Origin of the sequence: Kitasatospora sp. NPDC051705 (assembly GCF_044453265.1) — a bacterium.
Lineage (GTDB): Bacteria > Actinomycetota > Actinomycetes > Streptomycetales > Streptomycetaceae > Kitasatospora.
On the sequence record NZ_JBITCO010000005.1, the window covers coordinates 98,272 to 155,477 of the forward strand.

Sequence of the window (57,206 nt, forward strand, 5' to 3'; positions counted from 1 at the left end):
GCGGCCCGCGCGACGTCGGGCCCCCGGGCCGCCGGCTCGCCCCCCGCCGGGGGGGGCGCCGCGTGGCACCCACGGGCTTACCCCCCCCCCCCCCCCCCCCGCGGCGCCCCCCGCCCCCGGCGGGGGGCGCCTCGGCGCATTCTGGACGTTTCCTGGACACTTCCCCGCCCTTTACGTCCGCATTGCACTCGAACTCGTGTTTCGTTGACGAATTTCGCGGGAAATTCGCCGGACCGTACAGTTGACCCCGGGTGTCGTCCCGGTATGGGATGTCAATTCGGATCCGGCCCGGTGGATATCGGCCCGGAGCCCCGGTCCACCGCCATGGCCCGGCCGCCGTCCCGAAGGGCCCACCCCCGATGTCTGTGCTCACGCGGTTCGTCCTCCCCCACGCGGGCCCGCGGGTCGGCACCGAGCGGCCCGCCGAGGACGAGGACGTCGTCTTCGGCCTGCTGCGCGCCCGCTGGACGGGCCGCGGGCTGGAGCTCACCGGCTTCGCCCGGCCGGACGACCTCGACACCGGCCGCCCCGGCTCCGCCTGGACCTGGCTGACCCTGCGCCACCCCGACCCGGACCTCCCGCCCGTCCACCTCCGCTCCCGGCCGCGCCGGCTGCCCGAGGTCACCGACGACAGCGCCCAGCCCGACCTCAACCACGACTGGTCCGGCTTCACGGCCCTGGTCGACCCGGCCCGGCTGCGCCGCGGCCCCGACTGGCCGCTCGGCGACTGGCAGGTCGAGGCCACCCTGTTCACCCGCCCGCGCCCGGCCCGGGTGCGGCGCCAGTACGGCTCCCTCGCCCCGCACTGGTGCGGCTCCGGCGAGTACCCGCCGGCCCGCTGGCTGGACCGGGACGTCCGCCTCCAGCCGGAGTTCTCCGACGGGCGGCTGCGGCTGCGGCTCGAACGCCCCGGCGTCCGGCTCACCCACGCCGCCCCCACCGCCGACGGCCTCGACCTGCGCGGCACCGCGCACGACCAGCCCGACGGCACCGTGCTGCGGCTGCGCCACCGGCAGAGCCCGGCCGTCATCGAACGGCCGGTCGCCCGCACCGGCGACCGCTTCGCCGTCCACGTCCCGTACCGGCCGTTCACCGCCGACGGCCGCGGCGCCGACGACCTCGAACACTGGGACGCCGAGTTGCAGCGCCCCGACGGCACCACCGAGCAGCTCTGCCTCGATGAGCGCCACGGCCGGGTGGCCGGCCAGCACCGGCTGCCCGGCGCCCCGGACCGCGCGCTCTACCTCAAGCACCTCGCCGACGGGCGGCTCCAGCTGTGTGTCCAGCCGGCGGCCGGCCTGGTCGAGCGGATCGCCGTCCGGGCCGGCGGCTTCGAGCTCACCGGCCACTGCCCTGGGGGCTCCGCCGACCGGCTGGAGCTCGTGCTGCGGCACACCGGCGTGGCCGGCGAGGTGCGCAGCCCCGTCGAGACCGGCCCCGGCGGCCGGTTCCTGGTCCGGGTGCCGGCGACCCGCACCGGCTCGGACGGCGCCGGCCTGCCGCTGCGCAAGGGCGTCTGGGAGGCGTCGCTGGAGCCCGTCGGGCACTCCGGCCCGAGCCGCCCGCTGCTCGCCGCGCCCGCCGCGCTCCCCGCCCTGCCCGCCGCCACCTCCGTCGGCGGCAAGCGGATCCTGCTGCAGCGCCGCTGGCACGACACCCTGCTGGTGGACTCCACCCCGGTGCTCACCGCCACCGAGCGCAGTGCCTGGACGCAGGCCCGGCTGCGCACCCGCGCGTACCCCGCCGCCCGCCGCGAGCCGCTGCGCGAGGCCGTGCTGTACGACGTGTTCGGCGGCCGCGGCTACGCCGACTCGCCGCGCGCGGTGCACGCCGAACTCGACCGCCGCAGCGCGCCGTTGGAGCACCTCTGGGTGGTCGACGACGCCCAGGCCGAACTCCCGCCCGGGGTGCGCGCCGTCCGGATCTGGAGCCCCGAGTGGTACCGGGCCCTGGCCACCTGCCGCTACCTCGTCGGCAACACCCACTTCCCGGACTTCCTGGAACGCCGCCCCGGCCAGGTGGTGGTGCAGACCTGGCACGGCTCACTGCTGAAGCGGATCGCCCACGACGTCGACAACCCCTGGCTGGCCGACCACGGCTACCTGGACGCGCTCGACCGGGAGACCCCGCAGTGGAGCCTGCTGCTCTCCCCCAGCCCGTTCGCCACCCCGATCCTGCGCCGCGCCTTCCGCTACCAGGGCGAGATCCTGGAGGCCGGCTACCCCCGCAACGACGTGCTCGCCAGACCCGACCGACGCACCGCCGCGGCCGTCCGCCGCAGGCTCGGCGTCCCGGACGGCAAGCGGATCGTGCTGTACGCGCCGACCTGGCGGGAGGACCAGCAGCGCGGCGACGGCGACGGCTTCCGCTTCGACCTGCGCCTCGACCTCGACCACGCCCGGCGCCTGCTCGGCCCGGACCACGTGCTGCTGGTCCGCCCCCACGCGCACGTCCGCGAACCGCTGCCCGGCGCCGGGGACGGCTTCCTGTACGACTGCGGGGACTACCCGGACCCGCAGGAGCTGCTGCTGGTCGCGGACGTGCTGGTGACCGACTACTCGTCGATCATGTTCGACTTCGCCGTCACGGGCCGCCCGGTGCTCTTCTTCACCTACGACCTGGAGCACTACCGGGACACCCTGCGCGGCTTCTACTTCGACTTCGAGCCGCAGGCCCCCGGCCCGCTCGTCCCCACCTCCGCCGGACTGCTCCGCGCGCTGCGCGAACTCGCCGACGGCGGCACCGGGCTGCCGCCCGGCTACGCCGAGCGCCACCGCCGCTTCCGGGCCGAGCACTGCGTCCTGGACGACGGCGGGGCGTCCCGCCGGGTGGTGGACCGGATGCTGGAGCTGGGGGCGGGTCAGGAGAACCGGTAGCCGCGCCAGGGCCGCCAGACCTCGTCCGCGTCGAAGCGGGAGAGGCTGAAGCCCGACACGTCGAAGGCCGCCCGGAAACCGCGGGCCTGCGCGTACGCCTGGTCGAGCGCGTCCTCGGACAGGCCGTGCGCCACCGTCACGTGCGGGTGGTAGGGGAAGGCCAGCTCGCGGGCCAGCGGGCCGGAGCGGACGTCCGCCTCCAGCAGGCGGCACTCCTGCGCGCCCTCCTCGACCCGGACGAACACCACCGGGGAGACCGGGCGGAAGGTCCCGGCGCCGCTCAGCAGCATCCGGAACGGCCGGTGCGCGGCGGCCACCGCGGCCAGGTGCTCCTCGATCTTCGGCAGCGCCCCGGCCGGCACCTCGGTCGGCGGCAGCAGGGTCACGTGCGTCGGTATCGACCGGGCCTGCGGATCGCCGTGCCCGGCGCGGGCGTCCTGGATCTCCGTCCCGTACGGGTCCGGGACGCTCACGGACACGCCGATGGTGAGGACCTCCGGGAGGTCCTCACCATCGGGCAGTCGCGGCAGCGCAGTCACCGCTTGGCGGCCGGGAGGAAGCCGATCCGGTCGTACACCGTCGCCAGCGTCTGCGCGGCCACCTCGCGGGCCTTCTCGCCGCCGATCGCCAGCACCCGGTCCAGCTCGGCCGGGTCGTCCAGGTAGACGCGGGTGCGCTCCTGGAACGGGGTGACCCACTCGGTGAACAGCTCGGCCAGCTCGGTCTTCAGGGCGCCGTACATCTTGCCCTCGAAGTGCGCGACCAGCTGCTCGACCGACTGGCCGCTGAGCGCCGAGTGGATGCGCAGCAGGTTGGAGACGCCGGCCTTCTCCTCCTCGTCGTAGGAGACCACGGTGCCGGTGTCGGTGACGGCGCTCTTGAACTTCTTGGCGCTCGTCTTCGCGTCGTCCAGCAGGCTGACCAGGCCCTTGGCCGAGGAGGCCGACTTGCTCATCTTGATCGCCGGGTCCTGGAGGTCCTGGATCTTGGCCGTCTCCTTGAGGATGTACGGCTTCGGGACCGTGAAGGTCGGGCTGTAGCGGGTGTTGAAGCGCTCCGCGAGGTCGCGGGTGAGCTCCACGTGCTGGCGCTGGTCCTCGCCGACCGGGACGGCGTCCGCCTGGTAGAGCAGGATGTCGGCGACCTGGAGGATCGGATAGGTGAACAGGCCCACGGAGGTGCCGGCGGCGCCCTGCTTGGCCGACTTGTCCTTGAACTGGGTCATCCGGGAGGCCTCGCCGAAGCCGGTGAGGCAGTTCATCACCCAGCCGAGCTGCGCGTGCTCGGGCACGTGCGACTGGACGAACAGGGTGCAGTGCTCAGGGTCCAGGCCGGCCCCGAGCAGCTGTGCGGCGGAGATCCGGGTGTTCTGGCGCAGCGTCGCCGGGTCCTGCTCCACGGTGATCGCGTGCAGGTCGACGACCATGTAGAAGGCGTCGTTCTCCTTCTGCAGGTCGACCCACTGGCGCACCGCGCCCAGGTAGTTGCCGAGGTGGAACGAGCCGGAGGTGGGCTGGATGCCGGAGAGCACCCGGGGACGGTCCTTGACCGGACCGGTGACCGCTGCGTTGACCATGCGCGCCATTGTTCCAGTTCCACCGGTCGCTCAGGAAACGTCTGCCCCTGGAGGTTCCGCCAGTGTGACCGCACTCACCCTCACCCTGGCGATCCGCCGGCCCTCCATCTTGGCCACCGTCAGCAGCACGCCGCCCCCGCCGTCGACCGGGACGCGCACCTGGTCGCCGTCCCGGGGGAGCCGGCCGAGCGAGGCGACCAGGCAGCCCGCCACCGTCTCGTACGGGCCCTCGGGCAGGGTGGCGCCGGTCTCCTCGGTGAAGTCGCCGAGGTTGAGCAGGCCGTCGAGCTCCATGCCGCCGCCGGCCAGCCGACGGGTGGCGGCGGTCTCCGGCCGGTCGTACTCGTCCCGGATCTCGCCGATCACCTCCTCGACCAGGTCCTCCAGGGTGACGATCCCGGCGGTGCCGCCGTACTCGTCCACCACGATCGCCAGGTGGTGGCCCTCCCGGCGCATCTCGCCCATCGCCTCCAGCACCAGCTTGGTGCCGGGCAGCAGCTTGACCGGGCGGGCCAGGTCGCGGGCCTTGACGGCCTGCTCGCCGCGCGCGCCGTACAGGTCGCGGACGTGGACGAAGCCGACCACCGCGTCGGCGCTGCCCTCGACCACCGGGTAGCGCGAGTGCGGCGAGGTGTCCGCCTGGTGCCGGACGGCGGCCAGCGGGCGCTCGGCGTCCAGGAAGGTCACCTCCGTCCTCGGGACCATCACCTCGCGCAGCTGGCGCTCCCCGGCGGAGAACACGTCCGCGATCAACGCGCGCTCGTCGCTGCCGAGTTCGGTGTTGGCGGCGACCAGGCCGCGGAGCTCCTCGGAGCTCATCGACCCGCGGCCGGCGGCCGGGTCGCCGCCGAGCAGGCGGACCATCAGGTTGGTGGAGTGACCGAGCAGCCAGATCACCGGGCGCAGCACCACCGACATCACGTCGACCACCGGCGCCGCGAGCACCGCGATGGACTCGGCGCGCTGCAGGCCGATGCGCTTGGGGGTGAGCTCGCCGAGCACCAGCGAGGCGTAGCTGATCACCAGGGTGAGGCCGACCAGGGCGATCGCGTCGGCGACGCCCTCGGTCAGCCCGGCCCGCACGAACAGCGGGGCGACCTTGCCGGACAGGGTGTCCGCGCCGAAGGCCGCGGACAGGAAGCCCATGCAGGTCACGCCGACCTGGACGGCGGCCAGGAAGCGGTTGGGGTCGGCGGCCAGGTGGGCGGCCCGGGCGGAGCGGCGGGTGCCGTGCGCCTCCAGGGTCCGGATCTGGCCCTCGCGCAGCGAGATCAGCGAGATCTCGGCGACGTTGAACAGTCCGCCCAGCAGGATGAAGACGAGGACGAGCGCGGCGTCCCCGAGGGTTTCGTTCACAGCGGGCCAGTGTAGGGCGACGGCCCGCCGCCCCTCGGGAGGGGCGGCGGGCCGTCGGGAGGCGTCGCGCGGGGCTCAGATGAGGCCGAGCTCCTGGACCGCGTCGCGCTCCTCGGTCAGCTCCTTGACCGAGGCGTCGATGCGGGCGCGCGAGAAGTCGGAGATCTCCAGGCCCTGGACGATCTCGAACTTGCCGGCCTTGGTGGTGACCGGGAAGGAGGAGATCAGACCGGCCGGGACGCCGTAGGAGCCGTCGGAGACGACGCCCATGGAGGTCCAGTCGCCCTCGGCGGTGCCGTTGACCCAGGTGTGCACGTGGTCGATGGCGGCGTTGGCGGCCGAGGCGGCCGAGGAGGCGCCGCGGGCGTCGATGATGGCCGCGCCGCGCTTGGCGACGGTCGGGATGAAGTCGTTCTCCAGCCAGGCCTGGTCGCTGCCGACGGCCTCGAAGGCCGGCTTGCCGGCGATCTCGGCCTGGAAGACGTCCGGGTACTGGGTGGCGGAGTGGTTGCCCCAGATGGTGACGCGCTTGATCTCGGAGACCGGCGCACCGGTCTTCAGGGACAGCTGGCCGACGGCCCGGTTGTGGTCCAGGCGGGTCATCGCGGTGAAGCGCTCGGCCGGGACGTCCGGGGCGTTGCGCTGGGCGATCAGGGCGTTGGTGTTGGCCGGGTTGCCGACCACCAGGACCTTGATGTCGTCCGCGGCGTGGTCGTTGATCGCCTTGCCCTGCGGGCCGAAGATGCCGCCGTTGGCCTGCAGCAGGTCGCCGCGCTCCATGCCCGCGGTGCGCGGACGGGCGCCGACCAGCAGCGCCACGTTGGCGCCGTCGAAGGCCTCGTTCGCGTTGTCCGTGATGGTGATGTCGCGCAGCAGCGGGAAGGCGCAGTCGACGAGCTCCATGGCGGTGCCCTCGGCGGCCTTGAGGCCCTGCGGGATCTCCAGGAGGCGCAGGTTCACCGGCACGTCGGCACCGAGCAGGTGGCCCGAGGCGATGCGGAAGAGCAGCGCGTAGCCGATCTGGCCGGCCGCTCCGGTGATGGTGACGTTGACGGGGGTGCGGGTCATTTCTACCTTCTCCAGCAAATCGCCAGGTGCCCCAGGCACACCGGCGCACTGGAGCCGAGGATGGTCTCTCGACATCGAGAGACCGGCGTCAGGTTATCGCAAAGCGAAGCGTACGCCGCGGGTACCGGACTGGCTGATGCGTCACAACGACGGCGGCCCCCGCCCGGAGGGTCCGGGCGGGGGCCGTCACGGGGGCCCGGCTCAGTGCTTGGGCCGGCCGATCAGCTGGCCGATGTTGTCGAGCAGCGGGATCTCCAGCCACGGGTTCGGCTGTGCCACCAGGGTCAGCAGCACGATCGACGCGCCCAGGAAGGTCAGCACGATCACGTCGGTGAAGCGGCTGCGCACCGCCAGCATCCCGACCTCGGGCATCACCAGCCGCAGCACGGCGCCGAGCAGCACCCCGCCGCCGAGGATCAGCAGCCCGTACTTGAAGCCGTCCTTGAAGTCGGCGAACCAGGTGACCGCGAGACCGGCGCCGACCACCAGCAGGACCAGGGTTATCGGCCACTGCCGGACGGGCAGCGCGTGGTCACGCCCGAGGGCCGCGGCCGAGCCCTCGGGCGGCAGGGTGCCGGTGGTCTTGACCGGCCTGCGCCGGGTCCGCGCCGGTCGCGGTTCCGTCATGCTCGCCGTCCCTCGTCGTGGTGTCGGTCGGGTGTCAGACGCCGGCGCGGCGCTCGGCCGCCACGACGATGTTGTTGAGCAGCATGGCCCGGGTCATCGGGCCCACGCCGCCGGGGTTGGGGGAGATCCACCCGGCCACCTCGGCCACGCCGGGGTGCACGTCGCCGACGATCTTGCCCTCGCTGCGGCTGACGCCCACGTCCAGCACCGCCGCGCCCGGCTTGACGTCCTCCGGCTTGACCAGGTGCGGCACACCGGCGGCGGCCACCACGATGTCGGCCTTGCGCAGGTGGTAGGCGAGGTCCCGGGTGCCGGTGTGGCACAGGGTCACGGTGGCGTTCTCGCTGCGGCGGGTGAGCAGCAGGCCGATCGAACGGCCGACGGTGACACCGCGGCCGATCACGACCACCTCGGCGCCGTCGATCCCGACGCCGTGGCGGCGCAGCAGCTCGACGATGCCCAGCGGGGTGCAGGGCAGCGGGCCCTCGATGCCCAGGGCGAGGCGGCCGAGCGAGGTCGGGTGCAGGCCGTCCGCGTCCTTGTCCGGGTCCATCAGCTCCAGGACCGGGTTCTGGTCCAGGCCCTTGGGCAGCGGCAGCTGGACGATGTAGCCGGTGCACGCGGGGTCGGCGTTGAGCTCGCGGACGACGTTCTCGACGTCCTCCTGCGTGGCGGTGGCGGGCAGCTCGCGCTGGATCGAGGCGATGCCGACCTCGGCGCAGTCGCGGTGCTTGCCGTTCACGTACCAGCGGCTGCCCGGGTCGTCGCCGACCAGGACGGTGCCGAGGCCGGGCGTGACGCCCTTCGCCTTGAGGGCCGCCACGCGGGCGGCGAGTTCGGACTTGATCGCGGCGGCGGTGGCCTTGCCATCGAGAATCTGGGCAGTCATGACCCCATTCTCCCGGATCGCGGCGCGCCGCCGTACCAGGGCCCGCCAGCCGACCGAACGGACACGGAACGTCCTGGCCACGTTGCGGTTGCGCCACAGTCCGGCCCGCGCGCGGGGAACCGGCTGGACACGGCCAGGCCGTCCGTTCGACGATATGCGGGCATTCCCTGCCGCGAACCGGCCCGGTGACGGGCCGACGGACTCCCGGCGGGGCGTACCCGGGGGAAAGAGCACGTGAGCCGACCACTTCAGATCGAGCAGCCCGACCAGCGAGGCGTCGTCCCGCCCGCGGCGTGCCCGTCGACGACTCCGCTCGCGCCGCCGCCACCGCGCTCACCACGCGGCTGAGCCGACCGCGCCGCCCGGCCCCGTGCCGGGCCTCCGCCCTGCCCGCGCCCCGTTCCGTCGCCGACCCGACCCGCCGACCGGAACCGGGACCTCCGCACCGTCCCCACGTCCCCGTAACTGCCCGGAGGCATCGATGAGTTACCCGCCCGACCCGAACAACCCCTACGGCCAGCCGCCGCAGGCCCCCGGCTACGGCTACCCCCAGCAGGCCCCGCCGGCCGCCGCGTACGGCTACCCGCAGGCCGCTCCGGGCTACGGCGCCCCGGGCTACGGCTACCCGCCGGCCGTCCCGCAGAGCATGCCGGGCCTGGTCGTCACCACCCGGGTGCTGTTGTTCGTCATCGGCGCCGTGCAGATCATCGGCGCGGGTGTCTACCTGATCGCCGCCGCGGCGGCCAAGGAGGTCACCAACCGGGCGCAGCAGATCGACGGAAGCGACCCGTTCAACGGCTTCGGCAACGCGGCGGCCGGTGTGCTGGTGGTGATCGGCGTCGTGTGCGCGCTGTTCGCGGCGTTCTCGATCACGCTGGGCGCGAAGTTCGGCAAGGGCGGCCCGGCCGTGCGCGTCACCACCCTGGTGTACGGCGCGCTCGGCGCATTGCTGGGCCTGCTCGGGCTGCTCGGCACCTTCGCCAACAAGGCCAACCCGGTCGGCCTGGTCTTCGTGCTGATGTGGCTCGCGGTGTCGATCATCATGATCGTCTCGATGAGCGTGAAGGACGGCGTCGCCTGGTTCTCCCGGCCGCGCTACTGAGCACCGGGCCCGGCGGGCGGCGCCCGCACCGGGCCACCGGCCGCCGGGCCGGAACGACGAGCGGCCCGGCCCCCTCCCGCGGGAGGGGGCCGGGCCGCTCCGTCACACCGTCAGCCGGTGACGGTCGGGCGACCGGGCGATCAGTGGAAGAAGTGCCGCGCGCCGGTGAAGTACATCGTCACGCCCGCCTCGGCGGCCGCCGCGACGACCTCCTCGTCCCGGATAGAACCACCCGGCTGCACGATGGCCCGCACACCGGCCGCGATCAGGATCGCCGCACCGTCCGCGAACGGGAAGAACGCGTCCGAGGCCGCGTAGGCGCCCTTGGCGCGCTCGCCGGCCCGCTCGACCGCGAGCTTGCACGAGTCGACCCGGTTGACCTGGCCCATGCCGACGCCCACCGAGGCTCCGTCCTTGGCCAGCAGGATCGCGTTGGACTTGACGGCCCGGCAGGCCCGCCAGGCGAAGGCCAGCTCGGCCAGCTCCGCGCCGGACAGCGCCTCGCCGGTGGCCAGCGTCCAGTTCGCCGGGTCGTCGCCCTCGGCGTGCACCCGGTCGGTGTCCTGCAGCAGCACGCCGCCGGAGACCGGGCGCACCTCCTGCCGGCCGGCCGGCGCCTCGGGGGCCAGCAGCACCCGCAGGTTCTTCTTCCGGGCCAGCACCTCGACGGCGCCGTCCTCGTAACCCGGGGCCACCACGACCTCGGTGAAGATCGGTGCGATCTGCTCGGCCAGCTCGACGGTGACCGGGCGGTTGACCGCGATCACGCCGCCGTACGCCGACACCGGGTCGCACTCGTGCGCCTTGCGGTGCGCCTCGGCGACGTCCGCGCCGGTCGCGATGCCGCAGGGGTTGGCGTGCTTGATGATCGCGACGGCCGGCTCGGCGTGGTCGTACGCGGCACGGCGCGCGGCGTCGGTGTCGACGTAGTTGTTGTACGACATCTCCTTGCCGTGCAGCTGCTGCGCGCCGGCCAGGCCGCCCGTGCCGTCGCTGTACAGCGCGGCGCCCTGGTGCGGGTTCTCGCCGTAGCGCAGCACGTTCTGCCGCTCCCAGGTCGCGCCCAGGAACTCCGGGAAGCGCTCGTCGCTCGGCGCGTAGCCGGCCTCGAACCACGAGGCGACCGCGACGTCGTAGGCGGCGGTGTGCGCAAACGCGGCACCGGCCAGGCGCTTGCGGGTGGCCAGGTCGAAGCCGCCGCCGGCGACGGCCTCCAGCACGTCGCCGTAGCGGGCCGGGTCGACCACGACGGCCACCGACGGGTGGTTCTTGGCGGCGGCGCGGACCATGCTCGGGCCGCCGATGTCGATCTGCTCGACGCACTCGTCCGGGGTGGCGCCCGAGGCGACGGTGGCCTTGAACGGGTAGAGGTTCACCACGACCAGGTCGAAGGGCTCGACGCCCAGCTCGGCCAGCTGCGCGCGGTGCGACTCCAGCCGCAGGTCGGCGAGCACGCCGGCGTGCACGCGCGGGTGCAGGGTCTTCACGCGCCCGTCCAGGCACTCCGGGAAGCCGGTCAGCTCGGAGACCTCGGTCACCGGGACGCCGGCGGCGGCGATCCGGCCTGCGGTCGAGCCGGTGGAGACGATGGCGACCCCGGCGGCGTGCAGGCCCTGGGCCAGCTCCTCCAGACCGGTCTTGTCGTACACGCTGATCAGCGCGCGACGGATCGGACGGACGTCCTCGGAGACAGGAGGGGTGGTGGAGCTTGCGCTCATGCCGGAATCCATACCTTTCGGTCCTCGATGCGGTGACCTTCGCGGGCCAGCCGGCCCACGACGTCGACGAGCAGCTTGCGCTCGACAGTCTTGATGCGCTCGTGCAGCGCGTCGCCGCCATCGGCGTGGTCGGCGTCGACGACCTCGACGACGCCCTGCGCGATGATCGGCCCGGTGTCCACCCCGGCGTCGACCAGGTGGACGGTGCAGCCGGTGACCCGGACCCCGTAGGCGAGGGCGTCGGCCACGCCGTGGGCACCGGGGAAGGACGGCAGCAGCGCGGGGTGGGTGTTCACGATCCGCCCGGCGAAGGCCGCGATGAACTCGGGGCCGAGGATCTTCATGAACCCGGCCGTGACCACCAGGTCCGGTTCGTGGGCGGCGACGGAGGCGGTCAGCGCGCGGTCCCAGTCGGCCCGGTCCGGGTGGTCCTTCACCCGGTGCACGAAGACCGGCAGTCCGGCCCTCCCGGCGCGCTCCAGACCGGCGATCCCGTCGCGGTCCGCGCCCACGGCGACGATCTCGGCCCCGAAGGCCGGATCGGCGGCGGCGTCGATCAGCGCCTGCAGATTGGTGCCGGAACCGGAGACCAGCACCACCAGTCGGGCCGGTCCGGGCGTACGGGGCGGGAAGAGCTGGGCGGGGGCGGCCACTGCGCGATTCTCCGTAGGTCGGGCGCCGCCCGCTGGTACGTCCACCGGCGGTGGGGCCACTACGAACGGCAGGTCGAGCGAGGGGGAACACCAGGAGAACCCGCCGCGACGCGGGCCCCCGGGAACCTATGTGAGCTGCTGACCGTCACCACGATAACGGCTGGTCGGACGCCCCTCGAACCCTCCTGTCGGCGCTACGCGCGTAGTTGAGACGGGGATCTCCTCCCGCCCCCCGCAGCGCAGTTGCCGCGGCGGGGCGCGTCCGGAACCCGGGCGGCCGTCCCGCGCCGGACGGCCACGGCGGGCCCCTCCCGGCCCGGGCAGCGGGCGGGCCGCCGGAGCCCCGGCGAACGGCTGCGGGATCATAGGGGGCGCGGGAGACCGCCCCTCCGACCGAGAAGGAATGGCTGAACCATGAGCAGCGGTGACGACACCGGCGAGCGCAACCCCTTCGCGCCGCCGCCGGCGGATGCCCCGGACCAGCCGTGGCAGCCGCGCAACCCCTGGCCCGGCGAGCACCCCCGGGGCGACGGCGGCCAGGGGCCCGACGGCCAGGGCACCGGCGAGCGCCCGCAGTTCCCGCCGCCGCACCCTTGGGGCCCCGTCCAGCACGGTGACGGCCGGGGGCCGCGGCCCCCCGCCCCGCAGCCGCCGAAGCTCGACCCCACCGACCCGGCCCAGCGCCGCGCCCGCAACGCCGCCCTCGCCGGACCGGCCGCGCTGGTCTGCCTGTTCATCGGCCTCCAGTGGGCGGCCCTGTTCTTCGGCGTGCTCGGCATCGTCCTGGGCGTCAGCGCGATGCGCACCCCGCGGCGCGCAGCCGCGGGCCCCGGCGCCGCGCCCCGGCCCGCCGCCCCGAACCCGCTCACCCCGGCCGCGCTCGCGGGCATCCTCACCGGCGCGATGACCGTCGTGGTCGCCTCCTCGGTGATCGCCCTCGGGGTGTACTACGACGACTACGTCACCTGCGTCCGGGACTCGCTGACCTCCGTCGGCGCCGAGAACTGCAACCGCCTGGCGCCCAAGTGGTACGTGGACTTCACCGGGAACGCCGGGTAGGTCCCGGACCTCACCCCTCCCGAGGTCCGCTCAGGCGCACCACGGCGGCGTACGCGCGGGCGCGCACCAGCAGCGCACCCCGGTGCGCCTGCGCCGCGAGCCGGGCGCGGGCGGTGAGCGGAGCGCCCCCCACACCGCCGTCCCCGACACCGCCGTCCCCGGGGGCGGCGACCCCAGAGGCGGCGACCGCGGGACGCAGCGCCCGGTGACGGGTCAGCAGCGCCCCCGGCACGGCCACCAGCACCAGCCAGCCCGCCGCCGCCAGGCCCGTCCACCACGGCACCGGGCCGATCCACGCCATCCGCCCACCGGCGAGCGCGCCGCCCGACAGCCAGCCCAGGGCGGCCGCCCCGGCACCCGTCAGCAGCGCCGCCGCCAGCACCGCCGCCGCCGTGGCGGCCGGCGACCAGGGCACCGCACCGGGCTCCCCAGTGGGCTCCCCCGCGGGCTCCGCCGGGCGGCCGTGACCGGCCGCCGCCCGGCCCAGCAGCACCGCCGGCACCACGGCCGCGAGCACCGGCAGCAGCAGCGCCGCCCACCGCCAGCCGCCCGGCCCCTCGGCCGGGAGCAGCGCGAACAGCGGGAACTCCGGCACCGGGCCGAGCGCCGTACCGGCCGGGGTCACCGCCGTCCCGGCGCCCACCGCGAAGCCCGGCCCCAGCGCGTACGCGGCCCCCCAGAGCACGGCGTTCGGCAGCAGCGCGACCCCGAGCAGCAGCAAGCCGGCCAGGGCCGCCGGACCGCCCCCGAGCACCGCCGCCCCGCGGCCGCCCCCGACCACCGCGGCCAGCACCGCCGCGACCGCCACCAGCAGCCCGCCCGCCGCCGCCAGCCCCGCACCGGCGGCCAGCGCGGCCCCGCGCACCGCCGCCTCGCCACCGGACGGGCGCAGCGACGGCGGCAGCCGGTCCAGCAGCGGCCGACCCGGACCGGAGGCCCGCGCCGAGCGGGCGCCCGCCGCCGTCGCCAGCCCGGTCACCAGGCCCACCACCAGCACGTCCGGCAGCACCCTGGTCCGGAAGAGCCCGTCGCCCGTGCAGTGCAGGACCACCGCGAACGCCACCGCGCAGTAGCCCGCCCACACCGCGACCGGGCCGCCCCACCGCCGCCGGGGCCCGCGCCGGGCGGCCACGCCGGCGGCGGCCCGGTAGAGCTGAACCACCGCCAGCACGCCCAGGAGCAGCGGAGTGACGGTCAGCGGGGCGTCCGCGGCCCCCCGCACCAGCGGCGCGCCGTGCCCGAGCAGCCACAGCGCACCCGCCAACCGGGTGGCACCGGCCGCGCCGTTGTCCGCGTACGGCGTGGCCACCCAGAGCCCTAGCACCGGCACCCCGACCGCCGCCAGGCCGACCAGCGCCGTCCGCACCCCCGCCAACAGGTCGGCCGGCAGCGGGCGTCCACCCAGCTCGCCCGGCACTTCGAGGATCGGACGGCCCATCAGCTGCGTCATGCGCCTCATGGTGCCAAGGCGACTCGCCATGCTCGGTGAAGCGGCAAACCGCCGCCGTGTCCCAGATTATTGGCTTATGCGCATTTTCAGACCCTGCCCCCAAGCCGCCGGCGCCCCGGCCCGGAGCGTCTGATGACCACGCCACCCACCGCCGAACACCCCGCCGGGGCCGACTCCCCCACCCCCGGCCGCCGACCCCGCAAGCCCCGGGCCGCCCGCGCCGACCAGGACACCGCCCGCCTCCTGCGCAAGCTGACCCCCCGTGAGGCCCAGGCCCTCGGCCACCTCGCCACCGGCCGCGACCTCCCGCAGACCGCGGCCGCCCTCGGCGTCACCCCGGCCACCGCCCGCAGCTACGTCCAGCGGGCCATGCGCAAGCTCGGCGCCGCCACGGAGGCCGAGGCCGTCGCCCTCACCGCCGGCCTCCGCGCGCCCCAGACCTCGCCCCCGGCGGCTCCCCCGGCCACGTCGGCGGCACCGGCTCCGGCTCCGGCCAGGCCCCCGGGCCCGGCCGTTCCCCCGGCCGACGGCGCCGGCCGGGCCCCGGTCCTCGGCACCGGCGGACGGCCGAAGGAGAACCGCGCACCCGCCCCGGACGGCCACCGCCCGCAGCCGTCCCCCGGCGAGCGGCCCGGCGGCGCACCCCCCGGCACCGGCCGCCGCCGCACGCCCCCACGCTCCGCGAGCTCCCCGGCCCCCGCCGCCCCGTCAGCCGCCCCCGCCCCCGCGGAGCCCGGCAACCCGCCCACCAGCACCGGAAAGCCCGCGCCCGTGAAAACAGCGACCCCCACCGCGCCGACCACGGCACCGACCGAGGCACCGGCCACGGCCGGGCGGCAGACCACCGCCCCCACCGGCACCGCCCCCACCGGCACCGGGCCCGCCCGCGCCGGCCGGCGCCCCCGAGCGGTCGCGGGAGCGACCGGCCCCGGCGCACCGGCCCGGGCGGGTGAACCGGCCCCGGCGGGCCCGGCCGACCGGGGCGGTCGCGGCGAGCCCGCCCCCGCCCGGGCGGCGGAGCAGCCGGTCGACGCCCCCGCGCCCGCCCCGGCCGGCTCCGCGACGGCCGCCGTCCCCCGGAACTTCGAGGAGCTGTACGAGGCGGCCCACACCCGCCTGGTACAGCAGGTGTTCCTGCTGACCACCTGCAGGCACCGGGCGGTGCACTGCGTCCGGCTGGCGTTCGGACAGGCGCGGCGGGAGTGGGAGGCGGTGGCCGCATCGGGGAATCCGGAGGGATGGGTACGGGTGCGGGCCTGCGAGCTGGGGCTGTCGCCGTGGCATCGCGGGGGCCCGCGGCGCTCGCACCTCTGGAGCCTGCCGCACCGCCGGATCACCGTCCGACCGGCCGACGAGTCGCAGGCCGTCCTGCCGGACCACGACCGGCTGACCGACCGGGACCGCGCGCTGCTGAAGGCGCTGCGCCGCCTGTCGCGGCCGCAGCGGCGGGCGCTGGTGCTGCACGACGGCCTGGGGCTGCCGGCCGCGGCGGTCTCGGTCGAGGTGGAGTCCACGCTGGCGGCCGCCGAGGGCCGGGTGTGGGCGGCCCGGGCGGCGCTGGCCCAGTCGGTGCCGGACCTGGTGGGCCCGGACCCGACGGCGCCCGGATTCGCGGACCGGCTCAGCGGCCTGCTGCACCGGGCGGCGGTGCGGGGCTGCCCGGAGCCCCACCGGGCCCCGGTGCCGGTGCTGCGGGCGCGGCACCGCCTGTGGAGCGCGAGCCGGACCGGGGCGGCGGCGGCCCTGACGGTGGCGGTGGGCGGAGCGGTGCTGGCGACCCTGGTGGGGATCCGACCGGCGGCACTCTTCCGGGAGCCGGAGCCGCCGGAGCCGGCCGTGTGCGTGCCCGCCCCGGACGCCGACGAGCCGGGCGTGCCGGTGCTGCCGGGCGGCCCGCCGAACGGCGTGCGCAGCCTGTGGTGCAGTCCGACGCCGGGGATCGAGGCGGTGGTGGTGGAGCCGCGGACGGAGGCCCTCGCCCGGTGGGAGCTGCCCGCGGCGGCCCGGGGGGCCGGGGCGCCCCCGCCGCAGGGGCCGGCGGCCTGTCCGCTGTGGTCGCCGCTGCCCTGCACCACCGGGCCGGCACCGCGCTGAACGGCCCGGGAACGGGCGAGCGCCCCCGCCCGGGAGGGCGGGGGCGCTCGTCGCGCCGCTGACCGAGGTCAGCCGGCGATGATCTCGCGCGCCAGGCGGGCGGTCTCGGACGGCGTCTTGCCGACCTTGACACCGGCGGCCTCGAGGGCCTCCTTCTTCGCCTGGGCGGTGCCCGAGGAGCCGGAGACGATGGCGCCGGCGTGGCCCATGGTCTTGCCCTCGGGGGCGGTGAAGCCCGCGACGTAGCCGACGACCGGCTTGGTGACGTGCTCGGCGATGTAGGCCGCGGCACGCTCCTCGGCGTCGCCGCCGATCTCACCGATCATGACGATGAGCTCGGTCTCCGGGTCCTCCTGGAACGCCTTGAGGGCGTCGATGTGGGTGGTGCCGATGACCGGGTCACCGCCGATGCCCACGGCCGAGGAGAAGCCGATGTCGCGCAGCTCGTACATGAGCTGGTAGGTCAGGGTGCCCGACTTGGAGACCAGACCGATCTTGCCGGAGGTGGTGATGTCGGCCGGGATGATGCCGGCGTTCGACTGTCCGGGGCTGATCAGGCCGGGGCAGTTCGGGCCGATGATCCGGGTCTTGTTGCCCTTCGAGCCGGCGTAGGCCCAGAAGGCGGCGGTGTCGTGCACCGGGACGCCCTCGGTGATGACGACGGCCAGGCCGATCTCGGCGTCGATGGCCTCGATGACGGCGGCCTTGGTGAAGGCCGGCGGCACGAAGAGGACGGAGACGTCGGCGCCGGTCTTCTCCATGGCCTCGGCGACGGAGCCGAAGACCGGGATCTCGGTGCCGTCGACGTCGACCGTGGTCCCGGCCTTGCGCGGGTTGACGCCGCCGACGATCTGGGTGCCCGAGGCGAGCATGCGGCGGGTGTGCTTCATGCCCTCGGCGCCGGTCATGCCCTGGACGATGACCTTGCTGTCCTTGGTAAGGAAGATAGCCATGGTGTTAAGTCCCCTTCCTTACTTGTTGGCCAGCTCGGCGGCGCGGTCCGCGGCGCCGTCCATGGTGTCCACGCGCTGGACCAGCGGGTGGTTGGCGTCGTCGAGGATCTTGCGACCCAGCTCCGCGTTGTTGCCGTCCAGGCGAACGACCAGCGGCTTGGTGACGCTCTCGCCCTTGCTCACGAGGAGCTCCAGGGCCTGCACGATGCCGTTGGCGACCGCGTCACAGGCGGTGATGCCGCCGAAGACGTTGACGAACACCGACTTGACGTCGGGGTCGCCCAGGATGATCTCCAGGCCGTTGGCCATGACCTCGGCGGAGGCGCCGCCACCGATGTCGAGGAAGTTGGCGGGCTTGACGCCGCCGTGGTTCTCTCCGGCGTAGGCGACCACGTCGAGGGTGCTCATGACGAGGCCCGCGCCGTTGCCGATGATGCCGACCTGGCCGTCGAGCTTGACGTAGTTCAGGCCCTTGGCCTTGGCCGCCGCCTCGAGCGGGTTGGCCGCGGCCTTGTCCTCGAGCGCCTCGTGCTCGGGCTGGCGGAACTCGGCGTTCTCGTCCAGGGAGACCTTGCCGTCGAGCGCGATGATCTTGCCCTCACCGGACTTGATCAGCGGGTTGACCTCGACGAGGAGGGCGTCCTCCTTGATGAAGACGGTCCACAGCTTCTGCAGGACCTCGGCGACCTGGTCGGCGACCTCGGCCGGGAACTTCGCCGCGGCGACGATCTCGGCGGCCTTCTCCGGGGTGCAGCCCTCGTTGGCGTCGACCGGGATCTTGGCGAGCGCGTCGGGGTTCTGCTCGGCGACGACCTCGATCTCCACGCCGCCCTCGACGCTGGCCATGGCCAGGAAGGTGCGGTTGGTGCGGTCCAGCAGGAACGAGACGTAGTACTCGTCCTTGATGTCCGCGGTCTGGGCCAGCATCACCTTGTGAACGGTGTGGCCCTTGATGTCCATGCCGAGGATCTGCTCGGCCTTGGCGACGGCGTCCGCCGGGTCGGAGGCGAGCTTCACGCCACCGGCCTTGCCTCGGCCACCCACCTTCACCTGAGCCTTGACGACGGCGCGGCCGCCGAAGCGCTCCGCGATGGCGGCAGCGTCTGCGGCGGTCTCGATGACATCGCCGTCAAGCACGGGCACGCCGTGCTTGGCGAAGAGGTCCCTCGCCTGGTACTCGAACAGGTCCACGTGTTTGTCCTTGTTCGTGGTCGCGGATTGTGTCTCTACGAGCGTGCCACGGCAGGATCTTCGCTGCGGGTCGTCGGGGCGGTGCGGGTACGCAGAGGTACGGCCTTGCGGCCCACACAGCCACGGGCGCACACGTCAATCAACACGCGCGTCACGTCCGTCTGGCAGGTTATCCCCGTACGACGGGACTGTTTCGCCCGGGGCCTTCCCGTCTTGGGTGAGAACCGTCACAGACAGCCTAGAGCGGTGCGGCGCGGGCCCCGCCCACCGGCGGGCGGGTTTAGCGCGTCCGGGTGAATCCTCACACTCCCTGGTCAGGCACCGGGACGGGGCGCTTCTCGATCGCCGCGGCCATGACCTCCGGGAAGGCGTCGGGGGTGCAGGCGAAGGCCGGTGCGCCGAGCGCGGCCAGGGCGGCCGCATGGGCGTGGTCGTACGCGGGCGCACCTTCGTCGGAGAGCGCCAGCAGGGCGATGAACTGCACGCCGGCCGCCTTCATCGCGGCGACCCGCCGCAGCATGCCGTCCCGGATCCCGCCCTCGTAGAGGTCGCTGATCAGCACCACGACCGTCTCGGCGGGCCGGGTGATCCTCGACTGGCAGTAGGCGAGCGCGCGGTTGATGTCGGTGCCGCCGCCCAGCCGGGTGGCGAACAGGACGTCGACCGGATCGGTGAGCTGCTCGGTGAGGTCGACCACCGAGGTGTCGAAGACGACCAGGCGGGTGTCCAGGCTCCGCATCGAGGCGAGCACCGCGCCGAACACCGCCGAGTGCACCACGGACGGCGCCATCGAACCGGACTGGTCGATGCAGAGGATGACGTCCTTGCGCACCGCGTGCCGGGCGCGGGCGTGGCCGACCAGCCGCTCGGGGACGACGGTGCCGTGCTCGGGCAGGTAGTTGCCCAGGTTGGCCCGGACGGTGCGGTCCCAGTCGATGTCGCGGTGGCGGGGCCGGTTCACCCTGGCGCTGCGGTCGAGGGCGCCGCCCACGGTGGCCCTGGTGCGGTCGGCGAGCCGCCGCTCCAGGTCGGCGACCACCTTGCCGACCACGGCCCGGGCGGTCTCCCGGGTGGTCTCGGGCAGCGCGTGCCGGAGCGAGAGCAGGGTGCCGACCAGGTGCACGTCCGGTTCGACGGCCTCCAGCATCTCCGGCTCCAGCAGCAGCCGGTCGAGGCCGAGCCGGGAGATCGCGTCCTGCTGCATCAGCTGGACGACGGTCGACGGGAAGTACTCGCGGATGTCGCCCAGCCAGCGGGCCACCTGCGGGGCCGAGCCGCCGAGCCCGGCACCGCGCCGGCCGCCGCGGGCCGGACGGCCGCCCTCCTCGGGTGCGCCCCGGTAGAGCGCGGCGAGGGCGCCGTCCATCGCGGCGTCCCGGCCGCGCAGGGTGCAGCCGGTGCCGTCGGCCTCGCCGCCGAGCACCAGGCGCCAGCGGCGCAGCCGGTCGTCGGTCGTGGTCGCAGCCATCTCGTCCTCCTTCGACGGGGACAACGGGGGTAAGAGGGGTGACGGGGACACCGGGGGTGACCGGGGGGGCGGCCCGGGGAGGCCGCGTCAGGTGTTGCGCCCGGCAGCCTGCCGGGGGATCCGCGGCCGGACCCCGAGCAGCAGCGCCACCACCGGCACCGCCGCGTCGGCCCGGCCCCGGTCGAGCTCGCCCGGCTGGTCGGCACCGGCCGGGGCCTCGCCCAGCGGGCCGGCCGCCACCCGGCCGCCGATCGTGGTCCGCACGCCCGCCTCCAGCCCGGTGAAGGTGCGGCGCAGCAGCGGCAGGACGTCGGTGAACACCCCGGCGGGGACGCCGCTCACCCACGCGTCGAGCAGGGCGAGCAGCCGCGGGTCGTGCAGCAGCAGGGCTCCGCCGCCGGTGAGGAAGCCCTCGATCCAGCCGGCCGCGTCCAGCGGGGCGCTGGCGGCGGACAGCACCAGGCGCAGCCGCCGGCCGGCCTCGTCGGAGTCGAGCCGGCCGTCGTCCAGCAGCAGCCGGACGGCGCGGCCGCGCAGCAGCCCGGGGACGCCGGTGGCCGGTCCGGCGCTCGGCTCCCGGCGGGCCAGGCCCCGCAGGGTGGCGGCCCAACGCCCGGCCAGGCCGTCCGGGCTCCGGCCGTCGGGGCCCGGGCCGCCGGGCCCGTCCGCGGCGTCCGGGTCGCCCGCGGCGTTCGGGTCGGCCGGTCCGCCCGGCCCGAGCAGGCCGATCGCACCGTGCACCTCGTCGATCCTGACGCGCATGGCCGCAGCGCTCTCGGCGTCCAGCCCCACGCAGGCGGGCGGCAGCCCGACGCAGATCCGGTCGGCGAGCCCTGCGGCCACCGCGCCGAGCGCACCGTGGTCGGTGCCGCGGACGTCGCCGTAGCGCAGCGCCCGCACCAGCGCGGGCAGCGCCCCGGCCAGGTGGGCGACGTCGGTGTCCAGGGCCGCGCAGTCCGCGAGCACCCGCATCACCGCGGGCAGCGCGCCGGGCAGGCCGGCCAGCAGGCAGGTCTCCACCAGGCCCGTCAGCTCGGCGAGTTCGGCCGCCGCGCGGGCGGTGCCGACGGCCTTGCCGGTGGCCGCCTCCTCCACCGTGGTGCCCCACTGGGCGGCCTCGGCGATCCGGACCGCGAACTCGGGCTGCCAGCAGAGCCGCCAGCTCTCCCGGAACGTCCCGGTGGAGTTCACGGCGGACCGGGCGGGCACGCCCCAGTCGACGCCCAGCAGCCGCAGCCGGTGCAGCAGCCGGGAACGGGCCGCGTCGGTGTCCTTGCGCAGGTCGAGGTCCAGGTCCTTGGGCTCGGCCGCGGGCTTGAGCCGCAGCGAGCGCTGCAGCCTGGTGAGGTCCCGCTGGAGCGGCACCGCCGGGGCGGTGTCCGGGACCTCGCCGAGCGCGTCGCCGACGACCAGGCGGTCCCGGACGAGCTCCAGGGCGACGTCCGAGCCCTCGCACAGCACGGCCCGTACGGCATCCAGGGTCTCGGTCAGCCCGGCCAGCGGGCGGCCGCGCATCACCGCGAGGGCCTCGGCGAGCCGGACCGCCTCGATCACGTGGGCGGAGGAGACCGGGTGGTCCTCGGCGCGCAGCAGTTCGGCGGCCCGGGTCAGCCAGCGCGGCACCGGGTCACCCTCGGTGGTGAACAGGTGGTGGTACCAGCCGGGCGACCGCACACCCGCGCCGTAGCCGGCGGCCTGGGAGAGCCTGCGGTGCGTCCACGGCACCCAGGTGACCTCCGTCCGCACCTTCCGGGGCAGTCCGGCGAGCAGCGCCCGGTCGTGCGCGACGCTCGGCGCGGCCGCCAGCGCGGGCACGTGGAACGCCCCGCAGACCACGGCGATCCGGCCGTGCCCGGCCCGGCGGGCGGCGCGGACCTGCTGGCGCATGTAGGCCTCGCGCAGGGTGTCCCGCCGGGACTCGCCGAGGCCCTCCGCCCGCAGCGCCGCCATCGCCTCGGCGACGGCCGCGAACGGGGCCAGCGCGTCCGCACCGGGCGCGCGGTGCTCGACCACGTCCTCCCACCAGCGCTCCGGGTCGTCGTGCCCGGCGGCCTCGGCGAGCAGCGCCAGCGGATCGGCCGCCGGCTCCTCCGGCTCGCCGTCCGCCTCCCCGGCGGCCGGACCGAAACCGTGGCCCGCGGGGAGGTCGATGAAGCGGACCGGCAGCTCCCGCTCGACGGCGTGACGGATCGCCACCCACTCCGGGGAGAACTCGGCGTACGGCCAGAAGGCGGCCTTCGCCGGGTCGTCCACGGCGTGGGCGAGCAGCGCGACCGGCGGCACCAGGCCCGTCCCGGCGGCGAGGTGGAGCAGGCCGTCGGCCTCGGGCGGGCCCTCGATCAGCACCGCGTCGGGCCGCCACTGCTCCAGGGCGGCGGCGACCGCCCGGGCCGAGCCCGGGCCGTGGTGCCGGATGCCGAGCAGCGCGACGTCGGCCGTCATCGCACCTCCTCGCGGGCGGCCCGGTAGAAGTCCTTCCAGCCGTCGCGCTCCCGCACCACGCCCTCCACGTACTCGCGCCAGACCGCGCGGTCCGCGACCGGGTCGCGGACCACGGCGCCGAGGATGCCGGCCGTCACGTCCCCGGCGCGCAGCACGCCGTCACCGAAGTGGGTGGCCAGGGCGAGCCCGTTGGTCACCACCGAGATCGCCTCGGCGGTGGAGAGGGTGCCGCTCGGGGTCTTGACCTTCGTCCGGCCGTCCGCCGTGATCCCGGCCCGCAGCTCGCGGAATACCGTCACCACCCGCCTGATCTCCGCGGCGCCGCCGGGCAGTTCGGGCAGCTCCAGGGAGCGGCCGAGCTGGTTCACCCGGCGGGTGACGATGTCGACCTCCTCCTCCAGCGAACCCGGCAGCGGCAGCACCACGGTGTTGAACCGGCGGCGCAGCGCGCTGGACAGCTCGTTGACGCCGCGGTCGCGGTCGTTGGCGGTGGCGATCAGGTTGAAGCCGCGCACGGCCTGCGTCTCGGAGCCCAACTCCGGTACCGGCAGCGTCTTCTCGGACAGCACGGTGATCAGGGCGTCCTGCACGTCGGCCGGGATCCGGGTCAGCTCCTCGACCCGGGCGATCTTCCCGTCGGCCATCGCCCGCATCAGCGGCGAGGGGACCAGGGCGTCCCGGCTCGGGCCGTGGGTGAGCAGCCGGGCGTAGTTCCAGCCGTACCGGACGGCCTCCTCCGGGGTGCCCGCGGTGCCCTGCACCAGCAGGGTGGAGTCGCCGCTGATCGCCGCGGCCAGGTGCTCGGAGACCCAGGTCTTGGCGGTGCCGGGCACACCGAGCAGCAGCAGCGCGCGGTCCGTCGCCAGGGTGGTGACGGCGACCTCCACCACCCGGCGCGGACCGATGTACTTGGGGGTGACCCGGGTGCCGTCGGGCAGCTCGCCGCCGAGCAGGTACGTCGCCACCGCCCACGGCGAGAGCTTCCAGCGCTCCGGGCGCGGACGGTCGTCCTGCGCGGCCAGGGCGGCCAGTTCGCCGGCGAAGGCGTCCTCGGCGTGCTGCCGCAGAACGTCGGTCATCGGGGGGCTCCTTCGGGTCGGCCGCCGGGTGCACGGGTGCCCCGGCGGCGGGGTGATCGGGGGGAGCCAGGTCGGCGTCCCGGCCTGCGGAACCACCTTGCACCGGGCCACTGACATCACCTGACGGACCGGCGGGCGCCCTCGCGCGCGGGCCGGACGGGCACCCGGGCGATGTCAGTGCCGCCGCCTACCGTCGGTCGCATGGAGGAACGCTGGAGCACCGAACACGTCCTGTCCCTGGCACCTGACGCCGCGTCGCAGAAGGCGGCCGGCAAGCTCTCCTCGCCCGCGCCGTGGTCCGGGGCGGGCACCGACGGCACCGCGGTCTGGGGCGAGTGCCGGGGCAGCGGCAGCACGCCGTACCGCACCGTGGTCGAGCTCGCCACGCCCGCCTACCAGTGCAGCTGCCCCAGCCGGAAGTTCCCGTGCAAGCACGCGCTCGGGCTCCTCCTGCTCTGGACGGGCGCCCCGCAGGCCGTCCCCGCCGCCGAGCCGGCCGACTGGGCGGCCGACTGGCTCCGGGCCCGCGGGGAGCGCGCCGAGAAGCGCGCCGCCGCCCCGGCCGACCCTGCCGCCGCCCGCCGCCGGGCCGAGAAGCGGGGCGCCCGGGTGGCCGCCGGCGCCGCCGAGCTCCGGCTGCGGCTGGCCGACCGGGTCCGGCACGGCCTGGCCGACCAGTCCGCCGCCGGCCCCTGGGAGGCGGTCGCCGCCCGGATGGTCGACGCGCAGGCACCCGGCCTGGCCACCCGGGTCCGCACGCTCGACACCGTCCCCTCCGACCTCCTCCTGGAGGAGTACGCGATGCTCCACCTGCTCGCCACCGCCGCCACCCGCCTCGACGAACTGCCGGCCGACCTCGCCGCGACGGTCCGCACCCGGGTCGGCTACCCCGCCGACACCGCCGAGGTCCTGGCCGGGCCCACCGTCCGCGACCGCTGGCAGGTGCTCGGCAGCCGGACGGTGCAGATGGAAGGGGGCTCCGACGACCGGCTGACCACCCGCCGGGTCTGGCTGCGCGGCGCCAAGACCGGCCGGCCCGCCCTGCTGCTGGCCTTCGGCCGGCCCGGCCAGGCCCCCGACCTCGCCCTGCCCACCGGCCACCTGCTGGAGGCCGACCTCGCCTTCCACCCCGGTGCCCGCCCGCTGCGCGCCGCCCTCGGCACCCGCTACGGCGCCCCCGCCCCCGGCCCGGCCGGCCCGCCCGACGGCCTCGCCGTCGCCGAGGCGGTGGCCGGCTACGGCACCGCCGTCGCCGACGACCCGTGGCTGGAGAGCTGGCCGACCGTCCTCGCCGGGGTCGTGCCGGTCCGCACCCCGGACGGCTGGCACCTGACGGACGGCCACCACACCGTGCCCGTGCACGGCCCTGCCGTCCCCGAGGCGGCGCTGTGGCGGCTGGCCGCGGTCTCCACCGGCCGCCCGCTGACCGTCTTCGGCGAGTACGGCCACCAGGGCTTCGCCCCGGTCACGGCCTGGTCCGGCCAGGACCGCCCGATCGGCCTCACCACTGCGTAGGAGCAACGGACATGACGACCACCCAGGACCCGTGGGAGACCCTGCACACCACCGCGCTGCTCGGCACCGACCGCCGCCCGCTCCCGGCCGCCGCGCTGCCGCTCGCCGACGAGGTCGACCGGTCCGACCCGGCCACCGCCCTGCTGGAGCTGGCCGCGCTCGCCACCGTCCGCCGCCGGGCCGGCGCCCTGCCCGTGCCAGCCGCCGGCCCGCCCGGCCCGCCCGCGCCGGAGGACCGGCGCCCGGTGCTGCCCGAGCCGGCCGCCCGCCGGCTCGCCGTGCTGCTGGCCGGCCGCTCCGGCGGCACCGGCGGCAGCACCCTGGCCAACCTGGCCGAACTGCTCCCGCAGTGGCTCGCCACCGCGCGCGCCCGGGGCCTGCGGCCGCCCGGCGCCCTGGTACCCGGCCTGCTCGACGCCGCCCGGGCCCGCAGCGAACTGCGCCCCGACGCGGTCGCGTTGGCCGGCCCGCTGGGCCGCTGGCTGGCCGAGCAGAACCCCGACTGGCGGTTCGTGCTGCGCACCGCGGGCGATCCGGCCGGACGGCCCGGGCAGCCCGTCGACCACCACCTGTGGCACGAGGGCCTGTTCGCCGAACGGGTCACCCACCTCACCCTGCTGCGCCGCCGGGACCCGGCGGCCGGTCTGGAACTGCTGAGCGGCACCTGGCCCACCGAGCGCGCCGAGGACCGCCTGCTCTTCCTGGACGCCCTGCAGGACGGCCTCTCCGCCGCCGACGAACCGTTCCTGGAGGCCGCCCTCGGGGACCGCAGCAAGAACGTCCGCGCCACGGCCGCCGAGCTGCTCTCCACCCTGCCCGGCTCGGCCCTGGCCCACCGGATGGCCGAGCGCGCGCTGGCCGCCGTCCGCCTCGCCGACGCCGGCACGCACCTGCTGGTCACCCCGCCCGCCGAGTGCGACGCGGCCATGCAGCGCGACGGCATCGCGCCCACCTCCCCCACCGGGCGCGGCGAGCGGGCCTGGTGGTTCGGCGAGGTGGTCGCCGCCGCGCCGCTCGCCACCTGGCCCCGCAGCACCGGTCTGACCCCGGAGCAGCTGCTCGCCCTGCGGGTCGGCGACAGCATCGACGAGACCAGCAGCAGCTGGGCCGACGACCTGCGGGAGGCCTGGGCGCGGGCCGCCGTCCGCCAGCACGACGCCGACTGGGCCCGGGCGCTGCTCGGCCCCGCCCCCGCCCCGCCCGTCCGCGGCTCCGGACGGCCCCGCGCGCCGCGCGCCACCGGTGCCCCGGCCAAGCTGCTGGCCGTCCTCCCGCCCGGGGAGCGGGCCGCCTGGACGGCCGCGTTCATCGAGGTGCACGGCCTCGGCGAGGCCTTCCAGCTGCTGGGCGCCTGCGCCACCCCGTGGACGCCGCCGCTGTCCACCGCCGTGGTGACGGCCCTGGCCCGGGCCGCCGGCTCGGGCGCGTACCCGTGGAGCCACAGCGGGGTGCTCGGGATGACGGAGCGGGCGCTCGCCCCGGAGACGGCGGCCGCCGTGGAGGAGCTGGCCGCCGGGGCCGCCCCGGACTCCGCGTGGTCGGAGACCTTCGCCCGGCTGGCCGGGACCCTGCGCTTCCGGGCGGCGATGCTCGCCGAACTCGGCGGCTGACGCGGCGGAGCGGGCCGCCCCCTCCGGAGGGGGCGGCCCGCTCGGCCGTGCGCGCTACCGCTTCGGGGGAGGGGCGGGCCTCAGCCGGCCGCCCGCAGGTTGGCCTCGACCCAGGCGACGACGTCCCGGGTGGGCGTGCCCGGGGTGAAGATGTCGGCGACGCCCATGGCCTTGAGCTCGGCGATGTCCTCGTCCGGGATGATTCCGCCGCAGAACACCTTGATGTCCTCGGCGTCGCGCTCCTTCAGCAGCTCCAGCACCCGCGCGCACAGCGTCATGTGGGCGCCGGACAGGATCGACAGCCCGATGCCGTCCGCGTCCTCCTGGATCGCGGTGTCGACGACCTGCTCGGGCGTCTGGTGCAGCCCGGTGTAGATGACCTCCATACCGGCGTCGCGCAGGGCGCGCGCAATGACCTTGGCGCCACGGTCGTGACCGTCGAGCCCCGGCTTGGCGACCACCACACGGATCGGCCCCGACACACTCATGACTGCCTCCTGGACATCGTCGTCCACCGTCCGACCGGACCTCGTGGGCCGCGGGCTCGGTTAACGGTCAATAACCAACCTGAGGGGAGGTTAGCGCCACCCGGCCCCGTTGGTCGTGCCACCCCCCAAGAGGAGGGCAAAGTCACAAGCCACCGGCCTTGCTACCAGTGGGTATACCCGTCCGCCGCCGTCCGCACGGACCCCCGGCCGACCCCTTGACAAGCGCTGGTTTTTCGGGGGCGTCGGCCTTGCGACTACAGTCTCGGCTGTTTTCCCCCCGGTTTTCCCCCACGCCCGACGACGCGCCCGAGGCCCACCGAGGAGGCAGCCCCCGATGGCTCCCGAAGCAGCCCGCCCGACCCGTGCGGAGCTGCGCCTCGCGGCCCGCGAGCAGTCCCGCGCCCAGCGCCGCGGCGCCGCCCGGGCCGCCACCCGGACGGCGTTGCTGCGGGTCGCGCTGCCGTCGGTGGCCGCGCTCGGGGTCGCCGCCGCCGCCGCGGCGGTCACCGTGCAGGGCGAGGCCGACCAGCGCGCGCAGGCGGCCGGCCGGGTCCCCCCGCAGTCGACGGCGGCCGACGCCCCGGACGGCACGGCCGCCACGGCCGCGAAGGCGTCCGCGCAGCAGGCGCTCGCCGTCGGCGACCAGGCCCAGGCCTCCCGCGGCGACGCCCGGCAGCCGCTGTCCGGCGCCCAGCCCACCGATGCCACGGCCCCCGGCGCCACCCCGACCGCCCAGCCGACCGCCGAACCCGCCCAGCCCAAGGTGGTCATGCCGGTCGCCCAGCACGGCCTCGGCGAGCTGTTCGGCGAGGCGGGCACCCACTGGGCGAACCGCCACACCGGCATCGACTTCCCGGTGGACGGCGGCACCCAGGTCGTGGCCGTCACGGACGGCACCATCCGCACGCAGTGGAACCCGTCGTACGGCTACATGTCGATACTGAAGATGCCCGACGGCACCGAGGCCTGGTACTGCCACCTGCGGGCGTACAAGGTCCGCAAGGGCCCGGTGAAGCAGGGCGACGTGATCGCCTTCGTCGGCAGCAGCGGCAACAGCACCGGGCCGCACCTGCACTTCGAGATCCGCCCGGCCGGCAGCGGGCCGGTCGACCCGCTGCCGTGGTTCCTCTCGAACGGACTGGACCCCCGCTAGGACCGGACCCCCGCCAGGCCGGACCCCTGCTGGGACCGGCCCCCGCCGGCCCCTGCCCGGCGCCCGGCCCGGGGGTCAGAGCTTCTCCACCGGTGCGTACCGCAGCAGCAGCTGCTTGCGCCCCTCCGTGCCGAAGTCGACGGTGGCCTGGGCCCGGTCGCCGACACCGGTGACGCCCACCACCGTGCCCAGCCCGAAGGTGTCGTGGGTGACGCGGTCCCCGACCGCCAGCGAGACGACGTCCCGCTCGACGACCTTGCCGCCGCGCCGCGCCGACTGCCCCCAGCCCGCCTTCGGGGCGGCCGAGGCGGACGCGGAGGAGCGCTGCCCCCCGCCCCCGGACGAGGACCTGCCCCAGGACGAGCCCGAGGAGAAGCCGCGTGCGGCCGGTGCCTGCGCCGCGCCCGTCCGCTTCCACTCCACCAGGGTGTCCGGGATCTCCTCCAGGAACCGCGAGGCCGGGTTGTAGGCGGGCTGCCCCCAGGCGCTGCGCAGCACCGAGCGGGTCAGGTAGAGCCGCTCCCGCGCGCGGGTGAGCCCCACGTAGGCGAGCCGCCGCTCCTCCTCCAGCTCCTTGACCTGGTTGAGCGCCCGCATGTGCGGGAAGATGCCGTCCTCCATGCCGGTCAGGAAGACCACCGGGAACTCCAGGCCCTTGGCGGTGTGCAGGGTCATCATCGTGATGACGCCCCGGCCCTCCTCGTCCTCGTCCGGGATCTGGTCGGAGTCGGCGACCAGCGCGACCCGCTCCAGGAAGTCGGCGAGCGAGCCGACCGGCGGCGCGCCGTCCTCGCCGGCGTCCGGCCGCTCGCCCGGGTCCTGCTCGTACTCCAGCGCCACCGAGGCGAGCTCCTGGAGGTTCTCCACCCTGGTCTCGTCCTGCGGGTCGGTGGAGGCCTGGAGCTCGGCGAGGTAGCCGGTCTCCTCCAGGACGGCCTCCAGCACCGCGGCCGGGCCGGCGCCCGACTCGACGACCTGCCGCAGACCGGCCAGCAGCACGTTGAACTTCTTCACCGCGTTGGCCGAGCGCGCGGCCATCCCGTACGCCTCGTCGACCCGCAGCAGCGCCTGGGCGAAGGAGATCCGCTCCCGCGCGGCCAGCGCGTCGATCATCGCCTCGGCCCGCTCGCCGATGCCGCGCTTGGGCACGTTGAGGATCCGGCGCAGCGGCACGGTGTCCTCCGGGTTGGAGAGCACCCGCAGGTACGCCAGGACGTCCCGGACCTCCTTGCGCTCGTAGAAGCGCACCCCGCCGACCACCTTGTACGGCAGGCCGACCCGGATGAACACCTCCTCGAACACGCGGGACTGGGCGTTGGTCCGGTAGAAGATCGCGACGTCGCCGGGCTTGGCGTCGCCCGCGTCGGTGAGCCGGTCGATCTCGTCGGCGATGAACTGGGCCTCGCCGTGCTCGTCGTCCGCGACGTAGCCGACGACCTTCTCGCCGTGCTCGCCGGCCGTCCAGAGCTTCTTCTCGCGCCGGTTGGCGTTGCGCTCGATGACGGAGTTGGCGGCGCTCAGGATGGTCTGCGTGGAGCGGTAGTTCTGCTCCAGCAGGATCGTGGTCGCGTTCGGGTAGTCCTCCTCGAACTGGAGGATGTTGCGGATCGTCGCGCCGCGGAAGGCGTAGATCGACTGGTCCGCGTCACCGACCACGCACAGCTCGGCGGGCGGCACCTCGGCGAGGTGGGCGGCGGCCGGGTTCACGAAGTCCCCGTCGACGGTGCGCCTGGGCGCGGCGGCGACGGAGCCCCCGCTCAGCTCCCGGACCAGCATGTACTGGGCGTGGTTGGTGTCCTGGTACTCGTCGACGAGGATGTGCCGGAACCGCCGCCGGTAGTGCTCCGCGACGTCGGGGAAGGCCTGCAGCAGGTTCACCGTCGTCATGATGATGTCGTCGAAGTCCAGCGCGTTGGCCTCGCGCAGCCGCCGCTGGTAGAGGGCGTACGCCTCGGCGAGCTTCTTCTCCATCGGGTTGGCGGCCTGGTCGGCGAAGGTCTCCTCGTCGATCAGCTCGTTCTTGAGGTTGCTGACCTTCGCCGTGAAGGACTTCGGCGGGAACTGCTTCGGGTCCAGGTCGAGGTCGCGGCAGACCAGCGACATCAGGCGCTGCGAGTCGGCCGAGTCGTAGATCGAGAAGCTGGAGGTGAAGCCCAGCAGCTTGGACTCGCGGCGCAGGATCCGCACGCACGCGCTGTGGAAGGTGGAGACCCACATCGCCCGGGCCCGCGGGCCGACCAGGGCCTCGACGCGCTCGCGCATCTCGCCGGCGGCCTTGTTGGTGAAGGTGATGGCCAGGATCTCGCCGGGCTGCACGCCGCGGGCGCCGAGCAGGTGGGCGATCCGGTGGGTCAGCACCCGGGTCTTGCCGGAGCCGGCGCCGGCCACGATGAGCAGCGGCGAACCCGCGTGCAGCACCGCCTCGCGCTGCGGGTCGTTCATGCCCTCCAGCAGCTGCGCCGGGTCCACCACCGGGCGGGCGGCGCCGTTGCGGTACCAGGCGTCCCGCTCGGCCTCGGCGGCGTGGTCGGTGTGGAACAAGCCGTCCGGGATCGCCTCCTCGTAGGCGTCGTACGGGACGTCGCCCTCGTACGGCGGAGGCTCCTCGTCGATGGGTGCGGCGGGCTGCTTCGACCCGGCGGCGGGGGCCTCGAAACCGGGGAGCGGGAGGTCGTCAAAGAGGCTACTCATGGCACTCCGAGTCTATGGCCACCCACCGACAAGCCCGCCCGGCCCGTACGGAACGGGCCGGGCGGGCTCGACGGGGCCCGGGTGCGGGCTCAGACCAGGCGGCGGGCGGTGGCCCAGCGGGTCAGCTCGTGCCGGTTGCTGAGCTGCAGCTTCCGCAGCACGGCGGAGACGTGGCTCTCCACCGTCTTCACCGAGATGAACAGCTGCTTGGCGATCTCCTTGTAGGCGTACCCGCGCGCGATCAGGCGCAGGACCTCGCGCTCGCGCTGGGTGAGCCGGTCCAGGTCCTCGTCGACCGGCGGGGTGTCCGTCGCGGCGAAGGCGTCCAGCACGAAGCCGGCCAGCCGCGGCGAGAACACCGCGTCGCCGTCCGCGATCCGGAAGACCGCGTTGACCAGGTCGGTCCCGGTGATGGTCTTGGTGACGTAGCCGCGGGCACCGCCGCGGATGACGCCGATGACGTCCTCGGCGGCGTCCGACACCGACAGCGCCAGGAACTTGACCGCTCCCCCCGCCTCGCCCATCAGCCCGGCCGAGCGGCGCAGCACCTCGACGCCGCCGCCGCCGGGCAGGTGGACGTCGAGCAGCACCACGTCCGGCCTGGTCTCGGCGACGACCCGGACCGCCGACTCCACGTCGTCGGCCTCGCCGACCACGTCGATGCCGGTCACGTCGGTGCGGCCGATCTCGGCCCTGACCCCCGTCCGGAACATCCGGTGGTCGTCCACCAGGACGACCCTCGCCGTGCGCTCCGGAGCTGCCTCAGTCATTCGTTCTCTCCATCTCCAGCTCGACCTCGGTCCCGCCGTCCGGCGCGGGCCGCACCCGTGCGGTGCCGCCGTTGCGCTTCATCCGGCCGATGATCGACTCCCGTACGCCCATCCGGTCCTCCGGCACCGTGTCGGGGTCGAAGCCGGGGCCGTGGTCGCGGACGAACACCATCACGGTCCTCCCCTCGACCTCGGCGTAGACCTGGACCGGTCCCCCGCCACCGTACTTGGCCGCGTTGACGGTCGCCTCCCTCGCGGCCTGCATCTGTGCCGCGATCCGCTCGTCCATCGGGCAGTCGCCGACGATCACCAGCTCGACCGGGACGCCGTGCCGGTCCTCCACCTCCGCCACGACGGCCCGCAGGCTCTCCGCCATGGTGTCCGGGGCGGCCTCCGCGGCGGCCTCCGGGCGGTACAGCCAGAGCCGCAGCTCGCGCTCCTGGGCGCGGGCCAGCCGCAGCACCTCCTTGGGGTCCTCGGCCCGACGCTGGATCAGGGTCAGGGTGTGCAGCACCGAGTCGTGCACGTGCGCGGCGATCTCGGCCCGCTCCTGGGCCCGGATGCGGGCGGTGCGCTCGGCGCCGAGGTCCTGCCACAGGCGCAGCCCGTACGGGCCGAGCAGGACCAGCACCCCTGCGAGCACCGCGAGCGAGGCCTCGACGACCGACCCGAGGGTCGAGCCGCTGCCCTGCACGGCGAGGAAGGCGATGGTGCCGCCCACCACGAGCAGCACGCCGACGCCGACCCGGGTGTAGGCGCCGCGGCGCCGGTCGCCCTCCTCCAGGCCGAACCAGCGCTGCCAGCGCGAGTCGTCGGCCTGCCGCCAGACCAGCGCGACGCCGACGCCGATCGCGAGCAGCGGCCAGGTGTACGGCTTGGCGGTCTGCACGCCCAGCACGTTCAGCAGCGCGATCAGGCCGATCACCGTGATCACCAGGGCGGCGAGCTGGCCGAGCCCGCCCTGACCGGGGCGGCCGCCGGGCGCGGCGCCCTCCCCCTCCGCGGCCGGCGCGGCCGGTTCGCCCTGCAGCGCGTGCTGCAGCAGCTCGCGCAGCCGGCCGAGCCAGCCGCCGCGGCCGCCCTTGGTCAGCGCCCCGCCCTGCTGCTGCCCCTGGCCGGTCGGGACGAAGCCGCCGTTGACGTACACCCAGTGCGCGCCGCCGCGCTGCGCCGGCTCGCCGATGCCGATCGGCACCACGAACCAGAACGCCGCGTACAGCAGGGCGCCGATGCCCTGCGCGAAGAACAGCAGCACGAACGCCAGCCGGACCCACCGCACCGGCAGCCCGAGGTGCACCGCGAGGCCGTGCGCCACACCGCCGAGCATCCGTCCCTGCGGGCTGCGGTAGAGCCGTCGGTAGGGCGGCCGCCCGCCGTCGGGCACGCTCGGGTCGGTGCCCGCCGACGCGGTGTCGGGGGCGAGGGGTCGGGGATCGGTACCGGGTGCTGCCACGGCACCGATGGTTCCACGCTCGCGCACGCGGGCGCATCAGGGTGTGTCCCTAAGCCCTTCTCAGGGACGGGTCAGGGTACGGACAGGGCTCCCACCGGTTGGGCGGGCCGGGCCCAGCCGGGAGGATGGTGCCCATGACCGAGGACCACCGCATCGAGGAGGCCGGGCCCGCCGCCCCGCCGGAACCGGACCGCCCGCCGCTGACCAGGGCACGGCACCACCGCGTGGTGGCCGGTGTCTGCGGCGGTCTCGGACGGCACCTGGACATCGACCCGGTGGTCTTCCGGGTCGTCATCGTGGTGCTCTGCCTCTCCGGCGGCCTCGGGCTCTTCCTGTACGGCCTGGCCTGGCTGGTCGTCCCGACCGAGCCGGTGCCGGACGGCCGGGGCGAGGACCGGCAGGGGCGCACCGAACTCCAGCGGGTGCTCACCGGCCGGGTGGACGGCCAGTCGGTCGGCGCGGTGCTGCTGACCGTGATCGGCACCGGGGTGTTCTTCTCCTCGATGGGCGACGACGGCCAGCTCTTCCCGCTGCTGCTGCTCGCCGGCCTGGTCTTCCTGGCGGTGCGCTACGACCCCGAGCGGCGCCGCGGCCGGGTGCGCGGACGCCGCCGCGGCGGCCCGTACGACCGGCACTTCCCCGAGGACGACCAGGGCGGCCACCCCTGGTCCCGGCCGGAGGAGGACGCGGCCGCCCGCGCCCGGCACGCCGCCGCGCAGGCCGCCGGCACGGTGCCCGCCGACTCCCCGGCCCCCGGCCCGAGCGGCTACCTGTGGGACCCGCGCCACCCCGACCGCAACCCCTACGGCGGCACCGGCACCCCGCCGTACGGCACCCCGGTGCCGCCCGCCGGCGGCCCGGCCCAGCCCTGGTGGCAGCGCGCCGACCTGCCCGAGGGCGATCCGCTGCGCAAGGACGGCCCGCCCCGCCGGCCGCGGCCCGCCGCCGTCCGGCACCCGCGGGAGCGCTCCGCGCTGGGGTTCTTCGGCCTGCTGCTGGCGATCGGCGCGGGCGCCGCGGTCTGGTCCGCCTCGGTCGGCCACACCGATCTCGGCGTGCTGAGCACGACGGTGCTGGCCACCGCGCTGCTGGTGGTCGGTCTGACCCTGCTGCTCGGCGCGAAGTTCGGCCGGGCCCGCAAGCTCGCGGCGATCGGCCTGCTGATCACCCTGGCGCTGACCTTCGTCGGCCACTCCCCGGACTCCGTGCGCGACGCGGTCGGGCGGCGCGACTTCACCGTCACCGCGACGACCGACCTGGCGCCCAAGTACACCCTCGGCGCCGGCGAGCTCCACCTCGACCTGAGCGCGCTGGACACCACCGGCGCGACCCTCACCAGCCGCGCCGAGCTGGGCGTCGGCGAACTGACCGTGGTGCTGCCGCCGGACGCGACGGTGAACCTGGTGACCCGGACGGGCCTCGGCAACGTCTCCGTCCCGGGCGGCCGCGACGACGGCACCGGTCGCCACACCTACCTGCTGCAACCCGTCGGCGGTCAGGCGTCCAAGGGCACGATCGACCTGGAACTCTCGGTCGGCCTCGGCAACATCAAGGTGGAGGTCCAGCAGTGAGGAAGCACCGGCTCGACCCGTTCTCGCTGATCGCGGGCGGACTGTTCACCACGATCGCCGTGCTCTACCTGGTCGCGGCGCTCAACGACCAGACCGTGAACGGCCGGATCGTCATCCCGGTCACCTTCCTCGTGCTCGGCCTCGGCGGCCTGGTCGGCGCCGTCGCCGCGGTCGCCCGGCGCAACCGCGGCGACGGCGGCGAACGCGACGGCGGGTGACCGTGGCGACGGGCGGAGCGGTCAGCTCTGCAGCGGACCGAGCTTCAGCTGGTCGCCGTCCTTGGTCACGCCGTACCTCGGCAGCGGCTTCACCGCCGGGCCGTTGACCACCGCGCCGGTGGCGGCGTCGAACCGGGAGCCGTGGCAGGGGCAGTACAGCTGGCCGTTCTTCGGGGCGTCGACCGCGCAGCCGGAGTGGGTGCACACCGAGGAGAGGCCGCAGTACTGGCCGGCCTTGGGCTGCACGATGTAGACGGCGTCACCGGTGGCCGGGTCCTTGACCTGGGCCGAGCCGCCGACCGGCACGCTCGCGGCGGGCACCGAGGGGGCCGGCCCGGCGGGGGCCGGGGCGGAGCTGACCGGGGCCGCGGACTGCTTGGCCGCGGACTTCCCGCCCCGGCCGAAGGTCCGGGTGAGCGAGCCGGTGAGCAGCCCGGCGCCGCCGATCGCGACGGCGGCGATCCCGCCGTCCACCAGGGCCCGGCGCTTGACCCGGTCCTCGGCGAGGCCGCGCGCCCGGTCCCGGCCGGCCCGGGCGGCCAGGTAGCCGTCCACCGACAGGTACGGGGTGCCGGCCAGCAGCAGCGGGGTCCAGGCCATCAGGTAGGCGAGGTCGTTGCCCAGGTAGTACGGGGAGACGCTCCAGCTGACGGTCAGCCAGAGGCTCAGGTTGATCAGCGCGCCGCCGAGCGCCGCGACCCGGCCCCAGAGGCCGAGCAGGGTGCCGAGGCCGACCGCCAGCTCGCCGAAGGCGATGGCGAGCGCGAACAGGGTCGGGGCGTCCAGGGCGGGGCCGAGCAGGAAGGAGATCGGGCTGCCGGCCCTGACGGCCTGGGTCTGCGAGACGAACGAGGCCGGGTCGCCGGAGCCGGCCAGGTAGTGCCCGTCGGAGAGCTTGTCGAGGGCGGCGTACACGAACGTGACGCCGAGGAAGAGGCGCAGCGGCAGCAGCGCGTACCGGGACGCGAACGCCCGCCGCTGCGCCGCCCGGTCGGCCCGACCGGCCGCTCCCCCGTCGACCGCCACGGAGTTGCTGGCCTCCGACATCCGTCACACCTTCCCTCGCGGCCTGCCACGTCCTGACAGGTCCGGTCCGCATTCTGCCCGGTCCCGATCGCTTTCGGTGGGAGGGCCCACCCGGTGGGCGGAAGCCCCACCGCGAACGGCCGCGCCGCCGCTCCCCTGTATACGGGAACGACGGCGCGGCCGTTCAGCACCGGCTCAGCGTCCGGCGGGAGTGGCTACTCCCACTCGATGGTGCCCGGCGGCTTGCTGGTGACGTCGACGACGACGCGGTTCACGTCGCGGACCTCGTTGGTGATCCGGGTGGAGATCCGGGCCAGCACGTCGTACGGCAGGCGCGACCAGTCCGCGGTCATGGCGTCCTCGGACGAGACCGGGCGCAGCACGATCGGGTGACCGTAGGTGCGGCCGTCGCCCTGCACGCCGACGCTGCGCACGTCGGCCAGCAGCACGACCGGGCACTGCCAGATCTCCCGGTCCAGACCGGCCGCGGTCAGCTCCTCGCGGGCGATCGCGTCGGCCTCGCGGAGCAGGTCGAGCCGCTCCTGGGTGACCTCGCCGACGATCCGGATGCCCAGACCCGGGCCCGGGAACGGCTGGCGCTGGACGATCTCCTCCGGCAGGCCCAGCTCCTGGCCGACCATCCGGACCTCGTCCTTGAACAGCTTGCGCAGCGGCTCGACCAGCTGGAACTGCAGGTCCTCGGGCAGGCCGCCGACGTTGTGGTGGGACTTGATGTTGGCGGTGCCGGTGCCGCCACCGGACTCCACCACGTCCGGGTACAGGGTGCCCTGGACCAGGAAGTCGACCGACTCACCCTGCTCGCCGGCCTCGGCGATGATCTCGGCCTGGGCCTGCTCGAAGACCCGGATGAACTCCCGGCCGATGATCTTGCGCTTCTCCTCGGGGTCGGTGACCCCCTTCAGCGCGGTCAGGAAGCGCTCGGCGGCGTCGACCACCTTCAGCTGCACGCCGGTGGCCGCCACGAAGTCCTTCTCGACCTGCTCGGTCTCGCCCTTGCGCATCAGACCGTGGTCGACGTACACGCAGGTCAGCTGGTCGCCGACGGCCTTGTTGACCAGGGCGGCCGCGACCGCGGAGTCCACGCCGCCGGAGAGGCCGCAGATCGCGCGCTTGGTGCCGACCTGGGCACGGATCAGCGCCACCTGCTCCTCGACCACGCTGCCGGTGGTCCAGGTCGGGGCGATGCCCGCGCCGCGGTAGAGGAAGTGCTCGAGGATCTGCTGGCCGTGGTCGGAGTGCAGCACCTCGGGGTGGTACTGGACGCCGTACAGGCGGGCCTCGTCGTTCTCGAAGGCCGCGACCGGGACCACCTCGGTGGAGGCGGTGACGGTGAAGCCCTCGGGGGCGGCGGAGCAGGCGTCGCCGTGCGACATCCACACCGAGTGCCGGGCCGGGACGCCCTCGAAGAGGGTCGAGCCGGTGCGGCTGACGACCAGCGGGGTGCGGCCGTACTCGCGGGCACCGGTGTTGTCGACGGTGCCGCCGAGGGTCTTGGCCATCAGCTGGAAGCCGTAGCACATGCCGAAGACCGGGACACCGGCCTCGAAGATCGCGCGGTCGATCTGCGGCGCGCCCTCTTCGTAGACCGACGACGGACCGCCGGAGAGGATGATCGCCTTGGGGTTCTTGGCGAGCATCTCGGCGACCGGCATGCTGCTCGGCACGATCTCGCTGTAGACCCGCGCCTCACGCACCCGACGGGCGATGAGCTGGGCGTACTGGGCACCGAAGTCGACCACCAGGACGGGGTCGTTGTCCGGCGCGGACTGGACGGGGATTGCAGAGGACACAGACGGCCTTCCGGCAGCGGTACGAGAGGTGTCACACCGAACCGCTTCCCCGGCGGGGGCCGCGGCGGCGACGGGTGGGGGTGTCTGGACACCGATTCTACCGGGCTGTCCGGTTTCACTCGTCTGCCCGTCCAAAGAACCGTGACCGGGCGGGGCCGCGCTTCGTTGCTTCTGACGACCGTACGACCGCGCCGCGCCCGCCAGGCGCGCCGCCTTCGCCCCGGCCAGGGGCGCCGCCGTACGGGCTGCAGGACCACGCGTGGAGCTTCATCCCAGTCCACCGGCGCGCGTGGCGCCACCGCCCCGGCCCCGCCGGGAGCGCGGCGCCGTGGGACCGTGCGCGGGTGCCGCGGCCGGACAGCAGGGGACAGCGACCCCGGCCGCGACTGGACCGAGAGGTGGGACGGCCGGGCCCGGGGACGCCCGGGGCCGGCCGTCGCACCCCCGGCGCGAGCCGGACACACCCGGGCGCACAACCCCCGCCGTCCCACGCCGCTACGCGCGTCCCCGTGCGCCGCAACGCCCACACCACTACACACCGTGATCATCGACGGCCTGGTGCCGTCACTCCGACCGGAGCCGCGGAACCGGCCGGCACGGCGTCCGCAGGTCGGTACCCGCACTTTGTGGATTGCACCCAACTGTGCCGAATCGGTTGCAGAGCAAGCCCTTCGTCCAGCACGATGCTGCGTGGAAGAGGTTCTCCCGGCCGCCGGAAGGCGCACCGCGGAGGGCCGACCGGGGTCGCCGCGCGCTGCGGCAACCCCGGAGGAGATCTCACGCTCCGTGAGCGAAGGTCCGGCGCAGACCTGCGCCGACCCGCCGCCCCGGGCACTCGTGCGCCCCGCACGACCGGTCACCCACGCCGGGCCGCGGCGGCGCACCCCCGAGCCGACCGACCGGATGGCGCTCCTCCCCCGGCGCCGTCCACCCAGCACCGGCGCAGCCCTGACGCCGCGTGCTGAACGACAAAGGGCCCCGTTCCCCCGCGGGGCCCTTTGCCCTGTCCGGGCCGCCGGGCCCACCCCGACCGTCCGGGTGGGCCCGGCGGCAGGTCGCCCCGGCGGGGCTCAGTCCTGCTTGCGCCAGACGCTCGGGTCGACCGACTCACCGGCCGCCGCCGGCGGGGCGTGGCCGGCCGGCGGGGCGTCGGACGAGCCGATCACCTCGCGCACCTCCGCCGCGGGGGCGGACGGCTGCGCGGCCAGGTGCGGCACCCCCGGCGAGGCACCGGCGAACGGCGCGCCCTCGTGCGGAGCGCCCTCATGCGGAGCACCCTCGAGCGGTCCGGCCGCGTGCGGGGCGGCCCCGTACCGGGCCGCCGCGCCCCGGCCGCGGACGGCCGCCAGCAGCGGCGGCACCAGCAGCGCGCCCACGGCCGCCCAGACCAGGCTCGCCAGCAGCACGCTCACGAACACCAGACCGACCGAGGTCTCCCGGGTCGTGTCCAGCTGCCGGCCGGCGGTGCCCCAGCCCCCGGTCGCGGAGGAGGAGGTGGTCGTCGTCAGCGCGCCGGCCGCCGCCGACAGCGCGACGAGCAGTACGGCGTACACGCCCGCCAGCCGGAGCCGGTCGGCCGCGTCCAGCTGCCGCCGGTACGCCGACCAGCCGAGGATCCCGGCGGCGGCGAGCGCCAGCAGGCCGGTCCAGCGCCAGTCGGCGCTCTGGGCGGGCAGGTCGAAGAAGGACAGCTCCGTCCGGTCCGGGCTGCCCCCGTAGTCGCCGTAGTCACCGCCGCCGGAGGAGACGCCGTCCACCCCGTTGAAGAACCGCAGCGTCGCCCCCGAGCCGAGGCCGAGCAGGCCCAGGCCCAGGTTCGGCAGGAAGGCCAGCGAGACCGCGGTCTGCCAGCCCTTGTCGCTGTTCGCGGCGACCAGCACGAATCCGGTCAGCGAGGCCAGCCCCAGGGTCAGGGCCAGCGCCTGGCCGGCGGTCAGCGCGGCCACCGCCCAGCCGCGCACCGCCCGGCTCCGCCAGGCGGCCCAGCGCAGCGCGTCGGTGCCGTGGACGGCGAAGGCCAACAGGCCGGCCAGCAGCGCGGTCCAGCCGACCGCCTCCGGCCAGCCGGAGTCCATGGTGTACGTCGCCCCGAGAGCACGGCCGACGATGCCGCCGGGGTAGCCGGCACCACCGCGCTCCGGCTGCCAGCTCGTCCCGCCGAGGAGCCCGAGCAGCGCCGTCACGGCCGACAGGACCACCGCGGTGCGCAGCGCCTCGCCGGCCGCCTGGCCCTTGGTCAGCTGGATCCCGGCGGACCGGCGGCGCCGGGCCCCGGCCCGCAGGCCGAGCCAGAGCGCCACCGCCCACAGCACCGTGACCGTCATCGGGACGACCCGGAGCAGGAGGTCCGTCCCTCCGGCGTCGCCGCGCGTGAACGTGGTGTGGTAGCCCACCTGGAACGGCGCGCCGAGCGCGTTCAGCGCCATCGCCAGGGCGGCGCCGTAGCGCTCGCCGAACTCGGGCGCCCGGAACAGGAAGGCGTACTGGTAGTCGCTCGGGACGGCCGCGACCAGAGCCGCCAGGAGCAGCACCAGGGTCGGCGCGACGGCCGCCACGAGTGCCGGGCGCCAGTCCGCGCCGAGCAGTCCGCGCAGCGCGGCCGACTGACCGGCCTTCGGGTCGTACGGCCGACCGGCGCCCCAACTGGCCAGCGTGGGCGGGCCGGTGAGCGGGCCGGCAGGCGGCGGGTAGCCCGGCTGCGGGCCGGGCGGCGGGGGCGGGTACCCCGGCCCGGCGGGCGGCGGTCCGTACACCTGCCGGGGCGGCGTCGCGGGCGGCACCCCCGGGGGCGCGGCCGGCGGCCCGGCGGGAGGCATCCCGGCGGTCGACGGCCCGGCGGGAGGCGGCCCGGCGGGAGGCGTGGCCGCCGCCGGGGGCGCCGCGGGTGGCGGGGGCGGCGGTGCCGCCGGCCGCCCGCACGAGGCGCACGCGGGCGCCCCCTCCACCGATGCCGCGCCGCACGCTGCGCAGTTGGCCATGGGCCGGTTTCCCCCCGCTCGACGAGTTCCTGGTCGCCCAGAAAGCCCGTTTATCCCATCGGATCCGAACGGATGTCAACCGGGTACCCGGGCCTGCCGGTTGGCCCGTCCGGCGTGCTCAGGCCTGCTTCTTCGGGACCTCCGGGACGGGCAGCAGCGGCAGCCGCAGCGCGCCGAACGCCCCTTCCGGGACGGCCGGCCGGGTCGGCGCCACCGGGGTGACCCGCAGGTAGGCCTCGCCCTGGGCGGGGCGGCGGTCCGTCTCGCCCTTGTTGGGCCACATCGACATGGCGCGCTCGGCCTGCGCGGTGATGGTCAGCGAGGGGTTCACCCCGAGGTTGGCGGAGACGGCCGAGCCGTCCACCACGCTGATCCCGGGGTAGCCGTACAGCCGGTGGTACGGGTCGACCACGCCGGTCTCGGGGGCGTCGCCGATCGGGCAGCCGCCGAGGAAGTGGGCGGTCATCGGGATGTCGAAGATCTCGCCCACGGTGCTGCCCGCGAAGCCGTTGATCTGTGCGGCCAGCGCCTGCGCGCCCTGCTCGGCGGCGGGGATCCAGGTCGGGTTGGGGGCGCCGTGGCCCTGGGTGGAGGTGAGCCGGCTCTTGCCGAGCAGGTCCTTCTTCAGCGAGACGGTGATCGAGTTGTCCAGCGACTGCATCACCAGCCCGATGATCGTCTTCTCGGACCAGCGGCGCTGGTTCATCGAGCGGGCGAAGGTCACCGGGTGCAGCGCCGAGTTCCCCAGGTAGCGCAGCCAGCGCGGGCCCCGACCGCCGCCCTTGACCTGGGCGATCGACAGCGCGCCCATCGCGTTCGAGCCCTTGCCGTACCGGACCGGCTCGATGTGGGTGTTGGCGTCCGGGTGGATCGACGAGGTGATCGCCACGCCCTTGGTGAAGTCCGCCCGGGCGCCGTAGCGCCGGTCGGTGGTCTGCGCGCCCACCAGCGCCTCGGAATTGGTGCGGGTCAGCTCGCCGAGCCGGCTCGAGATCCGGGGCAGGTGCCCGGCGTCGCGCATCCGGTGCAGCAGCGACTGGGTGCCGTACGTGCCGGCCGCCACCACCACCCGGGCGGCGGTGATGGTCCGCGCACCCGCCTTCACCCGGTCGGTGCGGGAGCGCGAGTCCGTGCGGCGCACGTCCACCGCGTAGCCGCCGGACCCGTCCTCGCCGCCCAGCGCGCGGATCCGGGCCACCGTGGTCAGCGGGTGGATCTCGGCGCCGCCGCGCTCGGCCAGGTGGAGGTAGTTCTCGGTGAGCATGTTCTTGGCCCCGTGCCGGCAGCCGGTCATGCACTCGCCGCACTCGACGCAGGCCTTGCGGGCCGGCCCGGCACCGCCGAAGTACGGGTCGGCGACCTCGTCACCGGGCGCCGCCTTGGCCGCGCCCCCGGCGTCCTCGCCGTCACCGAAGAAGACGCCGACCGGTGCCATGTGGAAGGTGTCGCCGACGCCCATCTCCTCGGCGGCCGCCCTGAGGTGGACGTCCGAGGGGGTGACGGTCGGGTTGAGCCGGACCCCGAGCATCCGCTGCGCCTGGTCGTAGAACGGCGCCAGCTCCTGCTGCCAGTCGGTGATGTGGCTCCACTGGCGGTCCTCGAAGAAGGCCTTCGGCGGCACGTACAGGGTGTTCGCGTAGTTCAGCGAGCCGCCGCCGACTCCGGCGCCGGCCAGGATGAGCACGTTGGCCAGCAGGTGGATCCGCTGGATTCCGTAGAGGCCGAGCTGCGGCGCCCACAGGTAGTTCGACAGGTCCCAGGAGTTCCTGGGCAGCTCGTCCCGCTCGAAGCGCCGCCCCGCCTCCAGGACGGCGACCCGGTAGCCCTTCTCGGTCAGCCGCAACGCGGCGACCGAGCCGCCGAACCCGGACCCGACCACGACCACGTCGTAGTCGAACTCCGCCGCACCGCCGGACTCCACCATCTGCCACTGCTCCTTCGGGACACGAACCTGACCACGGGCGCGGACGAGCCGCACCCCCGAACCCATGACGGCGGGGCCGCCCGCCCGCACCGCGGCGCCCGCGGCCGGTCGGACCGCGGAGCCGGCGGCTACTTGAACCGCAGCGCCTTCAACGCCCGCAGCCCGCCGGTCATCACCGCGGCGAACTGCCGGTCGTCCAGGCCGAACGAGGGCGCGATCGGCATCAGCCGCTGGGTCGCGATGGTCTGCGCCTCGGTGAACCGCAGCAGGCCCTCGGCCCCGTGCCTGCGGCCGAGCCCGGAGTCCCCCATGCCTCCCATCGGCGAGGCGACCGAGCCGTACGCCGCCGCGTAGGCCTCGTTGACGTTGACCGTGCCGGTCCGCAACCGGGCCGCGACCGCCCGGCCGCGCCGCTGGTCCCCGCTCCAGACGCTGGAGTTCAGCCCGTACGGCGTGGAGTTGGCCGCGGCCACCGCCTCGTCGTCGGTGTCGAAGCGGTAGACGGAGACGACCGGGCCGAAGGTCTCCTCACCGCAGACCGCCATCTCGGGGGTCACGCCGTCGAGGATGGTCGGCTCGAAGAAGAAGGGGCCGAGGTCGGGCCGGGCGCGGCCGCCGGCCAGCACGGTGGCGCCCGCCTTGACGGCCTCCTCGACGTGCCGGGTGGTGGTCTCCAACTGGCGGACCGAGACCAGCGAGCCCATGTCCGCGCCGTACGCGAGGCCGCCGCCAAGGCGCAGCGCCCGGGTGCGGGCGGCGAAGCGCTCCAGGAACCCGTCGGCCACCGACCGGTGCACCAGCAGCCGCTCGATCGAGATGCACAGCTGCCCGGCGGAGGAGAAGCAGGCCCGGACGGCGCCGGCGGCGGCCCGGTCGAGGTCGGCGTCGGCGAGCACCAGCATGGCGTTCTTGCCGCCGAGCTCGAGCGAGGCGCCGACCAGGCGGGCGGCGGCGCGCTGGGCGACGTCGCGGCCGGTGCGGGTGGAGCCGGTGAACGAGACGTAGTCGGCGTGCTCCACGACGGCGGGGCCGATCACCGGCCCGTCGCCGATCACGACCTGCCAGAGGTCGGCCGGCAGCCCGGCCTCGACGAGCAGCTCCCGGGCCCACAGCGCGGTGAGCGCGGTCTGCGTGTCCGGCTTGTTGACCACCGCGTTGCCGGCCACGAAGGCGGGCAGGGCGTCGCCGACGGACAGCTCCAGCGGGTAGTTCCAGGGCGAGATGTGGCCGATCACGCCCTTGGGGCGACGGGCCTCGACGGCGTGGGTGAGCACCGGCAGGGCACCACCCCGCCGCTTGTCCCGCAGGTGGGCGTGCGCCGTCCGCCCGTAGTACCGGGCGGCCATGGCGACGGCCAGCACCTCCTCGAAGGCGTGCAGCCGGGCCTTGCCGGTCTCCGCCTGGACGAGGTCCAGCACCTCGTCCTGCCGCCGCAGCAGCAGGTCGTGGAAGCGCAGCAGGACGGCCGCGCGGCGGCGCACCGGCAGGGCGGCCCAGGCCGTCTGCGCGCGGCGGGCCAGCTGGAAGGCGACCTCGACGTCGGCCGGGGTGGACTGCGGCAGGCTGGCCAGCCGCTCACCGGTCAGCGGGGCGACGGTGTCCACCAGGCTGGGCTCGCCGGTGGCGGTGACCCCGGCGGCCAGCCGGGCGACCAGGGACGGCGGGACGGCCGCGGCGACGGTCCGGCCACCGCCGGGGGCGGGCGGGTTCCCGGTCGCGGAGTGTTCGGTGGCCACTGCGTCTGCTGTGAGGTCCGACATACGGCGCAGCCTAGGCGTTCGGGGGCCGGATCGGTACCCGTCGGTAACAAGAATCTGCCGCCGCCCGCCCGCAGGCCGGCCCCGGCGGATCGCGGCGGGCCTCAGCCGGCCTCAGCCGGCCTCAGCGGGTCGGCGTGAAGTAGTGGAGCACCGCGTTGAACCGCTGTTCGGCCTCGTTCCACTCGTTGCCCCGCTCCGGGCTGGAGGAGTAGATCGCGTAGCTGGTGCCGTCGTCGTCGATGAACTCGGCCTCGACCGCCCGGCGCCGGCCGCCCTCCTTGGCGGCGTAGCTGAACTCCCACACGGCCGCCTCGTGGCCGTTCACCGCGACGCCGGTCATCTTGTGCTGCTTGTAGTCCTTCAGCGTCCTGGAGACGGAGGTCTCCATCTGCCGCATGTGGTCCAGCGGCTTGACCGACTGCCCGACGGTGACGGCGAACTGCAGGTAGTGCACCTTGTTGTCGGGGCTGTAGTAGATCTGGTTGTCGGTCGTGGCGGTGCGCTGCCACACCGGATTGCCCGAGGGCAGCGGGAAGCGGAAGCCGGCCGGGTCGTCGACCCAGTGGTAGCCGCTGGGCGCCGCCGGTTCGGGGCTGGCGTCGCCGGTCGGCGTGGGGCTGGTGGTCGCGGTGGGGTCGGCGGTCGGCGTGCCGGGCTCCTGCCGGGTGGCGAAGAAGGTCGCGCCGGCGGCCACCAGGCCGACGGCGAGGGCGACGGCGGCGACCCTCAGCAGGTTGCGGCGCCTGGCCGGGCCGCGCGCGGGCGCGACGGGGTGTGCCACCGGCGTGACGCCGGTGGTCTGCGCCGGCGTGCCGAGGGCCGCGCTCCCCACCGCCTCCGGCAGGACGGCCGGCCCGCGCGGTTCGGTCGGCTCCTCGCCGTCCTTCCCCAGCGTGCCCTCCTCGGCGCCAGCCTCGGGGGCCGTCCGCTCGCTGCGGTCCACCACCGGCACCGACTGGGTGGGGGTGCGCACCGACGCCACCGACTTCAGGCCGATCGTGTGCCCGGCCTGCACCTCGGCGAGCATCCGGGCCGCCTCGTCCGCACTCGGGCGGTCCGCCGGGTCCTTGGCCATCAGCGCGGCCAGCACCGGCCCCAGCGGCCCGGCCCGGAGCGACTCCGGCAGCGGCTCGTCGACCACGGCCGCCAGGGTGGTGATCGGCGAGTCCCGGCGGAACGGCGACTGGCCCTCGACCGCCGCGTACAGCGTCGCCCCGAGGCCCCACAGGTCGGAGGCCGGGCCGGGCCGCTCGCCCTGGGCCCGCTCGGGCGCCAGGTAGTCCGGCGAGCCGACCAGGTCACCCGGCCGGGTCAGCTCGGTCGAGCCCTCGTACTTGGCGATGCCGAAGTCCAGCAGCACCACCCGCCCGGTGCCCCGCTCCAGCAGCACGTTGGCCGGCTTGACGTCCCGGTGCAGCACGCCGAGCTGGTGGCCTCGGTGCAGCGCGGCGAGCACCTGGCTGCCGACCTCGGCGGCGGCGCGCGGCGGCAGGGTGCCGTCCTGGCTGATCACGTCGGCCAGCGAACGGCCGTCGACCAGCTCCATCACGATCCACGGCCGGCCGTCCTGCTCCAGCACGTCGTGCACGGTGATCACGCCGGGGTGCTTGATCCGGGCGGCCGCGCTGGCCTCCCGCTTCATCCGGGCGTGCAGGATCTGCAGGTCCTCCTCGGGCAGGTGGTTGACGGTCAGCTCCTTGACCGCGACCTCGCGGTCCAGCATCCGGTCCCAGGCCCGCCAGACGGTGCCCATCCCGCCCCGGCCGAGCCGGTCGCCCAGCTCGTACCGCCCGGCCAGCAGCCGCTCCGCGTCGGCCGCATCCGGCCGGTCCTGCACGCCCATCGGCGACCGCTCCCCCTCACATCCGCCTGCCGTCACCGCGACGGAGGGCCTGGTGCAGACCACTGTTCGAACAAATCCCACGCACACCCTAGGCGTACCGTGCCGCCCCCGGTAATCACGCCCACCCGCCGGAACGACGCGGCCGGACGCTCCCGGGCCGTCAGCCTGCGAACAGCACCACCGCGGCGACCCCCAGCACCAGCACCAGGAAAACGCCCCCCACCAGCAACGGCCCCAGCAGGGCCGGGGGTATCCGCGACGGCTTCGACCGCCCCGCCCGCGCGGTGCCCCCGTCGCCGCCCGCCGCCCCTGCGACGGGGGCGGCCGGCGCGTCGGCCGTGCCCCGCCCGCGGCGGCGCGGCCGCAGCGGGACCAGCGGCCCCTCCGGCCGCAGCACCACCGCCCGCGCGGCCGACTCCTCGTCGACCGGCTCCGGCGCGCCCGCCAGCAGCACCGCCAGGTCCGACCGGACGCCCTCCGCGGTCGGTCTCAGCGCCGGATCGGGCTGCAGCAGCCGCTCGGCCACCGGCGCCAGCGGCCCGCAGACGTCCACCGGCGCGCGCCGCCCGTCCCGGACGGCCGTGACCAGCTCGGGGACGCTGCCGTCCGGGAACGGCGAGCGGCCGCCGACCATCCGCTGCACCAGCACGCCGAGCGCCCAGCAGTCGCCCGCCGGGCCGCCGTCCAACGGCCAGCGCTCGGCCACCGGGCCGACCAGGGCGGCCCGCACCTCGTACCGGCGGCGGCCGCCGGGGCCGCCGAGGTCCTCGGCCAGCGCCTCCTCCGCCACCCCGGACAGCAGCCCGCCGAGCATCGCCGCGCCGTCCTCGCAGACCAGCACCGCGTCGGCGGTCAGGTTCCCGTGGACGAGCCCGGCCTCGTGCAGGGCCCGCAGCGCGCCGGCCAGGTCCGCGGCGAGTTCGGCCGCGCGGTACGGCGGCACGGGTCCGGCGGTGAGGAGCTCGGCCAGGGAGAGGCCGGCCGGGCGTTCCTCGACCGTCCACAGCAGGTCGCCCTCGACGAACGCGCCGACCCCGCGCAGCAGCCGCGGGTGCCGGGTCGGCGCGGCCGACCCCACCGCCGCCACCCGGCGCACCAGCCGGTCGGCCTGCTCGGGCACCTCGTCCTCGGGGTCCTGACCGGCGGTCAGCAGCGCGGGCAGTTCGAGGCCGCGCAGCAGCACCGACTCCCCGGTCCGCTCGTCCACCGCCACCGCACGCAGGGGTCGCGGACGGTCCGTCAGCCGGTACCGCCCGCCCAGCAACTGTCCGGGACCGCCTCGCATGCCAGTTCCTCTCGCTCACCGGTCAGCCTACTGAGCGACACGCCCTAGGCTCGGAGCCATGGACTGGACCGATCTGATCGACACCGCCTTCACGGTGGCGGGCAACAGCGACCGGGCCGATGCCGTACGGACGGTCGAGGCGGCGGTCATCGGCGGCGAGAACCCGGTCGCCTCCACGGCCGGGCGCCATCCCGACCACTTCCGCAAGGGCGTGCTCGTCCTCACCACGCACCGGCTGCTCTTCCTCAAGGACGGCAAACCGCCGGTCCCGGTTCCGCTTTCGGCGGTCACCGACGCGACCGTGGCCCGGACGAAGCTGAACGGCGACGTGCTCACGGTGGTCGCGCTGACCGGCTCGCACCGCTTCGAGGACGTGGTGAAGGCCGACGTCTTCGCCGAGCAGCTCCGGGCGGCCGCCGGGCGCGCCCGCACCGTACCGGCCGCGGCCTCCGCGCCGGTCCCGGCGGAGGCCGACGCCGGCGGGCAACTCGTCGACCAGCTGGAACGGTTGGCCGCCCTGCACCGCTCCGGGGCGCTCACCGACGAGGAGTTCACCCGGGCCAAGGCCCGCCTCATCGGCTAGCGCGTGTCGTCACACCCGCGGCTGCGGGGCTCCGAAGACGAACCCTAGGCCCTGCCGCCGGCCTGCCGGTGCCGACGCGGCGGGCGGCGGCGGCCGGATCCGGCTACGGCGCCGGCTGGAAGGTGGCGAAGGCCGTGTCCCGGGCCTGGGCGTTGGCCGGCGCGGCCCAGTCCGCGTCCGGGGTGATCCAGTAGATGGCGTACCCGTACTTGGCCGGGTTCCCGGTCACGAAGCCGCGGTTGAGCGAGTGGGTCCGCGGCGAGCCGCTGATCCACTCCCAGTCCGCGGCGTTGGTCCACTGCCGGTAGGTGATCGCCGCCAGGTTGACCCGCTGGTAGTTGGTGACCTTGCCGCGCAGTCCCGGCTCGGATTCCTGCCAGTCCGCGACGGCGCTGGGGCCGGGGGTGGTGGTCCACTCGATGGTCAGGGTGCTGCCGTTGCCCTTGAAGATCCGGCGGACGCCGTCCGAGCCGGCCGGCTGCAGCCAGTCCGGCAGGACGACCGAGAAGCCGGTCGAGTCCTTGTACTCGTGGTAACCGGCCGGCACGGCGGCCCCGGACGGGGTCGGCGTGGGGGTCGGGGTGGGCGTCGACGCCGCGGTGGCGGCCGACGGCGTGGTGGCCGGCGCGGCGCCCGTGGCGCCCGTGGCGGGCGGCGGCGTCTCCCCGGCCGGCGTACCGGGCGCCGGAGTGCCGGGGGCGGGGCTGCCCGGGGCCTGGGTGCCGCCGGCCGGCGCGGGTTCGGCGGGCGCCGTCCCGGTGCCGGACGCGCCGGTGCCCGGCCCGTCCGACGTGGTGGCCACGACCGGCGAGGTGGCGCCCGCGCCGTGCGCGGACTCGCCCTTGCCGCCGCCGACGGCCTGGACCACCGCGATCACCCCGGCGATCAGCAGCAGCACCAGCACCACCGTGACGACGGCCAGCCGCCGCCGGCCGTTGCGCGGGTCGGCGCCGGCCGCCTGGGTCGCGCCCAGGGTCCACTCGCTGGTCACCGGCCGGATCGGCTCGGTCTCCGGCGGCGCGGCGGGCGGCGCGGCAGGCGTCGGCGCGGGTTCCGCGGCCGGCTCGGCGACGGGCGCCGGCAGGACCGCCGCGGGCTTCTCCTCCTTGGCCCGGCTGCCGACCCGGACGGTCCCCAGCAGCCCGCCGACGGGCCGCTTGCGGACCTCCTCGGCCTTCACCGCGGGCTCCTCGGCCCGCTCGGGCTCCGCGGCCGCGGCGGCCGGCTCCTCCGCCGGCGCCGTGACGGGCACCGCGTGCTCGGTGGTCGACTCGGCCTTCGCGGTGGACTCGGCGACCACCCGCTTCAGCATCGACCGGGTCTGCGAGGCGTCCAGCCGCTCGGCCGGGTCCTTGGCCAGCAGGCCCTCGATCACCGGCCGCAGCGCCCCGGCGTTGACGGGGGCCGCCAGCTCCTCGGTCATCACCGCGGTCAGGGTGGCCAGGGCCGAACCCCGGTCGTACGGCGGGCGGCCCTCCAGCATCGCGTAGAGCGTTCCGCCCAGCGACCACAGGTCGGCCGGCGGGCCGGGCTTCTGCCCGCGGGCCCGCTCGGGGGATATGTAGGAGGGCGCGCCGACGAGCATGCCGGTGGAGGTCACGGAGGCGTCGCCCTCGACGCTGGCGATGCCGAAGTCGGTGAGCACGACCCGGCCGTCCTCGCCGATCAGCACGTTGGACGGCTTGACGTCGCGGTGCAGGATGCCGAGCGCGTGGGCGGCGCTCAGCACGCCCAGCACGTCGAGCGCGATCTCGGCGGCGCGGGCGGGCTCGAGCGGCCCGTCCTCGCGGATGACGTCGGCCAGCGAGCGGGACTCGACCAGCTCCATGACGATCCACGGCCGGTCGTCCTCCTCCACCACGTCGAAGACGGTGACGGCGGAGTTGTGCCGGATCCGGGCGGTCGCCTTGGCCTCGCGCAGCGTCCGGACGATCAGCCGGTGCTTCTCCTCCTCGTCGACGCTGGCGTTCATCCGCAGTTCCTTGACCGCGACGGTCCTGCCCAGCATCTCGTCCTCGGCGCGCCAGACGGTGCCCATGCCACCGCGCCCGAGCACGCCGTTCAGCCGGTAGCGGCCGGCCAGGAGGCGGCCGGTGGAACCCTGCGCCTGGGTCATTCGGAACGTTCCCCCATGTGCTGCTGGCGGTCGTGGTGACGGCGTGTCGGCCCGCCTCAGGCCGAACGCCGAAGCCTCCATCATCCCCTGTCCCCGGGGCCCGCGACCACCCGGCCCCCGTCCCAAGCCGGGACATAGCGGAAGCGGTGCGGCGCTCCGTGCCCGATCTGTGATCGAAAACTCGCCAAGATCTGTTCGAGACACTGCTACCGTTCGGCAGCTCGTAGTCTTCCCGGGGGGATCCGACGTCCATGACCGCACCCGCTCCGGGCGCTGACGGCCAGTCGGGACGGCCGCGCACCGCCCAGCACTACTCGGTCGCGCCGGCCATGGAGGCCCCGGAGGGCTACGTCGCGCCCGGGATGCCCGGTGCGCCGGTGGCCGGATACGACCCGGCCCCCCGGGTCCGGCACGCCCGCCCGCGCCGCCGCACCGCCCTGGCGGTCGCCCTGGCCGTCCTCGCCGGGCTGATCGGCGGTCTGGCCTACGGCTGCGCGCCGCTGCGGGCCGCGGACAGCCTCGGCTGGCTGGCCATCGCGCTCGCCGCCCTGGTCTCCCTGCCGCTGGGCCTGCTCGGCGGCCGCAGCCGGGTGCTTCCGCTGCTCGGGTCGCTGCTCTCGGCCGGTTCGCTGCTGATCGGCCAGCTGACGGTCCAGCTCCGCCGGGTGCACGCGGCCGGCCCGGGCCCGCGCGGGCTGCCGCACGAGGCGCTGGCGCACTGGCGCGCCGAACTGCGCACCCTCGACCTGGCCTTCTACGGCATCGCGGTGGTCGGCGGCTTCCTGCTCACCCGCCGCACCGTCAACCGGGGCTGACCACGGGTCGGGGCCCCGGACGCGCCGGAGCCCCCGCCGGCGTGCCGGCGGGGGCCCGGGAGCGGACCGGGGGCGGTGCTCAGCGGTGGTGGAGCGCCGGGTTGACGGTCACCTCGACCCGCTGGAACTCCTTGAGCTCGGTGTAGCCGGTGGTGGCCATCGCGCGGCGCAGCGCGCCGAACAGGTTCATGGTGCCGTCGGGGGTGTGCGAGGGGCCGGTCAGGATCTCCTCGGTGGTGCCGACCGTGCCGAGGTCGACGCGCTTGCCGCGCGGCAGCTCCTCGTGGACGGCCTCCATGCCCCAGTGGAAGCCCTTGCCGGGCGCGTCGGTGGCCCGGGCCAGCGCGGCACCGATCATCACCGCGTCGGCGCCGCAGGCGACGGCCTTCGGGATGTCGCCGCTGTAGCCGACGCCGCCGTCCGCGATCACGTGCACGTAGCGGCCGCCGGACTCGTCCATGTAGTCGCGGCGGGCCGCGGCCACGTCGGCGACGGCGGTGGCCATCGGCACCTGGATGCCGAGCACGTTGCGGGTGGTGTGGGCGGCGCCGCCGCCGAAGCCGACCAGCACGCCGGCCGCGCCGGTGCGCATCAGGTGCAGGGCCGCGGTGTAGGTGGCGCAGCCGCCGACGATCACCGGGACGTCCAGCTCGTAGATGAACTGCTTGAGGTTGAGCGGCTCGGCGCCGCTGGAGACGTGCTCGGCCGAGACGGTGGTGCCGCGGATGACGAAGACGTCGACGCCGGCGTCCACGACGGCCTTGGAGAACTCGGCGGTGCGCTGCGGCGAGAGGGCGGCGGCGGTGACCACGCCGGAGTCGCGGACCTCCTGGATCCGCTGCTTGATCAGCTCGGCGCGGATCGGCGCGGAGTAGATCTCCTGCAGGCGGCGGGTCGCGGCGGCCTCGTCGGTGATCGTGGCGATCTCGTCGAGCAGCGGCTGCGGGTCCTCGTAGCGGGTCCAGAGGCCTTCCAGGTTCAGCACGCCGAGACCACCGAGGCGGCCGATGGCGATGGCCTGCTGCGGCGAGACCACGCTGTCCATGGGGGCGGCCAGGAACGGCAGCTCGAAGCGGTAGGCGTCGATCTGCCAGGCGATCGAGACCTCCTTCGGGTCCCGGGTACGGCGGCTGGGGACGACGGCGATGTCGTCGAAGGAGTACGCCCGTCGGCCGCGCTTGCCTCGCCCGATCTCGATCTCAGTCACTTCGAGCCCTTCTGGTTTGTTGCTCATGCCCGCCGGGTCACCCCGGCCGCACCCAGTATCCCGCACCGGGGGTGCCCGCGCCCCGAGGGCCCGGACCCCGGACAGGCCGGAGGGCCCGCCGTACGGCGGGCCCTCCGGTTCTCAGCGGTCCAGCGGCTCAGCGCGCCGAGTAGTTCGGCGCCTCGACGGTCATCTGGATGTCGTGCGGGTGGCTCTCCTTGAGGCCCGCCGAGGTGATCCGGACGAACCGGCCCTTGCTCTCCATCTCGGCGATGGTGGCGGCGCCGACGTAGCCCATGGTCTGGCGCAGGCCGCCGACCAGCTGGTGCAGCACGGCCGACAGCGGGCCGCGGTACTGCACCTGGCCCTCGATGCCCTCGGGGACGAGCTTGTCGTCCGAGGCCACCTCGGCCTGGAAGTAGCGGTCCTTGGAGTACGAGCGGCCCTGGCCGCGGGACTGCATGGCGCCCAGCGAGCCCATGCCGCGGTAGGACTTGAACTGCTTGCCGTTGATGAACAGCAGCTCGCCCGGGGACTCCTCGCAGCCGGCCAGCAGCGAGCCCAGCATCACGGTGTCGGCACCGGCGGCCAGGGCCTTGCCGATGTCGCCGGAGTACTGCAGGCCGCCGTCGCCGATGACCGGCACGCCGGCCGCCCGGCAGGCCACCGCGGCCTCGTAGATGGCGGTGATCTGCGGGACGCCGATGCCGGCGACCACGCGGGTGGTGCAGATGGAGCCGGGGCCGACGCCGACCTTGACGCCGTCCACGCCGGCGTCGATCAGCGCCTGGGCGCCGTCCCGGGTGGCGACGTTGCCGCCGACCACGTCGACGCCGACGGCCGACTTGATCTTCTCGATCCAGGCCAGCGCGTTGTGGCTGTGCCCGTGCGAGGTGTCCACCACGAGGAAGTCCACGCCCGCCTCGACCAGGGCCTGGGCCCGGTCGAACGCCTCGGCGCTGGCGCCCACGGCGGCACCGACCAGCAGACGGCCCTCGGCGTCCTTGGCGGCGTTCGGGTACTTCTCGGCCTTGACGAAGTCCTTGACGGTGATCAGGCCCTTGATCCGGCCCTCGTCGTCGACCAGCGGCAGCTTCTCGATCTTGTGGCGGCGCAGCAGCGCCATCGCGTCCTCGCCGGAGATGCCGACCTTGCCGGTGATCAGCGGCATCGGGGTCATGATCTCGCGGACCTGGCGGGTGCGGTCCGACTCGAAGGCCATGTCGCGGTTGGTGACGATGCCGAGCAGCTTGCCGGCCTCGTCGGCGATCGGCACGCCGGAGATGCGGAACTTGGCGCACAGCGCGTCGGCCTCGGCCAGCGTGGTGTCCGGGCCGACGGTGATCGGGTCGGTGACCATGCCGGACTCGGAGCGCTTCACCAGGTCGACCTGGTTGGCCTGGTCCTCGACGGACAGGTTGCGGTGCAGCACGCCGACGCCGCCCTGGCGGGCCATCGCGATGGCCATCCGGGCCTCGGTGACCTTGTCCATCGCCGCGGAGAGCAGCGGGATGTTGACGCGGACGTTCCGGGAGATCCGCGAGGAGGTGTCCACCTCGTTCGGCAGCACCGCGGAGGCCCCGGGCAGCAGCAGGACGTCGTCGAACGTGAGCCCGAGCATGGCGAACTTCTCGGGTACGCCTGCGGCGTTGTAAGACATTTCGGGGGTACCTTCCGTGGCCGGCCTAATCCGCTCACGCCCTGAGGGTGGGGGCGCGTTCATCGCTCACTCGCGCAGACCGCCGAAAGCCGGGTGGTTTTGGAGGAACCTCCAGGAGAACCGCACACTCACCCGCGAAACTTTGGCAACCCGCCCAGGCGCCGATACCCCATGGTACTGGCACCGGGAATGTGTCCTCGTGTGCCCTTGACAACACCGGGCGCCGCCGTCCCATTCCGGCGGGCCCGACGGCTCAGGAGGACTCCTCCGCGAGCGCCCGCAGCCTGCTGAGCGCGCGGTGCTGCGCCACCCGGACGGCGCCGGGCGACATCCCCAGCACCTCGCCGGTCTCCTCCGCCGACAGCCCGGCGGCCACCCGCAGCAGCACCAGCTCGCGCTGACGGGCCGGCAGGTTGGAGAGCAGCTCCTTGGCCCAGGCCGCGTCGCTGCTCAGCAGCGCCTGCTCCTCCGGGCCGAGCGCCTCGTCCGGCACCTCCGGCAGGTCGTCCTGCGGCATCACGGTCGAGCCGGGCCCGCGCATCGCGGCCCGCTGCAGATCGGCGATCTTGTGCGCGGCGATGCCGTAGACGAAGGCCTCGAACGGCCTCCCCTGGTCCTTGTAGCGGGGCAGCGCGCACAGGACCGCGACGCAGACCTCCTGCGCGACGTCGTCCACGTGGTGCCGGGCCCCACCCGGCAGCCGGACGAGCCGGCCGCGGCAGTAGCGCAGCGCGAGCGGGTGGACGTAGGCGAGCAGGGCGTCGATGGCCGGGCCCTCACCGCGGACGGCGGCCGCGACGAGCTCGCCCACCAGCGGCGAACTCCCCGTGCCGAGCACCGGGGGCCGGTCGGGGCCCGGGTCCGAGCCCGGACCGCCCGGGTCGGCGTACGACGGACCGCCACCCGGGGCGGAGGGCTCGGCCTCCACCGGGTCCGCCTGGCCGGCCGCGCCGGCGACGTCGTCGCGCATCGGTCCATGGTGCCTGGTCGATCGGGAAAACGCGGCACCGCGTCCGGAGTTGTGCACCGGAACGTTATGCGCTGCGGCGCCGTACGGCGTGCCGCCGCGCACCACCGGCCCCTCCTGCACCGTGCCGCCTCCCGCCCCGCCGAGGTCGGCGGTCCCGTCCGTCGCGCCGTCCGCCGAGTGTCCTGCGGCTGCGTGGTTCGCCGCAGTGCCTGTCCGCTGGTCCCCGAGGTGCTCCACTCCTCCATGGTGCAACCTCGGGACCGTAACGTCACACGCCCGTACGGCGTCCGCCCCGGGAACCACCGGCGGCGCGCCGCACCCGGCGGCGCCGGCGGTGGTCAGCGGACCAGGCCCCAGCGGAAGCCCAGCGCCACCGCGTGCGCGCGGTCGGAGGCCCCGAGCTTCTTGAACAGCCGCCGGGCGTGGGTCTTGACGGTGTCCTCGGACAGGAAGAGCTCGCGGCCGATCTCGGCGTTGCTGCGCCCGTGGCTCATGCCCTCCAGCACCTGGATCTCACGCGCCGTCAGGGTGGGGGCGGCACCCATGTCGGGGCTGCGCAGCCGGCGCGGCGCGAGGCGCCAGGTCGGGTCGGCGAGCGCCTGGGTGACGGTGGCCCGCAGCTCGGCGCGCGAGGCGTCCTTGTGCAGGTACCCGCGGGCGCCCGCGGCGACCGCGAGCGCGACGCCGTCGAGGTCCTCGGCGACGGTGAGCATGATGATCCGCGCGCCCGGATCGGCGGACAGCAGCCGCCGGACCGTCTCGACCCCGCCGAGGCCGGGCATCCGGACGTCCATCAGGACGAGATCGGAGCGGTCGGCCACCCAGCGGCGGAGGACCTCCTCCCCGTTCGTCGCGGTGGTGACCCGGTCCACCCCGGGTACGGTCGCGACGGCGCGGCGAAGCGCCTCGCGGGCGAGCGGGGAATCGTCGCAAACGAGAACGGAAGTCATGACCGTCGTCCTCCGCAGCTGATCCGCGTCACGTTGAGCCTCCTGGCTGGTACGAACCTCTCCGACACGGCCGATCGGCGACAGAGTCCGTGCTGATCGCCTCAACTTCCCCGCGATCGTTCCCGACGTCCGGCGCCCGCTAACCGCCTCCGCACTTCCAACGACCGTCACTCGAATGAGTTACGGCCTTCAGGGCCATCTCCACCACTGTACGTGGCCAACTCATTACCGATCAGCCGCATCGCGGTGCACACGCCGCACTTTTGCGCAGCTCGCGCGCGGTGGGCGTACGACCCGCACACCGGTGCGGAGCCTCGCGCGCCCGTCGGCCACCCGATTGCCACGTCCGCGCCCGTCGAAGTCATTGCCCACTTTGCCCGTTTTTATAGCTTTCGTATGGTCATTGACTGTTGTGCAACTCTGTGGGTGACTTGTCCATGGAGTTGCCGTAAGTCATATTTCCAGGTGTCCACACCAGTGCATCGACGCCCCGCCGCGCACCCGGCAGCAGCCGGCCGAGCGCCGGCCCACGGGGGGCGAGCCTCTGAAGGGAATGAGCCATGGCAGATTTCTCCCGCCTCCCCGGCCCCAACGCGGACCTGTGGGACTGGCAGCTCTCCGCAGCCTGCCGTGGCGTGGACAGCTCGCTCTTCTTCCACCCCGAGGGCGAACGCGGGGCCGCGCGGAGTTCGCGCGAGGCCAGCGCCAAGGAGGTCTGCATGCGCTGCCCGGTGATCACCGAGTGCGCGGCGCACGCGCTCGCCGTCCGCGAGCCGTACGGCGTCTGGGGCGGGATGACCGAGGACGAGCGCGAGGAGATGCTGGGCCGCTCCCGGCACCGGCTGGTCGAGGTCCCGCTGACCCCGCCGGCCATCGCGCAGCGCTAGCCCCGCCTCGACGGCCTGCCGTGAAGAAACGTTTCTTCGCGGCGCCTCAGGCTGCTCCACCCCGCTCCCGGGGCACCCGGGGCCGCCGCGGGGCCGCCGGGCCTCAGCGGCCGGCCGCCCCCGCCAGGCGCTCCAGCATCAACGCCACGGCCGGCACCTCGGCCAGGTCCGGCAGGGTCAGCGCGACCACCTGCCGCACCGCCGGCGCCCCCGCGGCCGTCCGCACCGGCACCGTCGACACCCCGTCGGGGCGCACCGACTCCAGTGCCAGCCGGGGCAGCACCGCCACCCCCAGCCCGGCCGCCACCAGGCCGACCACCG

The 57,206-nt window shown here is 75.1% G+C and carries 43 protein-coding genes (1 of these 43 running past the window's edge); 12 read left to right on the top strand and 31 right to left on the bottom strand.

Annotated elements, in window-relative coordinates:
- Positions 1-359 precede the first annotated feature (359 nt).
- Positions 360-2,876 (top strand): CDP-glycerol glycerophosphotransferase family protein, encoded by a 2,517-nt coding sequence (locus ACIA8Q_RS08640; protein ID WP_396316922.1) that lies wholly within the window; start codon positions 360-362, stop codon positions 2,874-2,876.
- Here ACIA8Q_RS08640 and ACIA8Q_RS08645 read toward each other — a convergent pair.
- The 6 genes from ACIA8Q_RS08645 to ACIA8Q_RS08670 form a co-directional block, all read right to left on the bottom strand.
- Complete coding sequence (locus tag ACIA8Q_RS08645) at positions 2,861-3,349, bottom strand: 2'-5' RNA ligase family protein (RefSeq protein ID WP_396316923.1); 489 nt, start codon at positions 3,347-3,349, stop codon at positions 2,861-2,863. The genes ACIA8Q_RS08640 and ACIA8Q_RS08645 overlap by 16 nt on opposite strands.
- A gap of 62 nt (positions 3,350-3,411) precedes the next feature.
- Positions 3,412-4,452, bottom strand: coding sequence for a tryptophan--tRNA ligase (gene trpS / locus ACIA8Q_RS08650; protein ID WP_360223075.1), 1,041 nt, complete (start codon positions 4,450-4,452; stop codon positions 3,412-3,414).
- Positions 4,453-4,482: 30 nt separating this feature from the next.
- Complete coding sequence (locus ACIA8Q_RS08655; RefSeq protein WP_360223078.1) at positions 4,483-5,808, bottom strand: hemolysin family protein; 1,326 nt, start codon at positions 5,806-5,808, stop codon at positions 4,483-4,485.
- A 75-nt stretch (positions 5,809-5,883) separates the two neighbouring features.
- The gene (locus ACIA8Q_RS08660; RefSeq protein WP_360223081.1) at positions 5,884-6,876 is read right to left on the bottom strand and encodes a malate dehydrogenase; all 993 of its coding nucleotides are present in this window, start codon (positions 6,874-6,876) and stop codon (positions 5,884-5,886) included.
- Positions 6,877-7,077: 201 nt separating this feature from the next.
- Entirely contained in the window at positions 7,078-7,503 is a 426-nt protein-coding gene (locus ACIA8Q_RS08665) for a DUF3017 domain-containing protein (RefSeq protein WP_360223084.1), read from the bottom strand.
- A gap of 34 nt (positions 7,504-7,537) precedes the next feature.
- The gene (locus ACIA8Q_RS08670; protein ID WP_360223087.1) at positions 7,538-8,392 is read right to left on the bottom strand and encodes a bifunctional methylenetetrahydrofolate dehydrogenase/methenyltetrahydrofolate cyclohydrolase; all 855 of its coding nucleotides are present in this window, start codon (positions 8,390-8,392) and stop codon (positions 7,538-7,540) included.
- Between the two features lie 481 nt (positions 8,393-8,873).
- Here ACIA8Q_RS08670 and ACIA8Q_RS08675 point away from each other — a divergent pair, with 481 nt between their 5' ends.
- Positions 8,874-9,494: a hypothetical protein gene (locus tag ACIA8Q_RS08675; RefSeq protein WP_360223090.1), complete on the top strand. Its 621-nt coding sequence runs from the start codon at positions 8,874-8,876 to the stop codon at positions 9,492-9,494.
- Between the two features lie 140 nt (positions 9,495-9,634).
- On the opposite strand, the gene purH is transcribed toward ACIA8Q_RS08675, so the two are convergent.
- On the bottom strand, positions 9,635-11,212 hold the full coding sequence (gene purH, locus ACIA8Q_RS08680) for a bifunctional phosphoribosylaminoimidazolecarboxamide formyltransferase/IMP cyclohydrolase (protein ID WP_360208953.1): 1,578 nt from the start codon (positions 11,210-11,212) through the stop codon (positions 9,635-9,637).
- Positions 11,209-11,865, bottom strand: a complete 657-nt coding sequence (purN, locus tag ACIA8Q_RS08685) for a phosphoribosylglycinamide formyltransferase (protein ID WP_360208955.1) — start codon at positions 11,863-11,865, stop codon at positions 11,209-11,211. The genes purH and purN overlap by 4 nt, the downstream gene beginning before the upstream one ends.
- A gap of 414 nt (positions 11,866-12,279) precedes the next feature.
- Here purN and ACIA8Q_RS08690 point away from each other — a divergent pair, with 414 nt between their 5' ends.
- Entirely contained in the window at positions 12,280-12,924 is a 645-nt protein-coding gene (locus ACIA8Q_RS08690; protein WP_360208957.1) for a hypothetical protein, read from the top strand.
- A 10-nt stretch (positions 12,925-12,934) separates the two neighbouring features.
- Here the strand turns inward: ACIA8Q_RS08690 and ACIA8Q_RS08695 are convergent, their stop codons facing one another.
- Positions 12,935-14,374 carry a DUF6350 family protein gene (locus tag ACIA8Q_RS08695; protein ID WP_360208960.1) on the bottom strand — a complete coding sequence of 480 codons (1,440 nt, stop codon included), beginning with the start codon at positions 14,372-14,374 and terminating at the stop codon, positions 12,935-12,937.
- A 132-nt stretch (positions 14,375-14,506) separates the two neighbouring features.
- Between ACIA8Q_RS08695 and ACIA8Q_RS08700 the strand changes: the two genes are divergently transcribed.
- Complete coding sequence (locus ACIA8Q_RS08700) at positions 14,507-16,468, top strand: LuxR C-terminal-related transcriptional regulator (protein ID WP_396316924.1); 1,962 nt, start codon at positions 14,507-14,509, stop codon at positions 16,466-16,468.
- Between the two features lie 68 nt (positions 16,469-16,536).
- Here the strand turns inward: ACIA8Q_RS08700 and sucD are convergent, their stop codons facing one another.
- The 5 genes from sucD to ACIA8Q_RS08725 all read right to left on the bottom strand — a co-directional run bounded on the left by sucD (position 16,537) and on the right by ACIA8Q_RS08725 (position 23,601).
- Positions 16,537-17,421: a succinate--CoA ligase subunit alpha gene (gene sucD, locus ACIA8Q_RS08705; protein WP_350573897.1), complete on the bottom strand. Its 885-nt coding sequence runs from the start codon at positions 17,419-17,421 to the stop codon at positions 16,537-16,539.
- Positions 17,422-17,439: 18 nt separating this feature from the next.
- On the bottom strand, positions 17,440-18,612 hold the full coding sequence (gene sucC / locus ACIA8Q_RS08710) for an ADP-forming succinate--CoA ligase subunit beta (protein ID WP_387901186.1): 1,173 nt from the start codon (positions 18,610-18,612) through the stop codon (positions 17,440-17,442).
- Between the two features lie 301 nt (positions 18,613-18,913).
- Positions 18,914-20,080, bottom strand: a complete 1,167-nt coding sequence (locus tag ACIA8Q_RS08715; protein WP_396316925.1) for a VWA domain-containing protein — start codon at positions 20,078-20,080, stop codon at positions 18,914-18,916.
- An 87-nt stretch (positions 20,081-20,167) separates the two neighbouring features.
- The gene (locus ACIA8Q_RS08720) at positions 20,168-22,522 is read right to left on the bottom strand and encodes a DUF5682 family protein (RefSeq protein ID WP_360208971.1); all 2,355 of its coding nucleotides are present in this window, start codon (positions 22,520-22,522) and stop codon (positions 20,168-20,170) included.
- Positions 22,519-23,601 carry an AAA family ATPase gene (locus tag ACIA8Q_RS08725; RefSeq protein WP_360208973.1) on the bottom strand — a complete coding sequence of 361 codons (1,083 nt, stop codon included), beginning with the start codon at positions 23,599-23,601 and terminating at the stop codon, positions 22,519-22,521. The genes ACIA8Q_RS08720 and ACIA8Q_RS08725 overlap by 4 nt, the downstream gene beginning before the upstream one ends.
- 201 nt (positions 23,602-23,802) lie before the next feature.
- On the opposite strand from ACIA8Q_RS08725, the gene ACIA8Q_RS08730 reads away from it, so the two are divergent.
- On the top strand, positions 23,803-25,116 hold the full coding sequence (locus ACIA8Q_RS08730) for an SWIM zinc finger family protein (protein ID WP_360208976.1): 1,314 nt from the start codon (positions 23,803-23,805) through the stop codon (positions 25,114-25,116).
- 11 nt (positions 25,117-25,127) lie between these two features.
- Positions 25,128-26,726, top strand: a complete 1,599-nt coding sequence (locus ACIA8Q_RS08735; RefSeq protein WP_360208979.1) for a DUF5691 domain-containing protein — start codon at positions 25,128-25,130, stop codon at positions 26,724-26,726.
- 80 nt (positions 26,727-26,806) lie between these two features.
- On the opposite strand, the gene ACIA8Q_RS08740 is transcribed toward ACIA8Q_RS08735, so the two are convergent.
- Positions 26,807-27,214: a cobalamin B12-binding domain-containing protein gene (locus ACIA8Q_RS08740; RefSeq protein WP_350503520.1), complete on the bottom strand. Its 408-nt coding sequence runs from the start codon at positions 27,212-27,214 to the stop codon at positions 26,807-26,809.
- A gap of 334 nt (positions 27,215-27,548) precedes the next feature.
- Here ACIA8Q_RS08740 and ACIA8Q_RS08745 point away from each other — a divergent pair, with 334 nt between their 5' ends.
- Positions 27,549-28,367, top strand: coding sequence for a M23 family metallopeptidase (locus ACIA8Q_RS08745; RefSeq protein ID WP_387901173.1), 819 nt, complete (start codon positions 27,549-27,551; stop codon positions 28,365-28,367).
- 75 nt (positions 28,368-28,442) lie between these two features.
- On the opposite strand, the gene pcrA is transcribed toward ACIA8Q_RS08745, so the two are convergent.
- The 3 genes from pcrA to ACIA8Q_RS08760 form a co-directional block, all read right to left on the bottom strand.
- On the bottom strand, positions 28,443-31,058 hold the full coding sequence (gene pcrA, locus ACIA8Q_RS08750; RefSeq protein ID WP_360208984.1) for a DNA helicase PcrA: 2,616 nt from the start codon (positions 31,056-31,058) through the stop codon (positions 28,443-28,445).
- Positions 31,059-31,147: 89 nt separating this feature from the next.
- Positions 31,148-31,828: a response regulator transcription factor gene (locus ACIA8Q_RS08755; RefSeq protein WP_360208987.1), complete on the bottom strand. Its 681-nt coding sequence runs from the start codon at positions 31,826-31,828 to the stop codon at positions 31,148-31,150.
- Entirely contained in the window at positions 31,821-33,155 is a 1,335-nt protein-coding gene (locus ACIA8Q_RS08760) for a PspC domain-containing protein (RefSeq protein WP_387901313.1), read from the bottom strand. The genes ACIA8Q_RS08755 and ACIA8Q_RS08760 overlap by 8 nt, the downstream gene beginning before the upstream one ends.
- A gap of 260 nt (positions 33,156-33,415) precedes the next feature.
- Between ACIA8Q_RS08760 and ACIA8Q_RS08765 the strand changes: the two genes are divergently transcribed.
- Positions 33,416-34,852, top strand: coding sequence for a PspC domain-containing protein (locus ACIA8Q_RS08765; RefSeq protein ID WP_396316926.1), 1,437 nt, complete (start codon positions 33,416-33,418; stop codon positions 34,850-34,852).
- The gene (locus ACIA8Q_RS08770; RefSeq protein WP_387901165.1) at positions 34,849-35,070 is read left to right on the top strand and encodes a hypothetical protein; all 222 of its coding nucleotides are present in this window, start codon (positions 34,849-34,851) and stop codon (positions 35,068-35,070) included. Before ACIA8Q_RS08765 ends, ACIA8Q_RS08770 begins: the two co-directional genes overlap by 4 nt.
- Positions 35,071-35,091: 21 nt before the next feature.
- On the opposite strand, the gene ACIA8Q_RS08775 is transcribed toward ACIA8Q_RS08770, so the two are convergent.
- From ACIA8Q_RS08775 to ACIA8Q_RS08805, 7 genes are all read right to left on the bottom strand, one after another.
- On the bottom strand, positions 35,092-36,117 hold the full coding sequence (locus tag ACIA8Q_RS08775; RefSeq protein ID WP_396316927.1) for a Rieske 2Fe-2S domain-containing protein: 1,026 nt from the start codon (positions 36,115-36,117) through the stop codon (positions 35,092-35,094).
- Between the two features lie 194 nt (positions 36,118-36,311).
- The gene (guaA, locus tag ACIA8Q_RS08780; protein WP_360208994.1) at positions 36,312-37,907 is read right to left on the bottom strand and encodes a glutamine-hydrolyzing GMP synthase; all 1,596 of its coding nucleotides are present in this window, start codon (positions 37,905-37,907) and stop codon (positions 36,312-36,314) included.
- 1,070 nt (positions 37,908-38,977) lie between these two features.
- Positions 38,978-40,660, bottom strand: a complete 1,683-nt coding sequence (locus tag ACIA8Q_RS08785; RefSeq protein ID WP_396316928.1) for a hypothetical protein — start codon at positions 40,658-40,660, stop codon at positions 38,978-38,980.
- Positions 40,661-41,003: 343 nt separating this feature from the next.
- On the bottom strand, positions 41,004-42,809 hold the full coding sequence (locus ACIA8Q_RS08790) for a GMC family oxidoreductase (protein ID WP_360209000.1): 1,806 nt from the start codon (positions 42,807-42,809) through the stop codon (positions 41,004-41,006).
- Positions 42,810-42,937: 128 nt separating this feature from the next.
- Positions 42,938-44,569: a succinic semialdehyde dehydrogenase gene (locus ACIA8Q_RS08795; RefSeq protein WP_360209002.1), complete on the bottom strand. Its 1,632-nt coding sequence runs from the start codon at positions 44,567-44,569 to the stop codon at positions 42,938-42,940.
- 121 nt (positions 44,570-44,690) lie between these two features.
- Positions 44,691-46,412 carry a protein kinase gene (locus tag ACIA8Q_RS08800; protein ID WP_360209005.1) on the bottom strand — a complete coding sequence of 574 codons (1,722 nt, stop codon included), beginning with the start codon at positions 46,410-46,412 and terminating at the stop codon, positions 44,691-44,693.
- Positions 46,413-46,572: 160 nt separating this feature from the next.
- Complete coding sequence (locus ACIA8Q_RS08805) at positions 46,573-47,697, bottom strand: protein kinase (protein WP_396316929.1); 1,125 nt, start codon at positions 47,695-47,697, stop codon at positions 46,573-46,575.
- Between the two features lie 58 nt (positions 47,698-47,755).
- On the opposite strand from ACIA8Q_RS08805, the gene ACIA8Q_RS08810 reads away from it, so the two are divergent.
- On the top strand, positions 47,756-48,280 hold the full coding sequence (locus ACIA8Q_RS08810; protein ID WP_396316930.1) for an SHOCT domain-containing protein: 525 nt from the start codon (positions 47,756-47,758) through the stop codon (positions 48,278-48,280).
- 103 nt (positions 48,281-48,383) lie between these two features.
- Here ACIA8Q_RS08810 and ACIA8Q_RS08815 read toward each other — a convergent pair whose 3' ends face one another.
- Positions 48,384-50,396 (bottom strand): serine/threonine-protein kinase, encoded by a 2,013-nt coding sequence (locus ACIA8Q_RS08815; RefSeq protein WP_396316931.1) that lies wholly within the window; start codon positions 50,394-50,396, stop codon positions 48,384-48,386.
- Positions 50,397-50,647: 251 nt separating this feature from the next.
- Here ACIA8Q_RS08815 and ACIA8Q_RS08820 point away from each other — a divergent pair, with 251 nt between their 5' ends.
- Entirely contained in the window at positions 50,648-51,211 is a 564-nt protein-coding gene (locus ACIA8Q_RS08820; protein WP_387901150.1) for a hypothetical protein, read from the top strand.
- Positions 51,212-51,290: 79 nt separating this feature from the next.
- Here ACIA8Q_RS08820 and ACIA8Q_RS08825 read toward each other — a convergent pair whose 3' ends face one another.
- From ACIA8Q_RS08825 to ACIA8Q_RS08840, 4 genes are all read right to left on the bottom strand, one after another.
- On the bottom strand, positions 51,291-52,418 hold the full coding sequence (locus ACIA8Q_RS08825; protein ID WP_360209017.1) for a GuaB3 family IMP dehydrogenase-related protein: 1,128 nt from the start codon (positions 52,416-52,418) through the stop codon (positions 51,291-51,293).
- 157 nt (positions 52,419-52,575) lie between these two features.
- Positions 52,576-54,078 (bottom strand): IMP dehydrogenase, encoded by a 1,503-nt coding sequence (guaB, locus tag ACIA8Q_RS08830; RefSeq protein ID WP_360209020.1) that lies wholly within the window; start codon positions 54,076-54,078, stop codon positions 52,576-52,578.
- Positions 54,079-54,331: 253 nt separating this feature from the next.
- Complete coding sequence (gene shbA, locus ACIA8Q_RS08835) at positions 54,332-55,048, bottom strand: RNA polymerase sigma factor ShbA (RefSeq protein ID WP_360209022.1); 717 nt, start codon at positions 55,046-55,048, stop codon at positions 54,332-54,334.
- A gap of 338 nt (positions 55,049-55,386) precedes the next feature.
- Positions 55,387-55,998 (bottom strand): response regulator transcription factor, encoded by a 612-nt coding sequence (locus ACIA8Q_RS08840; protein WP_014136228.1) that lies wholly within the window; start codon positions 55,996-55,998, stop codon positions 55,387-55,389.
- A 560-nt stretch (positions 55,999-56,558) separates the two neighbouring features.
- Here ACIA8Q_RS08840 and ACIA8Q_RS08845 point away from each other — a divergent pair.
- Positions 56,559-56,885, top strand: coding sequence for a WhiB family transcriptional regulator (locus ACIA8Q_RS08845; RefSeq protein ID WP_360209025.1), 327 nt, complete (start codon positions 56,559-56,561; stop codon positions 56,883-56,885).
- Between the two features lie 103 nt (positions 56,886-56,988).
- Here the strand turns inward: ACIA8Q_RS08845 and ACIA8Q_RS08850 are convergent, their stop codons facing one another.
- Positions 56,989-57,206 carry the end of a LysR family transcriptional regulator gene (locus tag ACIA8Q_RS08850; RefSeq protein ID WP_360209028.1) on the bottom strand. 778 nt of this gene lie beyond the right edge of the window, so 218 of the gene's 996 nt are visible here — the last part of the coding sequence; its start codon lies beyond the right edge, outside the window; it ends in the stop codon at positions 56,989-56,991.

Excerpts from the sequence above, each read along its gene's own strand:
- ACIA8Q_RS08640 (WP_396316922.1), top strand. The coding sequence starts at position 360 with ATGTCTGTGCTCACGCGGTTCGTCCTCCCCCACGCGGGCCCGCGGGTC.
- trpS (WP_360223075.1), bottom strand. The coding sequence starts at position 4,452 with ATGGTCAACGCAGCGGTCACCGGTCCGGTCAAGGACCGTCCCCGGGTG.
- ACIA8Q_RS08660 (WP_360223081.1), bottom strand. The coding sequence starts at position 6,876 with ATGACCCGCACCCCCGTCAACGTCACCATCACCGGAGCGGCCGGCCAG.
- ACIA8Q_RS08665 (WP_360223084.1), bottom strand. The coding sequence starts at position 7,503 with ATGACGGAACCGCGACCGGCGCGGACCCGGCGCAGGCCGGTCAAGACC.
- ACIA8Q_RS08670 (WP_360223087.1), bottom strand. The coding sequence starts at position 8,392 with ATGACTGCCCAGATTCTCGATGGCAAGGCCACCGCCGCCGCGATCAAG.
- ACIA8Q_RS08675 (WP_360223090.1), top strand. The coding sequence starts at position 8,874 with ATGAGTTACCCGCCCGACCCGAACAACCCCTACGGCCAGCCGCCGCAG.
- purH (WP_360208953.1), bottom strand. The coding sequence starts at position 11,212 with ATGAGCGCAAGCTCCACCACCCCTCCTGTCTCCGAGGACGTCCGTCCG.
- ACIA8Q_RS08690 (WP_360208957.1), top strand. The coding sequence starts at position 12,280 with ATGAGCAGCGGTGACGACACCGGCGAGCGCAACCCCTTCGCGCCGCCG.
- ACIA8Q_RS08695 (WP_360208960.1), bottom strand. The coding sequence starts at position 14,374 with ATGACGCAGCTGATGGGCCGTCCGATCCTCGAAGTGCCGGGCGAGCTG.
- ACIA8Q_RS08700 (WP_396316924.1), top strand. The coding sequence starts at position 14,507 with ATGACCACGCCACCCACCGCCGAACACCCCGCCGGGGCCGACTCCCCC.
- sucD (WP_350573897.1), bottom strand. The coding sequence starts at position 17,421 with ATGGCTATCTTCCTTACCAAGGACAGCAAGGTCATCGTCCAGGGCATG.
- ACIA8Q_RS08715 (WP_396316925.1), bottom strand. The coding sequence starts at position 20,080 with ATGGCTGCGACCACGACCGACGACCGGCTGCGCCGCTGGCGCCTGGTG.
- ACIA8Q_RS08720 (WP_360208971.1), bottom strand. The coding sequence starts at position 22,522 with ATGACGGCCGACGTCGCGCTGCTCGGCATCCGGCACCACGGCCCGGGC.
- ACIA8Q_RS08725 (WP_360208973.1), bottom strand. The coding sequence starts at position 23,601 with ATGACCGACGTTCTGCGGCAGCACGCCGAGGACGCCTTCGCCGGCGAA.
- ACIA8Q_RS08730 (WP_360208976.1), top strand. The coding sequence starts at position 23,803 with ATGGAGGAACGCTGGAGCACCGAACACGTCCTGTCCCTGGCACCTGAC.
- ACIA8Q_RS08735 (WP_360208979.1), top strand. The coding sequence starts at position 25,128 with ATGACGACCACCCAGGACCCGTGGGAGACCCTGCACACCACCGCGCTG.
- ACIA8Q_RS08740 (WP_350503520.1), bottom strand. The coding sequence starts at position 27,214 with ATGAGTGTGTCGGGGCCGATCCGTGTGGTGGTCGCCAAGCCGGGGCTC.
- ACIA8Q_RS08745 (WP_387901173.1), top strand. The coding sequence starts at position 27,549 with ATGGCTCCCGAAGCAGCCCGCCCGACCCGTGCGGAGCTGCGCCTCGCG.
- pcrA (WP_360208984.1), bottom strand. The coding sequence starts at position 31,058 with ATGAGTAGCCTCTTTGACGACCTCCCGCTCCCCGGTTTCGAGGCCCCC.
- ACIA8Q_RS08755 (WP_360208987.1), bottom strand. The coding sequence starts at position 31,828 with ATGACTGAGGCAGCTCCGGAGCGCACGGCGAGGGTCGTCCTGGTGGAC.
- ACIA8Q_RS08760 (WP_387901313.1), bottom strand. The coding sequence starts at position 33,155 with ATGCTCGGCGGTGTGGCGCACGGCCTCGCGGTGCACCTCGGGCTGCCG.
- ACIA8Q_RS08765 (WP_396316926.1), top strand. The coding sequence starts at position 33,416 with ATGACCGAGGACCACCGCATCGAGGAGGCCGGGCCCGCCGCCCCGCCG.
- ACIA8Q_RS08775 (WP_396316927.1), bottom strand. The coding sequence starts at position 36,117 with ATGTCGGAGGCCAGCAACTCCGTGGCGGTCGACGGGGGAGCGGCCGGT.
- ACIA8Q_RS08790 (WP_360209000.1), bottom strand. The coding sequence starts at position 42,809 with ATGGTGGAGTCCGGCGGTGCGGCGGAGTTCGACTACGACGTGGTCGTG.
- ACIA8Q_RS08795 (WP_360209002.1), bottom strand. The coding sequence starts at position 44,569 with ATGTCGGACCTCACAGCAGACGCAGTGGCCACCGAACACTCCGCGACC.
- ACIA8Q_RS08800 (WP_360209005.1), bottom strand. The coding sequence starts at position 46,412 with ATGGGCGTGCAGGACCGGCCGGATGCGGCCGACGCGGAGCGGCTGCTG.
- ACIA8Q_RS08805 (WP_396316929.1), bottom strand. The coding sequence starts at position 47,697 with ATGCGAGGCGGTCCCGGACAGTTGCTGGGCGGGCGGTACCGGCTGACG.
- ACIA8Q_RS08810 (WP_396316930.1), top strand. The coding sequence starts at position 47,756 with ATGGACTGGACCGATCTGATCGACACCGCCTTCACGGTGGCGGGCAAC.
- ACIA8Q_RS08815 (WP_396316931.1), bottom strand. The coding sequence starts at position 50,396 with ATGACCCAGGCGCAGGGTTCCACCGGCCGCCTCCTGGCCGGCCGCTAC.
- ACIA8Q_RS08820 (WP_387901150.1), top strand. The coding sequence starts at position 50,648 with ATGACCGCACCCGCTCCGGGCGCTGACGGCCAGTCGGGACGGCCGCGC.
- guaB (WP_360209020.1), bottom strand. The coding sequence starts at position 54,078 with ATGTCTTACAACGCCGCAGGCGTACCCGAGAAGTTCGCCATGCTCGGG.
- shbA (WP_360209022.1), bottom strand. The coding sequence starts at position 55,048 with ATGCGCGACGACGTCGCCGGCGCGGCCGGCCAGGCGGACCCGGTGGAG.
- ACIA8Q_RS08840 (WP_014136228.1), bottom strand. The coding sequence starts at position 55,998 with ATGACTTCCGTTCTCGTTTGCGACGATTCCCCGCTCGCCCGCGAGGCG.
- ACIA8Q_RS08845 (WP_360209025.1), top strand. The coding sequence starts at position 56,559 with ATGGCAGATTTCTCCCGCCTCCCCGGCCCCAACGCGGACCTGTGGGAC.